We start from the raw sequence: 57,671 nt of genomic DNA on the forward strand, positions 1-57,671 counted from the left end.
CTTCGACGGCTGCTCGTTCATCAACGTGCTGCTCGAACTCGGTGCCGGTCATCCGGCCGGACAGGCCAGCATCGGGTACCTCGACAATATCCGTGCTATCGTCCGCGACCGGGCCGAGGAGGCCGGACTGCGAAATGCGGATGATTTCGCCCGCTCCTGGCACATCCTGATGAAAGGCTCGATCATCTCCGCCGCCGAAGGCGATCTCCAGGCGGCTCTGCGCGCCAAGCTCATGGCCCGAGCGCTCATCGAGCAGCACCGACCGGTCGAGCCGTAGCGCCGCGCGCCTACACTGGAAACGGTTACCTGCCACCGGGTCGATGCCTTGTCCGAAACGAACCTCGACGGAGCAGCCCATGTCCGGCCGACGCAACTCGCAGCAGTACAACGGAGTTCGGCGTCCTGACGCGTTGCCCGAGGTGCGCTACCCCGCCCGGCCCACCATCGAAGCCCTGCTTCCCGCCATGATCGCGCGTCGGAGCAGCGCACCGGCCACCGATCCGGATCTCGTACACATCTGGGGTTTCACGGGCATCGGCGAGAACGACACCGGCAGCGCGGCAGGCTTCGCGGAGTTCTCGCCCGGCGGCACCGGCGCTACGGCCGGCTCTCCGATCCTCGACATCGCCGCGCGGATGATGGCCGGAATGTACGGGCGCCTCTGGGGATTCGGACTCGCCCATCGCGCGGCCGCGGACGCGGTCGCTCACGGGATCGACAGCGACGCGGACGAGGCGGTCGCGCGACCCCCGTCCGGGTCGCCCGGACCATCCATCGCCGAAGAAGTCTGGGCGGCGAGCATATTCGACGCCCGCGGAAGAGAATTCACTCAGTTGCGCTACGTGCACCTGGCCGAGCTCGAGCCGATCACCTTCGACGGCGACACACTGGAGGGGCCCGCCACCGTGCGCGATTGGATCGACCGCGTGGCGACCGGAGTCGTCTCGGCGCACGTGTGGGCCGCCGCTCTGGCCTTGGACGCGGACCGCAACGGAGCGATTCTCGGCGAACTCGAGCGCCGACTGCTCGGATGATCCGTGCTACCGGTTGCTCATGCCCGGGTCCTGGCACGTCGGTAGGCGAGCCAGCGACCGGTCGAAGGGGACAGCGCGCACGACAATCCCGTGAAGGCGAAAAGCAGTATCGTGCCGAAGAACACCGTATCCCTGGGGCTGTTTCCGCCCAGGCTGGCTCCGATCGCGATCAAGGCGAGCAGCGTGATGATCCCGGTGCCGGCAGCCACCGCGACGCGACCGGCGCGCTTGCCCGCGAAGAGCGCGGCGGCGCCGCCGATCAGCAGCAGTGACGCCGCGGAACTGATCGACATCGGCACGAGAAGGTCGAGCAGGACATCCCGCAGCGGTCGGCCGCGACCGGTGTCGCGCCACGCCGCCAGCTCACGGATGCCCTGGACCACGATCACGGCGGACAGCAAACCGAAAGCGAGCGAGACGACGGCGGCCGTTCTGGCGACGGCGCCGGAAGGCCGCCGCGGATCGTGCACCGGAGTCGAGGGCTGCGAAGCCGGCCCGGGCATGGCGTGCCGGACCGGGTCCGGAGGCTGGTTCAGCAACGTCGGAGCCGAACGAGGCCACGGATCCACCGCCGTAACCGCATGGCCGGGCCGCTGATGCCCGGCCGTTCCGGCTGGAGTGGGTCGCCCGAAAGGTGCCTCGCCCCGCAGGGCGGCGGTGGCGGCTGCCGCGAAGTCGCCACAGCTGGCGAATCGTTCGTTCCGGTGCTTGGCCATCGCCCGTGCGATCACATCGTCGAGTGGCAGTGGCAATCCCGGACGGGTATCGCTCAGCCGGGGCACCGGCTTGGCGAGGTGTCCTGCGACGATCTGACCAGGGTTGGTCGAGGGGAACGGCGGCTGCCCCGCCAGGAGGGTGAAGAGGGTGCAGCCGAGAGAGTACTGGTCGGCGCGGTGATCGACCGGCTCCCCGGACAGCTGCTCCGGTGACGCGTAGGCGAGCGTCGCGGTGAAGGTCCCGGTCGCGGTCAGCTTGGTGTCCGCGTCGAGCAGCCGCGCGATACCGAAATCGGTCAGTACGGCACGGGCTTCCCGGCCCGACTCCGGTTCGGCGATCAGGATGTTCGCCGGTTTGATGTCACGATGCAGCACGCCGCGGCCGTGCGCGTAGTCGAGCGCGTGCGCGGTATCCGTGACGACGCGCAGGACATATTCGGGGTGCGTGGTGCGCGGATCGAGCCGGGCCGCGTCCGTTCCGCGAATGTACTGCATCGAGATCCACAGGTGCCCGTCCTGCGTGCCGCGGTCATAGACGCCGACGATCCCCGGATGCTCCAAGCGCGCGACGACGTTGGCCTCCAGCTCGAACCGCCGGCGCAACTCCTCGTCCTCGGACACCGCGCGGTTGAGCAACTTGAGCGCGACCAGCCGCGGCAGCCGCGGATGCCTGGCCAGATAGACGGTGCCCATACCGCCTTCCCCGAGCACGCCCTCGATCACATAACCGGCGAACGACTCATGCTGCCTCAACAACCCCGTGGCCCCCTTCCCAACCGCGCCCACCCGGACCGAGGGCAGCATAACGCCGCCGCCGGAACACATCCCGCCCGGAGCGCGCGGCAGCGTGTCAGAGGCGTTCGCTGACTCAACGGGTCACCGGAAATGGTTCGCTTGCCATGACCGTGCACACTTGATCTACTCGTCCGAGTCGCCGCAGAGGGGGGAGGTTCGAATGGAGCCGGGCCACGTTGTCGCCACCGCGGTCGCGCTCGGCGCCGCCGCCGGTCTCACCGATACCGCCGAGCGATCGGTGACCGACGCGTATGCGGCGTTGCAGGGGCTGCTCTTCCGCCGCTATCGCGATGTGGACTCGAGGCAGGTGGAGGCGGACCCGGACGGCGCCGCCGGACGGGCAGCCCTCGCGGGCGCACTGGATGCGCACGGCGCTGCCGAGGATGACGAATTGCTCGCCGTGGCAACTCAACTCATCTCTGCGGCAGTGCGGGCGGACGTGCGGGCCGCCGGGGTCGATCTGAAGAGGGTGGAGGCTGCCGCGTTGCGGATCAGCCGCGTCACGGCGACCGGCACCGGTGTACGGGTGCACGGCGGACGGTTCAGTGGTGACATCCACATAGAGGACATCGACGCGGGGGCCGGTGACTCGTCACACCCCGGCCGAGCGCGGCGGCCTCGACCGACGCCCCCGCGCTGACCTCCTATATCGTCACTCAGCTCTCCGACGTCCACGCCCGCGACATCTATGTCACCGCAGGCGTGCCCGTGCCGTCTCCGGCTACGAGCTTGGTGGTCGTGGGCCGGATCCCCCGGGAGCCACCACGATTCGTCGTCCGCGATGAGCTGGCACGTCTGCGTCGAGCACTGGAGCCGCCCGCGGCAGCCGTCGTCGTCACCGGACTGCGCGGTGCGGGCAAGACCCACTTGGCGGCCGCGCACGCACGCTCGCTGTTCGATTCCGGCCGAGGTCTGGTGGGCTGGGTCAATGCCGAAACTCCGGACAGCACGCTGTCCGGACTCGCCGATATCGCCGAGCGGCTGGGCGTCGCCGACCGCGACGGCGATTCGGCGGTGTCGGCCCGGCGATTACGCGACCACCTGTCCGGTGGCACCGTCGCGGCGCTCTTGGTGTTCGACAACGCCACCGATGCCGACCACCTCCGGGACCTACTGCCGACCGGTGGCCGCGCGCGCATCCTGATCACCAGCGTCGACCGGTCCTTCGCAGCCTTCGGCGAGGCGGTCGACGTCACCTGTTTCACTCGCCCGGAATCGGTGCGCTTTCTGGCCGACTCGACCGGCCTCGGCGACGACGGCGACGCCGAACAGGTTGCCGAGGACCTCGGCGACCTCCCGCTGGCCCTGTCCGCCGCAGCGGCGACGATGGTCGGCCGCCGCCTCGGCTACGCGCAGTACCGGCAGCTGCTGCACGACAGCCCACTGCCGACCGCTCTGCGGCGCACCGCGGGTCACGACTACCCGCGGTCGGTCGTCCAGGCGATCTCGCTGTGCGTCGAAACAACCGAGGGCGTCACCGGCGATTACGAACTCGCGGCCGACGTCGCCTGGCTGCTGGGCGCGATGGCCATGCTCTCGCCAGGTGGTGTGCACCGATCCTTGTTCGCCACCAGCCCCAGGAGGGTCGACGAGGCACTGGAACGATGTGTCGCCGGTTCCCTGCTGTCCTGGTCGACTTCCGGCGAGGCGCTGATCATGCACCGGCTCGTGGGCCGCGTGCTGCGCGAACGCGGTTCGATTACGCAGCCGATCAGCTTGTTCCGGCGAGCCGCCCGGGCATTCCGCGATCGGACTCCTGCCGCCCGGTCCACGGCCGACCTCGTCCGGTCCGCGCTCGCCATCATCATGCGCAATACGTTCCCGCCGTCGCAGGCATGGGCGCGCCGACAGGACGGCGCGCACCTGGTCGATCAGATAGACGCGCTCTGGGACACCGGAATGGTGCACGGCAGCACCAGGAAACACGCCGTGGCGATGATCGCCGTGCGCAGATGGGCCGTCGAGCAGCTGATCGAGTCCGCCGACACCGCCAGAGCGCTGACCCTCGCGCAGGACGTCGTCGTCGCCAGCGAGCAGATCCTCGGCGGCGGGCATCCCGATACGTACACTGCCCGCACCCTGCTGGCCCGGGCCTACTCGGCCCGTGGTCGGCTCGACGAAGCCGCCACCCGGCTGGAGGCGGACTTGGCCGACGCCGTGCGGATTTTCGGACCCGCCAATCCCGTCACACTGGTCCTGCGTTTTCATCTGGCGGACACATACACCCAGGCGGGGCGCCTGGACACGTCCTCGGCCCTGCACACCGAGAACATCGCGCACAGCCGGCGAGTATTCGGTCCGGACGCGCACGAGACCCTCAACTTCCGCAGCGGGCTCGCTCAGGTCCACCTGTCGGCCGGAAATCTCGCCGACGCGATCGCCGTGTTCGAAGATCTCTTGCCCGTCTACCTTCGGGTACTCGGTGCCGATCACGTCGATTCCTTCTTCTGCCTGCACAAACTAGCTCGCGCGTACGGGGCGGCGGGACGCACCGACAGGGCCGTCCCGCTCCTGCGCGAGAACCTCGATGACGCCATGCGGATCTTCGGAGCTGATCATCCGGTCACCCTGGCCTGCCGCAACAACCTCGCCGAGATCTACGAAGCCGTCGGCCGGGCCGAGGATGCCGTCCGCCTCGGCGAAGCGAACCTCGTCGAGCGGTTGCGGGTGCTCGGGCCGGAACACCCGGACACTCTCATAACCCGCCACAACCTCGCCTGCGCCTTGCATACGGCCGGGCGGCTCGCGGACGCCATCGCGCTTTTCGAGGCGAACGTCGCCGACTTCCACCGGATACTCGGCCCCGACCACCCCATCACCTCGCTCACTCAGGGCGGGCTCGCCATCGCCTACAGTGCGACCGGACGCCGGGACGAGGCGATCGCCATCCAGGAAGCCGCCCTGCGGGATCGCCTTCGAATTCTCGGTCCCGACCATCCCGACACCCTCAAGGCGCGCAACAATTTCGCCGACGCTCTGGCAATGCGGGAACCGGGACGAGCCATTCCATTGCTGGAGACCAACGTCTCCGCCAGTGCGCGAGTACTCGGTCTCGACCACCCCGACACTCTGAGCTACCGGCACAATCTCGCCGCCGCCTATCACGCGGCAGGCCGCATCGATGACGCCCTGGTCAACTACCAGGCCACGCTGACCGACCGGCTGCGCATCCTCGGACCGGACCACCACGCCACCCTCGCCTCTCGTGACAGCCTCGCGGCCGCGTACCGGTCGGCCGGAGACCTCGACACCGCGATCGACTTGTCGAAGGCGAATCTCGCCGAGTACCACCGCGCCCTTCCCGGATATCCACGGCTCCGGAGCACCCGCACCACACTGGCCGACACGCTGCGAGACGCGGGACGATTCGAGGAAGCCATTCCCCTGTACCAGGCGAACATCGACCAGCAGGAGGTCGGCCCCGACGACCCCCTCACCGCGCGTTCGGTCGACGGACTCGCGCTCGCCTACCACGCGGCAGGCCGATTCGAGGAGACCGTCCGACTCTTCGAGGCGGTATTCGACCGTGTCATCCAGGCTCTCGGCAGCGACCATCCGCTGGCTGACGAGGTGCGCGACCATCTCGCCGCGGCGCGGCGAACAGCCGAGAACCATAGGCTCGAATAAAGCAGATTCGGGTCATACATCGACCAATAGCAGGCAGGTTGCACCATTTCCGGTCACTGCTCAGCACGCCGAAGGAGCCGCCCATGAAATAGGAACGGCCCCTTCGGTGTCGGAAATGTCATCCCCACTACGAAGCACGATTTCGCAGGATGCGACTCGTGCGGATGCGGCCGTCAGGCGTAGGTGAAGAAGAGCCCGCTGGTGATACCACCCGGAGCGGTGACCGTGATCGGCGCCGGACCGAAGCCCACCGGGGTGACCGCGGTGATCTGCGTATCGGAATTCACCGTGAACGAAACCGCCGGAAGGAAACCGAAGAACACACCGGTGGCGCCGGTGAAGCCGGTGCCGGTGATCGTGACCACGGTACCGCCGGTCACCGGACCGGTATTCGGGGTGACCGAGACCAGCGTCGGAACCGACACGTACGTGTACGGAACTCCCGGGCTCGTACCGACCGGAGTGGTGACCGTGACCGGCACGGTGCCCGTTCCGGGTGGGGCGATCGCGATGATCAACGTGCTGGACACCCCCACGAAGAAGGTGGCCGGGGTGGCGCCGAAGTTCACCGCGGTGACTCCGCTGAAGCCGGTGCCGATCAGCGTGACCAGATTTCCACCGGTCGCGGGACCGAAATTGGGAATGATCGAAGCCACGACCGGAGGCGTCACGACATAGGTGTAGGGAAAACCGTTACTCGTCCCGCCCGCGTTCGAGACGGTGATATTCACCGTGCCGACCCCCGGCGGGGCGATGGCCGTGATCTGCGTATCGGAGTCCAGTGTGAAAGTAGTTGCGGTGCCCCCGAATCGCACTGTGGTCGGACCGGTGAATCCGGTGCCGGTGATGACCACGCTGTTGCCTCCTGAAGTCGGACCCGTGGTCGGCGATACAGAACTGATAGTAGGCATGGCATTGCCTCCTTGATTACTGATTACCTGCACCGGGGGGTGCGCGACCTGGTGGTAGCCCGGCTGTAACCATTAAGGACTTCGAAGCCATACCCGGACAATGGAAACCAAGATCCGTTTTTGTCCGTTTTACGAATGGATCGACCGCTCCGCCAAGGTATCGATGAGCACCGCATCGACGATTCGGCGTACGGGAGAACCGCCCGGCAATCGAATCATCGGTCGGCGGACCGGTTCACACCGCGATCAAGTCGATCACGAAGACGAGCGTCTCCCCCGGCCGGATGGTGCCCGCGGCGCCTCGGTCACCGTAGGCGAGCCGGGGCGGGATGATCAGTTGCCTGCGACCGCCGACTCGCATTCCTCGCACACCCACGTCCCAACCTTCGATGACCTGCCCGGCGCCCAGTGTGAATGCGAACGGCCGGCCGCGCTCCCAGCTCGAATCGAACTCCGTTCCGGTGGAGAACGTGACGCCCACGTAGTGTACTTCGACGAAGTCGCCCCGTTCGGCCTGCGGACCGTCGCCGTCCCAGATCTCCACGATCGCCAACTCGCTCGGCGGCGCACCTGCGGGGATCTCGATCTCCGGCTTCCCCCGGTTCACGACGCCGGTCTTGCCGGGACGACCCGTGAGCCGGGTGATCCACCGCTGCCAGGGCTTCTGTTCGGACTCTTCGTCGGACACCGCAACATCATCCCCGAAATGCTCTGCGCTCGTGCGACTACTGGCCCACCCACACCGGTGTCGCGGCGCTTCTTCTGACCACGATGGCAACTCGCGCACGCCGCCGCGAAGCGAACTTCGCCGGGTCAGGATCCCGACAGATCCGCCGACAAGTCCCGTGAAGGATCTCCGGGTCGGTCGAATCGGCCCTCAGCAGGTCGAGCACTTCCGGCACGCGTCCGCCGTCGTAGACGAGAGCTTCGGCGCGGGGCGCGCACGGCCCGCACGAGCGGCGCGAAGCAGTCGCCGATCTGCCAATGCGGATCACCGCGGTGGAAGATGTCAGCGAGGCGGATGCGGAGTCATTTCGGGGAGGGAACGGTCAGCAGACCGAGGAGCGCCCGCGCATCCTCGGCGGTCGGCGCGGGCAGACTGCCGCGACCGTGGATGAATCCGATGCCGAGGTACACCATCGCGCCGGCGCGCAAGCGGGCATCTTCCGCAGCGAAGCCCAGTTCCAGCAACGCTGTCTGCACTGTTTCGAAGATCTGCCGATCCAAGGCCCGCACGGTCGCGGCCACCTTTTCGTCGCTTCGCGCCCACTCGCGGACGGTGGCTTCGATGGCCCAGGTGCGTTCGATGAGATTGGCGGCCATATTGGCGATGCGCTGCTCGACGGGGACGGACTCCATCGCCCCGAGCGCACGGATGACCTCGCTCTGCCGCGCGCTCCACCGATCGGCCATCGCCTCCATGAGCTGCCCGATGTCATCGAAATGCCAGTAGAAGCTGCCCTTGGTGACTCCGAGTTCCTGGCACACCCGCGGAATCTTGACGGCCGAGACTCCTTCGCGGGCGAGCAATGCCAGAGCCCCGTCGACCCATGCCTCGTAGGACAGACGCGGAGTACGGCCGCGGCCGCGTTGCTGTGCCGCCGCCTTGCGAGAACGCGGCGGCGACGAATTCACGGCGCCTGGATCAGGGGCCTGGATGCCGTCGGCAGCCGGCCGCCGCTCTGCTGTCATCGGCCCGGCCGAGCGTCGATGAAATGCACGTCTCGATGGTAGGCGAACCTGTTACGGACCCGGATCGGCGCGCTACCCACGCCCCCGCTGCGGCCGCTCAGCCGACAGTATTTTCCATTCAGAAAGGTACCGATGACTGTACCCAATGGTATGGTCACCGGGTGGGTGCGCAGCGAGGCGGGCCCGAAAGGGTTCGGTCGCAGAGCATGGACCGCTTGCGGTCATGGCGGATCCGGCGCGAGCCGGCGGCTGAGCAGTCCGGGTCGATCGACCCGGCATCGACAGGAAGAAGTCGTTCATGTCAGTGGAAGTCCCGCCCGCGAACGGCGATGTCATCGATGAGCAAGCGGTGAAGTGCCCGACCGCGTTCCGATATTGGGAAGCGCGCCGCACTCCAAAGGTTCAGCGCATCGAGCGCCTCTTCGCGAAAGTCACCGGGACCGAGTTGTTCCCCACCGACGCGCAGGCTGTCGCTCTGTGCGAGGACCTCTTCACGGGCGACCCGGTCGCGGAACGGTTCGTCGCGGAGGTGATGCACGGCGCGGCCGGTCCGCAAGCCGGGCGCCGGATGCTGGAAACCGCGCTGACCGAAGGCATCGAAGCCGTACCGGACGCGCCCGAGTCGATGCGCGCGCTGTTCGAGGAGTTCGAGACGGTGCCCGACTGGGTGGTGCCGGAACTGGTCGAGCAGGGCGCGGCGATCTGGCGGCGGTGGGGAACGATGCTGTTCGGTTTCGCGGGCGCGGAAACGCTCGAGATGTACACCGAAGCCGCTGTCGCGACGCCGTTGTCACTGGCCGGCGGCTACGCCGGGAACAGCGCACTGCGCCGCTTCCTGGAGACCACCCGCTTCTGGATGGACGTCTCCGAGCACCGCGCACTGCTGACTCCCGGTTCGACGGGACGTGCCACGGCGCTGAAGGTGCGCATCATGCACGTTTCGATCCGGGCGAAAGTCGCCGGACATCCGGAATGGGACATCCAGCGATGGGGTCTGCCGATCAGTCAGACCTATCAGATGCTCACCTTGCTGGCCGGCAGCGTCACACCCGGGCTCGGCTTGTGGGCGCTGGGATACCAGACGACTCCTTCGGAAATCCGTGCGCTGCTGCACTTCCAGAAGTACATGGGATACCTGCTCGGAGTGCGGCTGCGGTGGTATCCGGAGACGGTCATCGACGCGTTGCGTGTTCTGGCCATGACCCTCGCGTCCCGCTCCTACGACGCCGGCCAGCACGGTGCGGAGCTGATCGAGTCGTATCCGATGGCATTCGCGCCCCGCGACGGCCACCGCGGACTCACGAGGTTGCGCGAGGCGTACAACTTCCGCATGCACTCCGTGTACTCCGCGATGTACATGGCTCCGTGGACGAGACGGCACTACCACATGCCCCCGGCATTCCCCTGGGTCGTCATCCCCATCCTGCGCTTTCCCCTGATCACGGTGATGGAGCTGCTGCGCAGAGCGTTCCCGCCCTTCGCGCGCGCGCACGAGAAGCTAATGCTGTGGCATCGCGAGAACTGGTATCGCGCTCAAATGCGAGGCCGCGAAGCGGCTTTCGACGCCAGCGGGGCGCTGCGCAGATAACCTCCGCGCCTGGTCGCTTCCACGCGGACCCAACCCGATTCGCCGCAGAACCCATCGACGCCGAAAGCGGCCGTGAGTGCCGCGAGGATCGTCGTGCACCGGTTGCGATCGGCGGCACCGGACGGTCGACGGCGCACCGCAGCGGGATATCGCTCGCCACCGAGAGCCCGGAGCGCCGCGAACAGGCGGGCCGCCTCCTCGACCTGCTCATCGACGGATTACGGCCCCGCCCCTGAGTTTCGTCCCGGCGACAGCCACTAGGACACCGATGCGGGACGCGAGCAGACTGGAGCATCGTCGCTTCCAACCCGCAGTTCGGCGAAGCGCGCTTGTCCGGCGGCATGCGCTCGGTCGGGCCGAGGTTTCACGAGTTCCGTTGCGGGAGTACGGCCTTATCGATCTGTTCGCGGAGGATGTCGCCGTGACCTGCGTGCCTGGCGAACTCTTCGATCATGGCGAGCAGTGTCCATCGCATGCTGACCTTGCCCTCGCGGGGATTGTCCTTGGTGTCATCGAGGTCGAAACGGGACGCGATCTCTCGTGATCGCCGGCTCGCGCGCTCGAACTCGGCGATGACGTCGGCCAGCGACTCGTCGTCGGAGACGGCGAATGTGCCCTCGTCGCGGCGCGAGTATCCGTCGCATTCGGATTCCCCGAGTTCCGCCCAGAACCGCTGGAACCAGATCCGTTCCGCGGCAGCGGCATGCTTGATCAAGGAGATCGGTGTCGTCAGTGACGCGACGAGCCGTCGGCGGGCATCCGCATCGGACAGACCGCGTACGGTCTCGATGAGCGCTTCGCGGTTGTGGTCGAGCATGTTCTCGATGATCGCCCGCTCGCCACCGCTGGTAACCCCGTAGATACTCACGACTTGCACTCCGTTCTGTTGTGTGGTCGAGCCCCGTCCGGTCTGCATCGGTCAGTCCGAAGCGCACGAAGAACTGTGCGGCAATCGATCTCGGAACAAAGACGAAGCATCCGGGCGTCAGGAAAACGACCAGGAAAGAAGGCGCTCGCCGCGCGGATTGCGGACGGAGCGTCGGCGACGCGGGCCTACCTCGAAACCGCAGCCCTGGCCCGTCAGAAGGCCGTCGCCTACGGTCAGTATGTCGCAAGTTCCGATTCTGGGCTACACGCCGACGACGGCCCCTCGTGGGGTCTTGACGTCGGCGAGGTAGTCACCCGATCAAAGCAGATGCTCCTTTCCAGAGAGGTCCAGGGTGTCGAAACGGTGGGTGGACCAAAGGCGGCGCGAGTGCTCCTCGGGATAGGGGCGCGGGTGGTCGGCTCCGCGGTGTAGACGCGGGTGGATCTGGTGGCCGGACCGTAGGGTGACCAGCCCGGGTCGCCTGTGGTCGCGAAGTTCAACCAGTCGGTGCGCATGTGGTGGGACACGCGGATGGCCTCGGCAACGGCGTCCGGGCCGTTGGGGGCGAGGCTGCGTACCTCATCGAGACTCAGGGTGCCGAACACGAGCAGGAAGTCGAGGCAATGCGCGGCGCCCTGCTGCGGGTGGTAGCTCCAGCACAGTTCATAGGTCCAAGCGCGCCCGCCGCCGACGTGCCGAGCGTCGGCGAGATGCAGGCTGGGCATCCGGAACAGCCAGCAGGCGACGTCGCACAGCCCCTTTGCGGAACCGGCGGGACCGAACGCCAGTGCGTCACGGACGCCCTCCCACGGCGCGACCGGGACCGGAGCCGCGAATCGTCGTTCACCGACCGGCGGTCGGGCATAGGGGATGCCCCGGAAAACCGCGACGGCTTTCTCTCGGCTGCCACGCACGACTCCCGCAGTGGTGCGGACCTCCGGCTCGACCTTCACTCGGGCACCCACTTCCTTTTCGGTAAACCAGACGACGTGTCGAGCGAAGGGACGGCGGTGGCCGCGCCCGGCACTGGTCGACTGACGCCTCGAGTGGGCCGCGCCGCAGCCGCGACTCCTGGATTGATACGAACCGATGCGGGCGACTTCGCGTCACCCCGCCGACCGCCGGTCGACCACGCTGGTCACCACGACCGTCGAACTCGCGTGTCCGCATTATCGGATGTGGACCGAGGTCTCGCAACGACATTCAGGGCGAGCACGGCCATGTCTGCTCAGGTGGCGGGCACGCCGCTGGTTCGAGCGACAGCTCGACCCACGAGCTCTCCGTCGCACGCCGAGTGACGCCCGGCCATGCACGTTGTCCGGCAACTGCTTCGATGCGGGACGACGGCATGGCCGGACCCAGATCGCGGCGGATGCGAGACGGTCAGGACGGCCAGCCGCCCGCGGCGGCGGTGGACCGGGCGAATTCGGTGAAGGTTCGTGGCGGGCGGCCGAGAGCACGCTGCACGCCGTCGGACACGTGTTCGTCCTTCCCCTCTCGCAGCGGCGCGATGACGTCGGCGAAGGCTTCGGCGTCCGCGGGCGGCAATCCCTGCCGCACCAATTCGCCGACGTAGTCCTCGACGGATATCGGTACGTAGCGGATATCCCGGCCGGTGACCTCGGAGATCGTGGCGACCGCCTCGGCGAGCGTCACAGCCCGGCGTCCGGACAACTCGTAGACGCGGCCCGCGTGCCCGTCCTCGGTCAGCGCGGCGACTACCACCGCGGCGATGTCCTCGGCATCGACGTAGCTGGCAGCCCCACGGCCTGCGGGCAACCGCAGCTCACCGCCGCGCACGGCGTCGGCGAAGAACCCCTCGCTGAAATTCTGCGCGAACCAGCCCGGCCTGGTGATCGTCCACTCCAGACCGCTCTCCCGCACGGCGGCCTCGCTGTCGACGATGCCGTCCAAGACGCCGCCGCTGTCCCGCACATAGGACGGATCATCGATGCCACGACCCGAGGCCAGCACGATCCGCCGCACACCGTGCCGCACCGCCTGCTCGACGAACGGGCGAACCAGTTTCGTGCCGTCCAACTGCACGATGTAGGCGGACCGCACGCCCTCGAGCGCCGCATCCCAGGTACCACGGTCGGTCCAGTCGAAGGGGTGCTCGCCGTTGCAGGCCGCCGCGCGAACCGGCAGCCCCGCGGCACGCAGTCGGCCGACCACACGCCGGCCGGACTTGCCGGTGGCCCCGGTGACAAGAATCGGATGTTCAGACATGCCCTCAGTCAACCGGCCGCCGCCGAGACGATCCATGGCTAGGAAGCTCAGTCTGATGTCTAGACGTCTACTCTGAGAACCATGGATGCCGTCTCGGAGCTGTTGGCGGGAGTTCGGGCGCGCGGAGCCGTCTTCCGGCAGACGATCATGCGTCCGCCTTGGGCCCTGCGCATGGCCAGCGGCGCGCCGCTGACACTGGCCACGATGCTGCGTGGCCGGGCCTGGATCGTTCCCGAGCAGCACGAGCCGGTGCCCATCGGCGTCGGCGACATCGCCGTCGTCCGCGGCGACGTGCCCTACACGGTGGCCGACGCCCCGGCGACCGTGCCGGCGCTGGTGGTGACCAGCGCCGATTACTGCCCCGGGGCCGAGGGCGTCGAGCACGCCTCCTGGCCCGCTCGAACGTGCGGGACACCGGCCGAGGAAGCCGCCGTGCTGGTCAGTGGAGCGTTCGAGCGCCGGGGAGAACTCAGCGAACGGCTGCTGCGCACGCTGCCCGCCGTGCTGGTGGTGCCGGCCGAGGAGATCTCCTACGCGTCGGCGCAGACAGTGGCCGAGGAAGTCGCCAGAGACCGGCCGGGACAGCAGATGGTCCTCGACCGGATGCTGGACCTGATGCTGGTCTCCGCGCTGCGCCGTTGGTTCGACAACCCGGACGCCGACGCCCCGGCCTGGTGCCGCGCACTGGACGATCCGATCGTGGGCGCGGCGCTGCGGCTGTTGCACGACACACCGGCTCATCCGTGGACAGTGGCGGCCCTGGCGTCGAAAGCCGGGGTGTCCCGAGCCGCGCTCGCCCGGCGGTTCACCGCGCTGGTCGGCCAGGCACCGATGTCCTACCTCGCGGGCTGGCGGATCGACTTGGCCACCGACCTGCTGCAGCAGACCGACCACACCGTGGACACGATCGCGAGAAGGGTCGGTTACGCCAACGCCTTCGCGCTGAGCGTGGCGTTCAAGCGGTTGCGCGGCACCCGGCCCAGTGATCACCGGAACCCGAAACCCGCCTGGCGGGCCGAATAGCGCCGTCGCTTACCTGCCGGCCGCACGCCACGAATCCAGCGCATCGCCGACTCGCGGCAAACGGGGCGGCGCAGGACCACCAGGGTGGCGCGTGTGCCGCTGGCCGCGAGATAGTCTGTGCCGGTGCCAATTTCGTTCGACACCGGGGAAATGCAGCAGGTCGACAACGCGACCTGGCGAGATCCCCGGACCGGTGACATGGTGAACGTGTCGTACTTCGACATCGTCCCGGATCTGCCGGCGCCGCTGGAGGATCTGACGACTCTGCGCCGGCGCCTGGCCGAGCGGAGCGCCGAGAGCGGCTGCCTGATCGAAGCTTTCGTGGTGTGGCTGGACGCGCAGCCCGCGCTGTTGCGCATGGAGAAGCTGCCGTTGCCGAACCAGCCCCAGGGTTTGGTGTTCGCCGCGTCCGTGATCGTCCCGAAGGCTCGCAGCAGCGCGGTCCTGCAGGTGCTCTGCCCCGAGACCGGCACCACCGGTGTGCGCGAGGCCTTGCTCGCCGCCAAGATCGGTTTCGACCACATGTACCCGCCGCATCCCTACGCACCGGAGGTGCGGGGGCGGCTGCCGTACAACGCGGCCGACGACATTCGATGGGACGCGGAATTCCCCGATCATCCGCTCAGCCGTGCCCGGCGCTGGATCGCGCACACCGTCCCGACTGCCCGGCTCGCCCCGGATTTCGCGGCGCTGCCCCCGTTCACCGGCTGACACCACCGCCGGGACCGGACTGCCGGCGCAGACCGAATTCGCTGGTCCACGCCCGCTGTCGAAGGTTCGGCACCGTGGCGGTGCCGGGCGCGGCCACCACGTCGGCCGGCCGACTCGGTGGCGGACACGCACCCAGCGAGGTGGCCGCGCCGGTTCCGTCAGTGGCCGATTTCCTCGAGGCCGCCGCGCTGCCGCAATCGGCCGTCCGGGCCGAGTTCGAGGACGGTGTCGATGCCGATCCGCGCCAGGAACGGATGGTCGTGGCTGACGACGAGGACCGCGCCGCGGTAGCCGGCGAGCGCCTCGATGAGCTGCTCGACGCTGGCGATGTCCAGATTGTTGGTGGGTTCGTCGAGGATCAGCAATTGTGCGGGCGGGTCGGCGAGCAGCAGCCGGGCCAGCGAGACACGGAAGCGCTCACCGCCGGAGAGGGTGGACACGGGCCGGTCCACGCTGTCGCCGCGCAGCAGCAGCCGGGCCAGCTGATTGCGGATTGCGGCCGGCGGCGTGGTGGTGGCGACAGCGCGGACGTTGTCGATCGCGCCTGCCTCCTCGGCGAGTCCGTCGAGGCGTTGCGGCAGGTAACCGACACGGTCGGTGAGCAGGGCGCCCGTCACGGTTCCCGGCGCACGAGTCCGCGTGCCGAGCAGGTACTCGATCAGTGTCGACTTCCCCGCGCCGTTGGGTCCGACCAGCGCGACCCGTTCCGGACCTTGGATGACGAAGGCGTGGTCACCGTCGCGTAGTTCGGCGATGCGGCGGCCACGTGGCACGTCCGGATCGGGCAGGTCGAGGTGGATGTGCTCCTCGCGGCGTACGCGGGACTCGGCGTCCGCCAGGGCCTCGCGAGCCGTGCGCACCTTCGCGTCGAGGCCGGTGCGCATCGCACCGGCCGAGGCTTGGGCTTTGCCGGCGCGGTTCCCGGCCAGGATGCGCGGAATGCCGCCGTGCTGCTGTGTCGCCCGCGCGGTGCGTTCACGGCGTGCGAGTTTGGTCTCGGCTTCGATGCGCTGCCTCTTCTCGGTCTTCAGGGCTTGTTCGGCGGTGCGGGCGGCCTGCACGGCGGCGGCCTGCCGCTGTTCGAGGTGTTGTCGCCAGGCGCTGTAGGGACCGCCGAACACTTCGACGGCCGCCGCGTGCAACTCGGCGGTGCTGTCCATGCGTTCGAGCAGTTCGAGGTCGTGACTGACCACGACGAGCGTGCCCGGCCAGGTGTCGACGAACGCCCCCAGCTGCGCGCGAGTGGCCCGGTCCAGATTGTTCGTCGGCTCGTCGAGCAGGGTGATGGGGGTGCGGCGGATCCGCAGCCCGGTCACGGCGGCGAGCACCGCCTGACCACCGGAGATCTCGTCGACGCGACGGTCGAGATCGGCTGCCGTGAAACCGATTTCGTGCAGTGCCTCGTCGGCGCGCGCCTCGATGTCCCAGTTGTCGCCGACCGCCTCGAAATGCCGCTCGTCGGTGTCCCCGGATTCGATCGCGCGTAGTGCGGTGAGCGTGTCGGCGATGCCGAGCAGTTCGGCCAAGGTGGTGTCGTGATCGAGAGTCAGTGTCTGAGGGAGATATCCGACTTCGCCCGCCACCTCGATCCGGCCCGAAGTGGGTGTCAAGAATCCCGCGATCAAACGCAGCAGTGTCGACTTGCCCGCGCCGTTGCGGCCGACGAGGCCCGTTCGCCCGGCGCCGAATACGCCGTTGAGCTGTGCGAGCGCGACGGTGCCGTCGGGCCGTTCGAACGTCAGGTTGTGCAGCGTGATCGCCGAATGCGTAGATGTCGCCATGTGGTAGGTCTCCTTTGTGCCCGTAGAGGAAGCTTTCGCCGCAGCCCGGAAAAGCGGGCTGCGCACGCGGCAGCGGGCAGCACGACCGCCGGGGTGTTACCGGAAGCCATGCCGCGCAAGCGATTACCGCGCGAGGAATTCGAAGGCTCGGGCGACGGGCATCGTGCGCGAGGACGATCCACGACCTGTGACGAACGTGGCGATGGTGTGCACGATGATGATTTCGCGCGATACGCACGCGCGAATCGGCGGTTCATCCGATGCGATGAACGCCCGACCCGGAGTCGCCGCCTTCGAGCAGGCGGCTACAGTCTGTCGACCTCGATGAGCACGCGGCCACCCTACCACCGGGCCGTCTCCGAAAGATCGCGCTGTCGGAGTGACGTCTGCGGAGCCCGGAGCCGAATGCCTTGACCTCGAGCAAAGTTGAGCTTCTAGCGTCGGGAAGCGACGATAGGAGTTCGCTGATGACGACATTGGTTACGGGCGCCACCGGAAACACCGGCCGCCACGTGGTGACAGAATTGGCGCGCCGGGGAGAGCGGGTGCGGGCGTTGACCCGCAATCCCGCCGCGGCTGCGAAGATCCTGCCGCCGGGTGTGGAGTTGGCGGCGGGCACGCATACCGCGCCGGAGACGCTGGACGCGGCTCTGGAAGGCGTCAGCCGACTGCATGTCACCGTCACGGCCGGGCTCGCCGAGGTGGGCCCCGAGCTGGTGCGGCGGGCGGTCGCGGCGGGCGTGCGGCGGATCACCGTGGTGTGGGGCGGTGAGGTCGGGCCGGTCGAGCAGGCCGTGGCCGACTCGGGCGTGGAGTGGACGCGCCTGGAACCGCAGGAATTCATGTCCAACACGTTGACCTGGGCCGAATCGGTCCGAGCCGAGGGCGTTGTGCGCGAACCCTACGACTTCCCCAGCGCGCTGGTGCACGAAGCCGACATAGCGGCTGTCGCGGCCGTCGCCCTGCTGCACGACGGGCACGCCGGACACGCCTACAACCTCACCGGTCCGCAATCGTTGACGCCCAGGGAACGAATCGCGATCCTGTCCAGCGCTGTCGGTCGCGACATAGCTTTCGTCCCGATCACCCATGAGCAGGCCGTCGACAGACTCGTGGCAACCGGCGTGTCCCGAGCGGACGCCGAATACGTCATCGGCTGGTATGCCGCGCCCGGCCCTGCCGCCACCACCGTCGTCGACACCGTCGAGCGGATAACCGGCTGTCCGGCGCGCACTTTCGACCAGTGGGTCGCCGAGCACGCACAACGCTTCCGGCAGCCCTCGGTGATCGACCCCGTCACGGTCACCTGACCGCTACCGCGAGGCTCGCTTCCAGCACGAAGACCCGCTCGGCTGCCGCCCCGACGACCACCGGCAGCGCGCGGGAATCAATGCCCGCGCGCTGCCTTCCACCGCGAACGGCGAGGCGGCTCGGATGTGCTGCGAGTCCATGGCCAGGTCATCGCGGCCCACACGGCCAGCAGCAGCGCGGCCACGGTGACCAGGTACCAGGGCCAGGGGCCGAGCACATCGAGCAGTGACGGGGTCGCCGGCTTCCCGTTGACGAATCCGTAGTTGGTGCCCGCGATCGAGTTGAAGACGAACGTGACGACGACCCACACCACGGTGACCGTCACGGCGAGCCGGTAGCTTCGCCAGTCCGGGTGCATGCCGATGCCCCAGGTCAGGTAGATGGCGGCCCAGACGACGACCAGGTGGATCGCCCAGAAGGCCAGGAATTCGGGATCCGGGAAGTCCGGGCTGTCGAGTGCGGGCGACACGAGCGCCTGGGTACTCAGCGTGAGACACCAGTAGTAGGTCAGCGCGTACGCCCAGCGCCGGTGCGACCACAGGGCATACGCGGCAACCAAGCTCGCGAGGTCGGTCAGTCGCAGCGGAACCGAGCGATCGAGCGTTGGCGGGACCATCGCGACGAAGTAGATCACCACGTACAACGCCAGCGTCGCGCCACCCGCGACGCGGCCGAATCGGCGTGCGCCCTCGGGGCTCCGGTGCCTACGGCCGACCCACACGACCAACGCCGCGCCAGCCGCGAACACGACCAGCACGACCCAGTGTGATAGCCCGTATGCGGAGAACTCCCGCGGCGCCGATGGCGGGTCCACCCGGCTGAGCTTATCGGCGCGAACCCACTGACCGCTGTCGACTCGCCATCGTCACTGGTGCACAATGCTCTTGGCGCCCACCATGCGCACCAGGCTCAAGATCGGCAGCCCGATCACCAGGTGTTCGATCCCGGTGGAGATGCCCACCCAGAGGTGACTGGACAGTGCCAGGGGGATGATCACCGCCGCCGCGGTGAGGATTCCCACGATCCAGGTGAAGAACAATTCCGGTGACGGAGTGCCCAGGCGCAGCAGGTACCAGAGCACCCCGGCCAGCAGCGCGCAGATGAAGGCCACCACCGCGAACCAGTACGCGTCCTGCGCCATCGGGTTCCACACCCCGAAGCTGCCGCTCTCGGTGACCCGGGTGGCGATGATTTCGATGATCCAGGCGCACAGCCAGGCCGCCAGCGCGGTAACCACTGCCGTCGCGATTACGCCACCGGCGAACATGCCGATGTTGACGTCCGGCTGCCGCGGCCGAGACTGCCGGTCGGAATAGTCGGATTGCTGATAGGCGCCGCGATCTCGACCGTGCCCCGAGGCAGGTCCGTACCCCGGATCTTGGCTGTACGTATGGTCTTGGCCGTATCCGTGGTCTTGACCGTATCCGCGATCTTGGCTGTACCCCCGATCTCGACCGTATGCGCGATCTTGGCTGTACCCGGGATCGCTGTAACTTCCCGGCTGATAACCGGCTTCATAGCGTGCGGTGTGCTGGTCGCGCGGATCCATGGGGTTCAACCGCCGATCACCTCCGTCGAGAGCGTGCGTGTGCGTCGAGTGTAGGGCCGGACCGAACAGGCCGCTGACCGCCTACCCAACTTCGCCCGACCGGCGGCCCCGCCGCGGACCTACGCCGACTCCGCGAGAAACACGCTGCCACTCGACGAGCTACACCCGCGCGAATCCCGCGGCGCAGTGATCCACCCAACACGCTAATCTGGAATCATTCCAATAATCAGCGTGGTTGTTCCCAGCACAGAACTCGGAAGGAGTACCACCATGACCGCAGCACCTCAGACGAAGCAGCGGACCAACCGCCGTCTCGCCGACGACGTCCGGAACTCCACCGCCTCCCCCCGGCTCGCCGCCGACCTGCAGCGCGTACTGGTCGATCTCATCGAACTGCACCTGCAGGGCAAGCAGGCGCACTGGAACGCGGTGGGGACCAACTTCCGCGACCTGCACCTGCAACTCGACGAACTCGTCGACGCGGCCCGGGAAGGCAGCGACACCATCGCCGAGCGGATGCGAGCTCTCGACGCCGTGCCCGACGGGCGGTCCGACGTCATCGCCGCGACCACGAGTCTCCCGCCGTTCCCCGCCCAGGAGGTGAACACCGCCGACGTCGTCGACCTGATCACGACGCGGACCTACGCGGCGATCGACACCATCCGGGACGTGCACGACGCCGTGGACGCCGAGGATCCCAGCACCAGCGACCTGCTGCACCAGATCATCCATTCGCTGGAGAAACTGGCGTGGATGATCAAGTCGGAGAACCGCAAGATCTGACCGCCCGAACCCCGCCCAACTCGGGGCGGGGTTCGCCGCTCATAGTCGGCGCAAGAGGTTGTGCTTACGCACCTCGGGCAGGGACAAGGTCTTGTAACCGACTTCGTCGAACAGCACGGTGACGCGATCCGATTCGACGGACATGATGGTCCCCGCGCCCCAATCGCGGTGTCGCACAGCACTGTCAGCCGGGAATTCGCCGGTGCCGGGCGGGCGCCGGGCGGCGGTTCCGGTGTCGCAGGTGTCGCAGTTGCCGCACGGGTCGAGTAGTTGCTCGCCGAAGTATCCGAGCAGGTGCTGCCGCCGGCAACCGGTCGTCTCCGCGTAGCCGCGCATCATCTCGATGCGCGAGCGGGTCAGTTCTTCGTATGCCCGTGCGGCTTCCGCCGCCTGCTCGACCGCCTGCCCGGGGGTTCGCCGGGCATCGGTCGCGAGCAGGCCGGACTCGGTGGTCGTGATCGCGCCGACCTGCTCGAGCAGGTTGATCGCGCGAGTACGCCGAGCGGGCGCGGCGGCGACGTCGAGCCGAGACGGCCGGACGGGACCGTCGTGCCGATACAGGGCGTGGGCGACTTCGGCGATGGTGTCCTCGGGGACCGTCCTGGCGGTGAGGAACTTCTGCAGATTCAGATCCTCGGGCCGGTAGAACAAGGTGACCTCGGCGCGCTCCCCGTCCCGTCCGGCCCGGCCGATCTGCTGGTAATAGGAGTCCAGCGAATCCGGAGCCGAGGCGTGGACGACGAAACGGACGTCGGGCTTGTCGATCCCCATACCGAAAGCGGAAGTCGCCACGACCACGTCGATCTCGTCGGTGAGGAATTTCCGATGCACCTCGTCGCGGACCGCGGCTTTCATGCCCGCGTGGTAGGCCGCCACCCGAATACCGGCCCCGGCCGACTCTTCGGCGTAGAACTCACTGTCCTTGCGGCTGGCCACGTACACCAGTCCACGGCAGGTCGCCGGGTCGGCGGTCAGGGTTCGGATGCGGGTGAGGACGGCGTCGCGCTTGTCCGCGTCGCGGGTGAATCGGTCGGCGGCCAGGTGCAGGTTCGGTCGATCGAAACTGGCGACGACTTCGCGGTGGTCACGCATGCCCAGCCTGGTCACGATATCGCGACGGACCGGCGGGGCGGCGGTCGCCGTCAGGGCGATCACCCGAGGACGCCGGAGCCGATCGATCACCGGAGCCAGCCGCAGGTAATCCGGCCGGAAGTCGTGCCCCCACGCCGAAACGCAATGCGCCTCGTCCACCACGAAAAGCGAAACCCGCAGTTCGGCCAGGTCGTCCACCAACTCTTCGCTGGCCAGCTGTTCCGGCGAGAGGAAGATGTACTGGGCTTCGCCGCGACGCAAGGCGTTCCAGGCTGCTCGGCGTTCGCTCTTGTTCTGCGTGGAGTTCAACGCGACGGCGTCCGGGGCCCGGCTGTCGTCGATACTCTCGATCTGATCGTTCTGCAACGCGATGAGCGGAGACACCACCACGGTGGGACCGTCCAGCAGCAGCGCGGGCACCTGATAGATCGCCGACTTGCCCGCACCGGTCGGCAGCACGACCAGCACGTCCTTACCGGCCATCACCTGCTCCATGGCGTTCGACTGCTCGTCGTGCAGGTGCGCCCAACCGAACTTCTCGGCGGCGAGCTCGCGCAGCCGCGTGCCGTATTCGGACGAGGTCGTCATCGGCTGGGCATACCACCACCGCCGCGGCGAAAACGTGCGGCCGAGTTACGCACCGGTCGAGAGGATCGGGCGACGTTCACCCTGCCTGCGGCATGGCGATTCGTTCGTCCAGCGCGCCGATCAGGGGAGCCAAGAGCTGCAACTCCTCCAGATGAGCGGCGCTGAGCAGGGCCAGGATCTCCCTGCCTGCCTCGGTGAGGACGAGGCGGACGACGCGTCGATCCTTGCCCCCTCCTCGCTTACGAGCCACGAGACCGAGTTGCTCGGTGCGATCGATCAGTTGCACCACGCTGTGGTGGCGGGTCGACAAGTATTCGGCTACCTCACCAACGCTGGGCCCGCCCGGGTCCGCATGCCCGCGGATCGCCAGCAGCAGTTGGTGCTGGGTATCGGTGAGACCCACGTCGACTGCCCGGCGTTCACTCCAACGCAGGAGCCGGCGAAGCCCGGCCCGGCACGTCAGCAGCTCCGAATACTCCTGGTCGGTGAGGTGTTTCGGAGACGACATCGACCCATCCATCATGAAGTGATATTATCACGAGATGATACATAAGTGAGCGGCGATCAGGACGGGCCGCGTTCGGCGGACCGATCGCGGACCGCCCCGGCTCGGGAGAGCTTCGATTCGCCACTACGTCCGAAGGGTGGTGGAGAACATGAGTAGTGAAACCATGATGAGCCGGCATCCCGACATCGTGGAGTTGCGGGAAAAGTACGAGCGCGCCTCCGAGGCGCCCGACGCGCAGGCGGTCACCGGCCTGCTGTTCCTGACCGGGCTGTATCTCGCGATCTCCCCGTGGGTCGTGGGGTTCAACGGATTTTCGACCTTGACCGTCAACAACCTCGTTTGCGGTATCGCCCTCGCGATGCTGGCTCTCGGGTTCGCCTCGGTGTACGGCCGTACCCACGGCATCGTCTGGGCCGCCCCCCTGATCGGCCTGTGGACGATCCTGGCCCCGTGGATCGTCAGCGGGAACGTCGACACCACATCGACGATCTGGAACAACGTCGTCACCGGCGCACTCGCCGTGCTGCTCGGCTTCGGCTCGATGTTGCTGGGGATAAGCCGGACCGGACGACTCACCGGCCGGGCACCCGCCGAAGGCACGACTCGAACCCAGCGGCCGTCCGGTCTCCCGCCGGAGACTTCGGCGCGGTGACAGGAAGTCACGCGGTGTGGTCTTCCATACCGGCCGCGTCGCTGTCGGCAGCGACGAATGGGACCGGGCAGCTGGGGATTCGGCTGCAGGCGACCAGGTCGTCACATCCGGCCACGAGCGCGGCGCGCAGAGTGTCGCGCACCGCGGTCAGCTCGGCGAGTTTCGCGTCGATCTCGGCGAGCTTGGCCGCGGCGCGGGACTGCAGCCCGCCGTCGCCGCGGCGGCCGAACCGGGTGGCGGTGAGCAACTCGGCGACCTCCTGGAGGCTGAACCCCAGCCGCTGAGCCACCTTGATCACCCGCAGCACCGTCACCGCCTGCTCCGGATTCAGTCGATGCCCGCCCAGTGACCGCTGCGGTTCGGCGAGCAGCCCGCGCCGCTCGTAGTACCGCAACGTCTGGGTGTTCACTCCCGCCGCCGCGGCCAGCTCGCCGGTGCGCAAGCCGGTCACCTCCGGCCGCCGCCGATCGCGGCGTTCACCCGTCCGGCCAGCGCGTCCAGGACCTCGACCTGATCGGCGGGAACCTCGATACGCATCACCGGCCCGGAATCGGTGGTATCGAAGCCGAAGGCGAAGAACTCGCAGCACCGCGATTCCCGAGCGGCCAGGTCACGGCCGACCCGCTCGGCTTCGCCGTCCAGCAGCAGATCCAGCCGCGTGCGCGCGGGCCGACGCGCCGCCCGCACCGACTCGGCGAAGAACCGATCGAATTCCGCGACCCGAACAGGCTGCTCGATGGTGGGCAACGTGCACGAATCCGGCACCCATTCCCCCGAAGAAGGCGAAATCGTCATGTCGCCACGGTAAGCCTGTACCCGCGTACAGGATGCAACAGCGACGTCGGGTCCACCACTCGGCCCGCTTGCCCGGCTGTGGTTCGGTCAGCGCGGTGCCGGCCTCCCTGCATGACAGGGGCCGGCACCGCTCGTCCGGCACCGCCAGTTACCGCGGTGGGTGCGAGACCGCCGTCCAGGCGGCGATCTGCGCCCGCGACGAGAAGCCGAGTTTGCCGAGGATGTTCTCGAGGTGCCGGTCGATTGTGCGTGGCGATACCACGAGCCGCTGCGCGATCTGGCGGTTGCTGAGGCCCTGCGCGACGAGTTCGGCCACCTGCTGCTCGCGTGCGGTGAGCACACTGTCCTCCCGCTCGGCCGCTGCGGCGGCGCACTCGTGGCGATCGAGCGCGTAGTCGATCGCCTGGTCGTGATCGAAGCCTTCGCCGCGTGCGCGTTCCGCACGCAACACCGTCGCGGGCAGGGCCGCCGCGGTGGTGTGCTCGCAGGCGTCGTGCCACCTCCCCATGTGCGGTCCGAAAGCCGTGATCGAGGTGCCGATTCGCCGCCATTCCGATCCGACCGCGCCGAGCAGCCGCGCCGCGCGCCGGTGTTCGCCGCGGGCGGCGGCGATCCAGGCCATCAGTTCGATCATCAATGCCGTGGCGACGCGGTCGTTGAACTCGGTCTGGATCTCCAGCGCGGCGCAGGTGGTGGCGGCCGCTGCGCCTTGGTCGCCGTGGATGTACTGGTCGAAGCCCAGCGCCCACAGGGCACACGACTTGCTCCACCGCTCGCCGCGCTTGTCGGCCAGGGCAATTGCCTCCCTGGCCGTCGACGACGCTCTGTCGTCGCCGGCATGTGCTTGCGACATGGCGAGCTGGAACAGGCTCAGCCGGACCAGATTCTCGTCATCGGGGCAATCGGCGACCACGCGCTCGAAGATCGCGATGGACTCCGCGAGGCGGCCGCGGAACAGCGCCGATGTGCCGCGGAGGGTGTTCGCCCACGCGATGGCGCGGTGGTCGCCGACGGCGGCGGCACGGGCGGCACACTCGTCGAGTGCCTGGTCGGCTCTGTCGTGGTCGCCTTGCAGCAGCATGACCCATGCCGCCGCCCACAACGCCGGAATCCGTTCGGGGTCGTTCCCCTCGGCGTTGCGTAGCGCCAGCTCTGTCCACCGTCGTCCGTCGCCGAGAAATCCATCCGCGCACCAGTGGTAACGCAGCGCGGTGACCAGAGCCAGCGCCGCACGTGTGGCGATCGGCTCCTTGGTCGCCCACTCGAGCGCCGCTTGCAGATTCGCGTGCTCGGCGCGCAACTCGGCCAGACCGGCCGCTTGACCAGGCCCGTCCCACGCCTCGGCGCTCCGCTCGGCGAGTGCGAGGTAATAGTCGCAATGCCGCTTACGCACCGCTTCCCCCTCACCCAGCTCGGTCAGCCGGTGCCATCCGTACTCCCGGATCGTCTCCAGCATCCGGTACCGCGGTCGGCCGTCGGCCGGGGCGAGCACGAGGATCGACTGCGCGACCAAATGGTCGATCACGTCCAAGATTCGCTCCGGTGGCAGGTCTGGACCACTGCACGCGCCCTCGGCAGCGGCCAGGCTGAACCCTCCGGCGAAGACCGACAACCGCGCCCACAGCAGTCGCTCCTCCGGTCGGCACAGCCCGTAGCTCCAGTCGATCAGCGCTCGCAGCGTCCGCTGTCTCGGCACCGTCGCCCGGGCGTCGACGGCCAGCAGAGCGAAGCGGTCTTCGAGTCGTTCCAGGAGTGCCTGCAGCGACAGCGACCGTAGCCGGGACGCGGCGAGCTCGATGGCGAGCGGTATCCCGTCCAGCCGGTCGCACACCCGGATGACCGCGTCCGTGTCGCATTCGGCTTCGGTCAGTCCCGGACGCACTGCGCGGGCGCGTTCCAACAGCAGCGTCGGCGCTTCGAAAGCAGTCAGCGCCGTCGGGGTGACCGGTGCGTCCGGGGTGGGCATCGACAGCGGCAGGACCGGGTACACATGCTCGCCCATGATCCCGAGCGCCTCCCGGCTCGTGGTGAGAATGCGCAGCCGGGCACACGACCTGAGCAGGCGGTCGCACAGCGACCCGCACGCTTGCACCAGGTGTTCGCAGTTGTCCAGCACGAGCAACGCGTCCAGGTCGGCGAGGTGGTCGACCAACTGCTCATCCGCACCGCGGTTCGACAAGTCGACGACTCCGAGACTGGTCATCACCGCACGCGCCAGCAGATCCGCGTCGCCGACGTCGGCCAGGTCCACCAGCCAGGTGCCGTCCGGGAACGACTGGCCGCATGCGGCCGCGACTTCGGTGGCCAGCCGCGTCTTGCCGACGCCGCCCACACCCGTGAGTGTCACCAGTCGCGCGTTCGCGAGCAATTCCCGGACGCTGCGGATCTCCCGTTGCCGTCCGACGAAGCTGGTGATCGGAAACGGCAGATTACCGACCACGCGAGCAGGCTTGCGCCGCGACATGAGACCAATCTAGCCGCACCCGGCGTCACAGGTCGTCTCAGCGGGCAGGCCCGCTCCTGCCCGACAGGCCCTGCCCCATCGGAATGAGTTCTTTCCAGAATTCGTGACGCACCGCGTCCCACAGCTTCGCGAATCCCGGCAGGAGTTCTCGCGCCCGCGCCAGATCCGGATAGATCTCCGGCCCGAAGGACACGACCGGCGCGGAATCGGATGTTTTGTGCACCTCGACGATGGAGATCAGGTGATCCCGCGACAGACACCACGACACGCGCAGTCCGTCGACTTCGCTTCGACGTACCTCAGCCATCTCCGGTCACCTCTTGCCGAGCGCCTGGCTCGTGCCACCTACGACCGTCGCCGCCACGCGGCAACCGGTCGACTCCGGCTCGCGTCCGGGTCGAACCCGGACGCCTTCGCTCCGGACTTCGCTCCACACCGTCAACGTCGACCTCCTGTTCGCAACCGACTCTGTGAGCATCACAGAGCAGCTACCGCGCCGACATGCGTGAAGTCACCCACTCGCGCACCCATATTCCCAGCTGACAGATTGATCGGAGCATCCGGAACCAGGCCGGCTCCGGCGGGCCTACCGGTTCGGACGAGGCACCGCACGTGCGGTCCGGTGTCGTGCCGGACCGACGTTCACCCGACCCGATCGGCCGCGGCGCCGACCGGATGACCGACTCGTCCGGTGGCGGTGAGCGGCCGGGCGAGACGGCCGACGCTGTGCAGGTGGCGCAACGCCTGCACGTAGGAGCCCGCGAGGCTGGTCTCGCAGTAGGGCAGCCCGAGTTCGGCGCAGAACTCCGCGACCATCGGCTGCGCTCGGCGCAGGTTGGGGCGGGGCATGGACGGGAACAGATGATGCTCGATCTGGTAGTTCAGGCCGCCCAGGGCGGCATCGGTGAACCAACCGCCGCGGACATTGCGGGAGGTGAGCACCTGGAGTCGCAGAAAGCCCCTGGAGTCGGCGGCCGTCAGCACTTCCATCCCCTTGTGGTTGGGCGCGAAAGTGCAGCCCATGTAGAACCCGAACAGGCCTTGGTGCACGACGATGAAGACCACCGCCTTGACCGGGGACAGGACCAGGAACACGGTGCAGAGATACCCGGTGGCGTGCGCGGCGAGCAAGAACGCCTCCCAGGCGCGATGCGGGATCGCCCACCGCAGCACCGCACGGGCGCTCGCGTAACGCAGGCTCGCGCCCTCCAGAAGAAGCATCGGGAAGAACAGCCAGGCCTGGTTCCGGAAGATCAGCCGCCGCAGGCCCCGGCCCGTGCGTGCTCGATCGCCGGAGTGCGCCAGCACCCCCATGACGTCGGGATCCGCGCCCTCGGTGTTCGGGTGTGCGTGGTGCCGGTTGTGATTACTGGTCCACCAACCGATGCTCACCCCGATGCCGAGATTGCCGAAAAGCACTCCGTACAGGTAGTTGGCACGCCGGGTGACGAAGATCTGCCGGTGTCCGGCGTCATGGCCCAGGAAGGCGATCTGGGCGAACACCACAGCCAGGAACACGGCGACGCCCAGTTGCCACCACGAGTCGCCGACCCACACGAACGCCGTCCACCCGGTCGCCAACGCCCCGCCGGTGATCGCACTTCTCCAGAGGTAGTACCGCAATCGCCGTTCCAGCAGCCCCGCTGCCCGCACCCGCCGCCGCAACACCGCATACTCGCTGCCGCGCACAGACACAGCACTTTCCATCACCACGGGCCGCCTACCGTCCTGCTCTCGTCGTCATCCGCCGGACCTCATCCGACCACTGGTGCCCGATCGGAAGTCGAGCACAGAACAGCTCGACCGTTGGGAACAACAGGATGCCGCGCTCGGACCACCACTAGGTAAACACATGCACCGGTCCGTCACACATCCGCGTGACATTCCGCGTCCGCGAACCGGCGGGTCGCACCTCCGAGGCTGCCCATCGCAGCTCCCGCCCCGGTGCCGCAGCCGCGAAGACACTGAAGAGCAGGCGATCTCGGGACGGAGCGCATGCCCACCGTCGGGGGATGGGTGTTCCCGACAGTCCTACGACGGCAGCCCGCCGTCACCGCACAGCGGGAAGGCGGCGGGCCGGCGCTGATCGGCCTTCTACATGGTGATGACGATATTGCCTCGGGCGTGGTGTGCCAGCATGTGGGCGACCGCTGGGGCGGCTTCGGCGAGTGGGTAGGACTTCTCGATGATCACCTTGACGTCGCCGGATACCAGCAGGGCGGCGAGATCGTCGAGGGTCCGGCGGGTGGGGAGACAAGTGGCGGTGCGGACGTCGGTCGAGCCCCAGCGCATCGTCTTCGCTCGCGCGATCCTCGGCAGGCTGCCGAACAGCCCGCCGCCGGGGCCGACGCTGTTGGGGATGAGAGTTCCCCCGGCTGTCAGCAGTTGGGCTGTTCTGGCCGGCGGGAGGTTCAACACGTTGTCGAGGACCACGTCGTAGCGTCGGGTGCCGTGGGTGTAGTCCGTTCGGGTGTAGTCGATGACGTCGTCCGCGCCCAGCGCTTGGACGAACTCCACGTTCCGTGCGCTGCACACGCCCGTGACATGGGCGCCGAGTGTCTTGGCGATCTGTACCGCGAAAGTGCCGACACCGCCGGACGCGCCGTTGATCAGCACACGTCTGCCCGGCCCGGCCCGTCCCACGTCTCGGATCGCCAGCAGCGCCGTGACACCCGACATGACGGCTGCCGCCGCCTCCTCGAAGGACAACGCGGCGGGCTTGGCGATCAGTCGAGACGCCGGCGCCACGGTGTATTCGGCGAACGCGCCGACCGGCGACTTCGCGCTGTCGTCCCACAGCGAACCGAACACCTCGTCCCCCGGCCGGAAGTCGGTCACGTTCTTGCCGACGGATTGCACGATTCCGGCGACGTCGCTGCCCCGCACCGGCGCCGACGGTCCTCGGATCCCGAATTGCAGCCGCAACACGTACGGGACTCCGGTCACCGCGAGCCAGTCCGGGGTGTTCACGCTGCTGGCCCGCATCCGGATCAGGACCTCGTCGTCGCCGGGTGCGGGCCGGTCGATCTCGTCGAGTCGGAGTACGTCTCCGGGCAGGCCGTAGCCCCGCTGGACGATCGCCTGCATCCTGGCTCTCTGATCGCCGCCGGATGCGTCGGGTGTGATCGCGTTCGCCGATGCCGACATGGTGTCCTCCTCGAATGGCCGGTGCCGGGCCGCCGGTGCCGGCGGGTATGACCCAATCTTGGCGATCCGGCCGGTGCACCACATCGGACGAGCGGTTCGATCCGGATCGGCCGAGAGGCCGATGGCGCGCTGGTACTTTCGGCCGATGCGCGCGATCGGTCAGCGCTGGACGCGGCGGGTCTCGTAGGCCCAGATGACGATCTCGACGCGGTTGCGCGCGCCGAGTTTGGCCATCAGGCTCGCGATGTGGGTCTTGACCGTGCTGAGGCTGATGTACAACTCCGCGGCGATCTCGTTGTTGGTGCGCCCCCGTGCCACGGCGGCCAGGATCTGTTCCTCGCGGTCGGTGAGCGCGATAGTCGGCTGGACCTGCGACGCGGCGGGGCCGCCCGCGGCGAAGGCGGCGAGCAGTCGCGCGGTGACGCTCGGGGCGATGAGCGCGTCGCCACGCGCGGCGGCGTGGACGGCCTGGGTGAGCATGGCGGGCCCCGCCTCCTTCAACAGAAATCCGCGGGCGCCTGCCCGCAGCGCCGCGTAGACGTACTCGTCGAGGTCGAAGGTGGTGATGACGACCACGGCGAGAGGGTCATCCACAGTCGGCCCGGCCAGGCGGCGGGTGGCTTCGATACCGTCGACGCCCGGCATGCGGATATCGAACAAGCACACGTCGGGCCGCAGGTCCAGGGCGAGTGAGACGGCCTGTTCGCCGTCGGCCGCCGCGCCGACGACCTCGATGCCTGGTTGGGCGTCGAGGATCATCACCAGTCCGGTGCGGACGATCTCCTGGTCGTCGGCCACCACCACGCGCAGGCTCGCGCCCCCCGGCTCCCCGGCCCTCATGCCGCGCCTTCGCGGGGCAGCACTGCCGTGACGGTCCATCCCCGTCCGGGATCCGGGCCCGCCGCGCAGGTGCCGCCGAGCAAGTCGGCGCGCTCGATCATTCCGGCCAGCCCGTATCCCGGTGATCCCATCGAGCGCGTGGGTGTGCCGTCGTCGCGCACGACCAGCCGCACCGCCGTGTCGTCGGCGGTGACCCGCACCTCGATGCGGGTGGCGTGTCGAGCGTGCCGCACGGCGTTGGTGACCGACTCCTGGGCCAAGCGGTAGATCGCCGTGCCGAGGGTCGCGGGCAGATCGGTGACGTCGCCGCTGATCTCCACGTCGACGGGCGGACCGGCGCCGGTGTGCTCGGCAAGCCGATCCAGGTCGGCGATGCCGGGGTTGGGCGTGCGGTCTCCTTCCGCGAACGGCTGATCTCCTCGGAGCACCCGCACGATAGCGCGCATCTCGGCCAGCGCGAGCGCTGCCTCGGACTCGATGAGGCGCAGAGCGTCGACGGCGGCGCCAGGGGTGGACTGCGCGGTCGCCAAGCCCGCCTGCGCGCGAATCGCCATGGCCGACACGTGATGCGCGACCGTGTCGTGCAGGTCGCGGGCCAGTCGTTCGCGTTCGATCAGTTTGACCTGGTCGAGTTCACGCGCCTTCGCCCGGGCCCGGTACCGGAACGCCAGGCCCAGCGCGACGGCCGAGGACAGCACGACCAACCCACCGGCGACATCGGCGACCGGCGGACCGCCCGCGAGCATCGCGATGCCCGTGGTCGCGAAGACGAGCACCGATCCCGTCACGATGTCGCGCCCGGACCCCCACCGGAACAACGCGTACGGCAGCAGCAGCATCGCCCCCATCGCGGCGATGTCCGACTGATCGCCACCCAACAGCACGGTCGTCGTGGCCGACCCGGCGAAGGCGGCACCGACCATCAGCAGCGGCCTGCTCCGGCGCCACAACAACGTGGGCATGATCGCGACCGCGACGACAACCCAGACGATCCGATGCGAAAGATCCTGCCGCATCGATCCTTCCAGCAGCACGAGCCCGATGAACACCCCGACCAGCGCCCAATCCCGCCAGGACCGCCGCGGCGGATTCGGCGCGTGGGGCTCGTACCACACCGAGCGGAGGAGTTGACGCACGCCTCAATGATCTCTTCCGGACCCGAGGGAGGAAAACCGGTGCGGAGTTCGGTGGTTCGGCCACCGGCATCCGGCGCACGCGGATGGCGGTACTCGGCACGCCGCGGATGCTGACAGGATGTAGGCGTGCTCGCGCCGAACACTCTGAACTCGATGCGGACGAGGGTGTCCTCGATGTACGTGCTGGCCACGCTGATCGTCCTGGCCGTGGCCCTGCAAGCGCCTTTGGTCCGCGCGGTCGGTTCATCGGCGCGATTACAGACCGCGGTGACGGTCTTCGCGGGTGTGTTCGTGCAGGCGGTGCCGTTCCTGGTGCTCGGGGTACTGGTCAGCGGCGGTATCGCGGCCTTCGTCTCGCCCGCTGTGCTGCGCAGGATGCTGCCGCGCAACGAATCCGCCGCGGTCGGCGTGGCCGGGCTGGCCGGTATGGCGCTGCCGGGATGCGAGTGCGGGGTGGTGCCGGTCGCGCGGCGGCTCACCGAGCAGGGGGCGCCGGGTTCGGTGGCGCTGACCTTCATGCTGTCCGCGCCCGCGATCAACCCCGTCGTGCTTATCGCCACCGCGGTCGCGTTCCCCGGCGAGCCGGGTATGGTCGCGGCGCGCTTCACCGGTTCGCTGGCGACGGCGGTGGTGATGGGGCTGATCTGGTCGCGGATCGGGCGTCCGGCATGGCTGCTGCCCAGCGAAGGGCACGACCACTGCGCGGCGGGCCGCACCCGCTGGGAGGTCTTCACCGAGGCAGCCCGCCATGATCTGTTGCAGGCCAGCGCGTTTCTGGTCCTCGGCGCGGCGGCCGCCGCCGCGCTGCACGTGCTGGTTCCGCCCGCCTGGTACGAACATCTGGCCGGTCAGATGCTCGTGGCCATCTTGGTGATGGCGGTGCTGGCGATCGCGCTCGCCCTGTGCTCGGAGGCCGACGCGTTCGTCGCGGCGAGCATGTCGGCGCTGCCGCTGCTGCCGCGACTGGTGTTCCTGGTGGTCGGCCCGGCGATCGATGTGAAGCTGTTCGCCATGCAGGCGGGTTCGTTCGGGCGCTCGTTCGCGATGCGGTTCGCGCCCTTGACTTTCGTGGTGGCCGTGGTGTGCGGCACCCTGGCCGGTTACGTCTTCCTCGGCGGCGCCCGATGAGGCGGGAGACGCAGAACCTGCTGTTGCTGCTGGTCGGCGGCGCGGTCCTGTGGACCGCGCTCGACGGCTCGTACCTGCGCTACGTGAAGCCGAGCCTGCACCCGTACCTGGTGATCAGCGGCGTGGGATTCGTCCTGCTGGGGCTGGTGGCGATCGTGCGTGACATCAGACGCGGCGCGGCGACCGCCGCCGAGGAGCACGGTCACGCGCACGGCAGCGGCCGAGTCCAGTGGCTGCTGTTGCTTCCCGTCGCCGCACTGCTGCTCATCGCGCCGCCCCCGCTGGGCGCCGAGGCCGCGCTCACCAGTTCCCGGGTCCAGGTGGTGCCACGCGATTCGCCCGACGCCGGACCGCAGCGGTGGCCGTTCCCGCCACTGCCCGCCGAGGACGTTCCGACCCTGCGGCTCGTCGACCTGGTGAACCGGGCACTACTGGACTCCGAGCACTCCCTGGACGGCCGTGAGGTGATGATCAGCGGATTCGTCCTGCGGCCGGGCGATCTCGGGCAACAGGAACCCGATACCGCTGCGATGGACCTCGCACGAGTGGTGATCACCTGCTGTGTGGGCGATGCCCGGTACGTGCAGGTGCACTTGGCCGGGATACCCGAGGCGATCGAGGACGACGCGTGGCTCGAGGTTCGCGGCGTGGTCGAGCCGGGCAGCGCGCAAAACGATCCCGACCTCGTTCCCACCCTCCGCGTCACGAGCTATCAGCGGGTGGCGAAGCCGGACCACACCTACGAACAAGATCGGTGAGGGGGCGGCGGCGAACCGCTGCGCCGGGTGGGTATCACTCACTGCCGCGCCCGGCGGGCTTTCGACGGCCGATACGGGCGCGTTGGGTGGCGAGGTGTGGCGCTGCACCGCTGCGAGCAACCGGCACCGGCACGGTTAGATGAACAGTGGTATCCGGCAACGGCAACAGAAAGGCTCGGACGCTATGGCGATCGACGGTCTCGGACGGTTCGGAGTATGGCGCGGCTACCTGGGGTTCACGCCCGAAGAGGCCGCTGAACTGGAGAAACTCGGCTACAGCGCGCTGTGGCTCGGTGGGTCGCCGCCCGCTGACCTGCCGGTGGCCGAATCGCTGCTCGAGGCGACCGAGACGCTGATCGTCGCCACCAGCATCGTGAATATCTGGACCGCCCCGGCCGCCGCCGTCGCCGAATCGTTCCACCGGATCGAACAGCGCTTCCCCGGTCGTTTCCTGCTCGGGATCGGCGCGGGTCATCCGGAAGCCAATGAGCCGTACCGGAAACCGTACGACGCGCTGGTGCGATACCTCGATGAACTCGACGAGGCCGGGGTGCCGAAGGACCGGATGGCCTTGGCCGCGCTCGGGCCGAAGGTGCTGGAACTGGCGCGTACACGCACCGCCGGCGCGCTGCCGTATCTGGCCCCGCCGGAGCACACCGCGCGGGCGCGCCAGCTCCTCGGCTCCGCACTGCTGGTGGCGGAGCAGAAATTCGTGCTCGACGACGATCCGCGGCGGGCGCGGGAGGTGGGCAGGCAGATGGTGAAGATGTATCTCGGCCTGCGCAACTACGTTTCGAACCTGCGGCGGCTCGGCTTCTCCGAGGAGGATGTGACCAAACCGGGCAGTGACCATCTCATCGATGTGCTCGCCGTGCACGGCAGCCCCGTCGAGGTCACCGGGCAACTGGTCGAGCATCTGAAGGCGGGTGCCGATCATCTCGCGCTGCAGGCGTTGGGCGAGGACTATCTCGGCGCGCTGCGCCAACTCGCGCCGCTGCTGACGGCGGCGGACTGAATCACCGCGAGGCGGCGCGACGGTAGGCCTGCCGAGATCGAGAGGTGAACCCGAAATGTCGCGGGCTCGGGATCTGCGGTGGTACCGCACCGGTCCGGTGAATGGGCTCGGCGTCTATGGGGACAACTTCGTGCCAGGCGTGACGCCGGAGTGGATTTACCTCGAGGTCGCCCCGGAAGCCGCTACCGTCCGAGTGGGTGCCGGGGTGCCCACCCCCTGAGGGCGCCCCTCCCCCACCCGGGGGGTGGGCACCCTCCACCCCCCGGGGCCCCTGTGGGGGCTTGTGTGAGATACCGGCCTGCTCCGCTCAGGCCGGTTACCACGGACATTCCGCGCTTCGACCGAGCGCGGGAGTATCGATACCCGGTCCGATCCCGACCCGAGGGCGTCACCGGACTCCAGCTGCGCACCCAGCGCACGGGTAGCGAATCCATCACCGACGGTTGCGCTTCCGCGCCGCAGCACGGCGCGGCCGTGACACTGGCGACCGCGACGAAGTCTATGCTGCTCCGCCCCTGGTCTTTCCGATGCCCACCGTCCATGACCGATACTGTAAATCCCCGAGGGGGCCGCTGACGAGAGTTCGCTCGAAGTTGGCCCGTGACCGGTATTCCTCGGCGGCTTCCTGTCGGTCAAGCTCCCGCTGCGGATGTGCCTCGAAGAATCGTCAGCAGGCGGGCGATGGAGCGTCGTCGAGCAGAGCGAGGTCGACGGTCTCCGCCATCGCCCGATAGCCCGCGAGGCTGGGGTGCAGGCGATCCGGGCTGGAATAGACATCCCGCAGCACGGACGGGTCGGCGGGATCGCTTAGTGCGGCGTCGAAGTCGACGATGCCGTCGGCGCGGTTCTGGGTACGTATCCAGGCATTGATCCGCTGCCGGTCGATCTCGCTGCGGGGTGCCAGGAGTACACCGTCGACAACGGCGTCGGAGGCGGGGAGCAGCGTTCCCAGCCAGATCTTCTTGCCGTGCCGGTGGGCCGTGGTGATGAGCTGCTCGTATCCAGCGATCATCGCGGTGGCCTCGGCGGACGGCGGAATCCGTCGGCGCCCGCCTGCGCGGTGAGATCACCGCTACCGGCTGGAGAGTAGAACGAGGTGGCGTTGGCATTCCAATGCTCGGTCGGCGGCCCCGCCGCATCGGGAACGTAGATACTCACCGCGACCGGGGCGAACGCCGCGACATCGAACGACACCGGATCACTGACGACATCGGCTCCGGGAGGCCAGGTGGTCGCCGCCTTCCCGTCGAACAGCACCGGCACAGCATTCGCCACCGCCGCGCCCGACAACTGGTTGGCGATGCTCACCCGTTCGAATGTCACCGGAGTCAGCCCGAACCGGTTGGTCAGATGCACACGTAGCGTCGATCCGCCCAGATGCGGAGTGATGACCATCCGGAAACTCTGGTTGTCGACCGCGAGTGGAATCGGCCCTCCGGCCGCGTCGAGCGGAGTCACCGAATCGGTGGGGCTGGACATCCATGACGCCACGAAATGCTCCCCGCCGCATCGGGAAGACTCCGCTCGGGCCGGGGCGGGATCGCCCGCGGCAGCGCACGCCGCGAGCAGGACGGCCGCGACCAGCATCGCCCCGCGATGACGGGCAGGCCGACTTCGCGTGCGGGCCACAGTTTCGCCCGAAGTCGCGGGGGCTGCCGCAAAAGGTCGCATGATCTTCACCTCTTATCGACGGATCGGGACTCAGATCCGGCTGCCGATGTCGCGGGCGACGATATTGTCCAGTGCGCGTTCGGCGACCGCGGCAATGGTCATCGACGGGTTGCACGCCGCGGTGTTGCCCGGCATCAACGCGCCGTCCAGGACGTAGAGCCCCGGTTGGTCGTGGACGCGGCCGTCGAGGTCGCAGACAGCGCCCATGCTCGCTCCGCCCAGCGGATGCCAGGTCGACGGGAAAAGGGCGTTGGTATCGATCAGCATGCCGTCCGGGCCCGCGATCCGGTGCACGGCAGGGCCGATGTGATTGTCCTGGATGTAGTTGTCGCCGTCGGCGGGCCAGTGCAGGATCGCGTCGTCGCGTGCGGAGTCGTAGGTGAACGCGCCACGTCCGTCGCTGACGCCGTATCCGACCAGCATGGTGCTGCGCGGGTCCAGCGACAGCGGCGGGATGGATGCCTGGATCACGGTATGGGCGGCGTGCGGATCGTCCCAGTTCTTGCTGCCGAAGACCACCGGCCCACCCTGCGGCGCACCGAATTCGGCCGAGGGATCGGTCCAGACGTAGATGCGGTCCGCGTTGGTGCCCCAGCCCTGCCCCACCTCGTCGGGCAGATCGCGGATGAGCCCCTTGGCGCCCGCACGCACCAGCAGCCGGGTGGTGTTGAGACTGCCCGCCGCCAAGATCAACGCGCCGGTGGTGAGGACCTTGTTCTCGATCACCGCACCGGTCGTGTCCAGGCGCTGCACGTGTACGATCCACCGGCCGTCGGATGCGCGTTCGACGTCGGTGACCTCGTGCAGGGTCTGCACGCGCACCAAGCCGGTGGCCTCGGCGGCGGCGATATAGGTGACATCGACCGAATGCTTGCCGCCGTTGTTGACGCCCATCGCGCCGTCGCCGTTGGTGTAGGACGGCTTCATCTCCCCGCGCAATTCGGCCAGCGCGAAATCCCAGTCGATCGGCATCGGTATCTTCGACAACGGCATTCCGGCCCGCCGGACACGGTCTGCGAATACTCGTGCCGCTCGGTAGTTCTCGCTGGCGATCAGTTCGTCGGGGGCCTCGGCCAAGCCCAGCATCCGAGCCACTCGCGGGTAGTGGACCCTGTTCATCAGCGCCCAGTCCAGTTCCGGGGGGAAGTGGGTGTCGAAGACCTGACGCGTCGGTTGGAGCGACATCCCCTGGTAGACAAGAGAACCGCCGCCCAAGCCCGCCGCGCACAGGGCGGTCATGTGCACGCCAGGCACCGCTTCGACCAAGCCGGTGTATTGCTCGAACACCATCGGACGGCCGAAAAGATTCGGGCTGGACCGACACCACAGCAATCGTTTGTCCGGTGACGAAGCACGCGGGAAGGTTTCGGCATTCGGCCCGGTGGTCCAGCGCATCCCGCGCTCGAGCACCGTCACGGGTATACCCGCTTGTGCCAGGCGCAGGGCGCTGACTCCCCCACCGAAGCCGGAGCCGACCACCACCACGCGGTGCTCCTCGTAGGTCAGCGCGATGTTGTTCACCTGCGCGGCGGCGGGGGCGGGCGCGCCGAGCGTGCGGGCGGCCAAGGCCGCGGCACCGGTGGCGGCGACACCGGTCAGCAGTGACCGGCGCGAGATTGCTGTCATGACGGATCCTTCAGGGGTGAATACATGTCGAACCAAGTCCTGAACGCCGTGCGAGCTGGGCCTTTCGACCGCACGGAACAGGTGGATGTGCGCGTGGCACGGCAACGTCGGCCGCAAGGCGGCAAATGTCGACTGAATTGGTCGTAGATCTGGTCGGCGCCGATTCGATCTCGGCGCGAGGACCGTCAGTCGAATGTGCAGCCGGTGACGGGTTTACCCGCGAGGCGATCGAGCAGGTAAGTGACCGCGTTGTCCGGACCGAAACCATCGATCATCTCCGGACCGAAATGATTCGGAATGGTCGTACCCGGAAGGATCGGCGGCAGATCGTTGGTCCGGAACGTGACCGCGGCCCCCTTCGCACACCAGTCCTCGGCGAGACGACGCGCCTGACCATAAGGAACGGTGTCATCGTTCAACCCACTCGTGATCAACACCGGCGTCGCCGGAGTCAGACTGCCGATGCGCAGTTCCGCCAAGGCGGGAGCGGCCTCGGGGATCGCCGCGAGATGCTCACTCAGCGAACGACCGTCATTGGTCAACGAGCTGGTCTTCAAAAACGCGTGACGGGTGATGATGTCACCGATGCACTCGTCGCTGAGCGTCTCCAACATCGCACGCCCCGCCGGACTGGTCACCCGGTCGACCGCCTTCTGCAAATCCGGATAACGCGCCAGCAAACCGTTGATCGCGAAGCCGATCGCGCCACTGATCAAAGCACCATCGATGCGCTCCAGAATCGCGGCCAGATCCGCCACCGGACCACCCGCCCACGTACCTTTGAGATTCAGCTCGGGCGCATACTCCGGCTGCATCTCCGCCGCCGCCGCAGTCGCACCACCACCCTGCGAATAGCCCCACAACACCACCGGGGTCTCCGGCCCGACACCCGCCAGGTTGTGAGCCGCGCGCACCCCGTCCAACACCGCATGCGCGGCCTCTATCCGGTTGGCATAAGTATGAATACCCGGCGTGCCCAAACCGATGTAATCGGTCACCAGAACCCGCGCACCCAACCCACTCCACACCGCCGAAGCAGGCAACTCCTGATTCGCCGACAACCCCGGAGACGGATCAGCGAACACCGTCAAACCAGTCGAAAACGCGACCGACATCGCACAGCGGTCCCCCTGACCCGAGGTTCCCGGACCGATCACCACGGTCGGACGAGGGCCCGGCCCCTGCCACGGACCTGTGGCGTCGATGAACGTCCCTGACACCGCCACCGGCGACCCGTCCTGCAACCGCGACGTATACATCACATGCTGCGCCTTACCCGGCCACCCCTCGACCGTCGGCACCGTCGCGAACAAACTCATCGGCGCCGTCTTCACGATCGCACCCCGCTCCACCGGAATCACCGCAGGCGGAACATAGAAATCGCTCACCGGCGCAGCCGCCGCCTCCTGCGTATCCATCCCCACCACGGCCACCGTTGCGACACAGACCACCGCCACCGCCGCCGCCACCGGAACGGCCCAACGCCGCCACCTCGGTTGTGAACGCCGCCCATCCTGCTGAAGCATCCAAGACTCTCCATGTACACCACCCGGCCTCGTCGCCAAGTGTCCTGCGTCGCAATAGCCGTCCGACATGAAGTGGGTCACAGCATGCGATCCACGGAACGGTAACATGGTTACCGCCAAGTTGGAATCAGGTGATGGCTATTTCTTCCCCTGATCCGCGACGGCAGTTCGACTCGCCCGCGCACCGCACTATGGCCGATTTCCGCCGCTCGGCGACCGCGGGCAAGGCGCGGCAGCCCCTGCCCGACATGCCACCGCACCCACTCCGTGTGAAGCAGGCGCCGGTGGGTAGGCCACGAGCGTGACCGAACCCGGAAACCGGAACGCACCCGAATTGGGCGACCAGACCGATACATCTCAGCCCGACGACCTGGATCTCGAAACCCGCGAAACGCCGGAGAACGAGGACGTGAACGAGGCGGCGGGCGCCGTCGAACCGCCCGACTGAGCGCGGTTTCACCCACGGCGGCCGGGGAATTCCGGCCGCATGGGTATCACCGTCGCCGTCACCGGGCCGACCGGCGAGATCGGCATCTCCACCGTCACCGCACTCGAAGACGACCCGGCGGTGGACCGGATCGTCGGGATGGCCCGTCGGCCGTTCGACCCCACCGCCCACGGCTGGACGAAGACCGAGTACCGGCGCGGCGACATTCTCGACCGATCCGCCGTACGAGCCCTCGTCTCGGATGCCGACGTGGTGATCCACCTGGCGTTCGTGATCATGGGCTCGCGCGAGGAGAGCGCGCGAGTGAATCTCACGGGCACCCGCAACGTCTTCGAGGCCGCGGTGGCCGCCGAGCGGGTCCGCCGGCTCGTCTACACGTCCTCGGTCGCCGCCTACGGCTACCACCCGGAGAATCCTTCGCCCATTACCGAGGATGTGCCGCCCCAGGGCTCGCCCGAACACTATTACTCCGAGCAGAAGGCCGCGTGCGAGGCGGCGCTCACCGAGATCACCGCGGGGTCCCACCTCGAGGTCTTCGTGCTGCGACCGTGCATCGTGGCCGGCCCGAAAGCGCCGGCGTTGCACGATGTGCCGTGGGCGAAGCTCCCCCGGCCCCTGCGCACCTTGGCGCGGTCCAATCCCCTGTTCAAGCCGCTGATTCCCGACCCGGGCCATCCGCTGCAACTCGTCCACCACGACGACGTGGCCGCCGCCATCGCGCTGGCCGCCACAGCCGACGCACCGCCCGGCGCCTACAACATCGCCGGCGACGGCGCCCTCACTTTGTCCGACGTGGCGACCGCACTGGGCGGCAGGCCGGTGCGCGTTCCCGCGGTCGCCGCCACCGCCGCTTCGGCGGCCATCGCCCGCCTCCCGTTCGTGCCGGCCACCCTGGAGTGGCTGCACATCATGCGCACGCCCGTGGTCATGGACACCAGTCGCGCGAAGCGAGAACTCGGCTGGAAGCCGGCGCACACCGCCGCCGACACCCTCGCCGCACTCTCCGCCGTCCGCTGAACCCTCGGACCGCCGAACCGCTGCAACCCGACCGTTTCGGCCCGCTCCGCCCGATCACCGAATTTCCTTGCCGCCATTGATCGTACCGTCGTGCAACGGTACATTGAGCGCGTGACGCTTCCGGTAGTCGCGCCGCGGTCGGCCCGCTACGAAGACCCTTTCCGAGGGCGCTATCGGGGAGTCTCGCGTATCGGCGAGGCAGAACAGCGAGAGGTGCCTGCACCGCCGTGGTGTTTCGGCCCAATTCTCACACCGCGTGGCCGTCGCGCTCTGCGTGTACGGCCCACAACAGGGACTGAGCATGCAGAACGACGAGGCAAGCCAGATCAGGTACGTCGTCAGACGACTCGTACAGTGCCATCCGGAGGTCCCCCCCGAGGCCGTGGCATTGGTCGTGCGACGAACCCATGAACGCTTCGGGCGCGCGTCCGTGCGCGAATTCGTGCCGTTACTCGTCGAACGCCGCGCGGGGAGAGAACTCTCCGCGACCTCGGGCTGGGATGAGCCGACGGTGCAGAACGAGGCAGACCGCGCTCAAGCGGAGGTGTTCTTCGACCTGCTCGTCGCGGAGGCGGACGAACTGGACTCCTTCATCGCGGCGATGACGCGCACCGGGTCGTCGAGCCCGGCGGACCGTGTCACCGAGTTGCGCAGGCTCCGTACCGAGTTGCACGAGGTGCTCCGCTGCATCACTCAACTGCGCGACCGGTTCCCCGGAGTCGCCTCCGACGGCTCGCTTCCGCCGAGGGAACTCGCCCACCGGTCCGCGAGCCCGAGCGGAAACGATCCGGCGCCCGCATCTCAGTGACCTGCCTCACACAGTGTCAGGATCTTCGCTCTCCCGGTGTCTTGTGTACGACCCCAGCGGAGCGAAGGAGACACCATGAGCAAGAAGACCCACGTGGTCGTGATCGGCGGCGGATACGCCGGAGTGATGGCGGCCAATCGTCTGACGCAGCGCGACGACGTGACGGTGACGGTGATCAATCCGCGCCCGCTGTTCGTCCCGCGATTGCGTCTGCACCAGTTGGTCGGCGGGACCCACGATGCGGTCGTCGACTACGAGGAAGTCTTGGCCGTGGGCGTCCGGCTGATCGTCGACAGCGTGACGCGGATCGACGCGGCCGGGCGCACTGTGACACTGGCGGAAGGCGGCAGCCTCCGCTATGACTACCTGATCTACGCGGTGGGCAGCGGCAGCGCAGGCCCCCGAGTGCCGGGCGTGGCCGAGTTCGCTTACCCCATGGCGACTTTGGAGGCGGCGCAGCGGCTGCGGTCGCTGCTCTTCGACACACCCATGACGGCTGCGGTGACAGTCGTCGGCGGTGGTCCCACCGGCATCGAGACCGCCGCGGAGTTGGCCGAGCGAGGGCGCAACGTGACGCTGGTCTGCGGAGGTGTCCTCGGCCCGTACTTTCACCCCCGGGCTCGACGCACAGCCCGCAAATATCTCGCCGAGTTGGGAATCGACGTGCTGGAGGGCCCCGACGCGTCGGTCGCCGCAGTGACCAGGGAGGCCGTGGAACTCGGCGACGGCCGCACGTTGGCGAGTGAGGTCACCATCTGGACCGCGGGCTTCGGGGTACCCGATCTGGCGGCGCGCAGCGGACTGAGCACCGATCCCGCGGGCCGGCTGCGCACCGACGAGACACTGACCAGCGTCGACGACGAGCGCATCGTCGCGGCGGGCGATTCGGCGGCACCGTCGGACCTGCCGTTCCGGATGAGCGCCTACGCCGCGGGTTGCCTCGGCGCCCACGCCGCCGACACCGTACTGAGCCGGATCGCCGGTGAGCCGCCCGCGCCGATCGATCTGTCGTTTTCCGCCATGTGCGTCAGCTTCGGCCGCCGCACCGGGATCTTCCAGCTCGCCCACAAGGACGACACCGCGATGCGGCTCTACTTCAGCGGGGCGGTGGGCAAGAAGCTCAAGGAATTGTCCTGCGCCTTCAGCGTTCGGCACCTGGTGACCGAGGCACGCAAGCCCGGCTCGCACTCCTGGCCCAAGGACGGCAAGCACCGGCCGGCTCTGCTGCGGGCCCAGCGCGGCAGCACGGCGGCGCCGGTCGCGTAGGTTCGCGCCCATATGCCGGTGACCTGAACCGCACGAGGTGCGGCAGCGCCCCGCAGCGGGGACAAGCTGCCGCACAGGGCGATCGGCGACGAGGCCGGATCGCAACGGCCACCACAAGACACGGGAGAGGACTCCATGGACACGACAAGTGAACCTGGGGGGCGGCGACCGGTAGGCAGCGCGGCAGCGAGCCGCGACCACGCGACCGTCGAGGCGACGAAAACGTTTGTCGCCCATCGCAATCTGCTTTTCACCGTCGCCTACGAGCTGCTCGGGTCGGCGGCCGATGCCGACGACGTCCTGCAGGAGACCTGGTTGCGGTGGGTGGGAGTCGACGCGGCGAACGTCGATGACCCGCGCGCCTACTTGGTCCGGATCACGACTCGCCAGGCGCTCAACCGGATGCGTTCGATGAAGCGCCGCAGGGAAGCCTACGTGGGCTCCTGGCTACCGGAGCCACTGCTCACCACGCCGGATGTGGCCGCCGATGTCGAACTCGCCGAGAGCGTGTCGATGGCACTGATGCTCGTGCTCGAGACATTGACCCCGACCGAGCGGGCGGTGTTCGTGCTCAGGGAGGCATTCGGGATGGGCTACGACGAGATCGCGGCCGCGATCGACAAGACTCCCGCCGCCGTGCACCAGGTCGCCCACCGCGCCCGCCGCCACGTCGAAGCCCGCAGGCCGCGCCACGCGGTTACCGCGCGCCAGGCCGCAGCGGCTGTCCAGGCGTTCCAGCGCGCGCTGGAGACCCGGGACCTGCAGGGCCTGCTCGACGTCCTCGCTCCGGACGTCGTCGCGATCAGCGACGGCGGTGGCATCAAGCAGGCCACGCCGCGTCCGATCACCGGCGCCGACAAGGTGGCCCGCTTCATCGTCGGCGGACTCACCAAGAACGACGTCCCGTTCACCGTGGAGGCGACCACGGTCAACGGCAGCCCCGCACTGGCTCTGCACTTGGACGGGCAACTCGACGGCGTCATCGCGATGCGCGTCGAGGACACCCGGATCACGGGTCTCTATTACATCCGTAACCCGCACAAACTCACCCACATCGAATCCGAGACCCCCCTCGCCCTGCGATGACCACCCACTGTTCGAGGAGTGAACATGACCCCGCGGGCGCCGCTCGCCACTGATACACGTTCGTCACGATGGCCGACGGTGGCCGGAGCAGTCGTCCTGCTCACAGCGATAACCGGTTTATTGCTCACCGCCTTCGCCTGGCCGTCGGTGCGGTCGTCGGTACACGATGTGCCGATCGCCGTCGCCGGGCCGGCCACCGCGGTCGCACCGATCCGCACCGTCCTCGAGCAACGTCTGCCCGGCGGCTTCGAGATCACCGAAGTCTCCGACACCGCGGCCGCGGAACAGCTCATCCGCGACCGCGAGGTCTACGGGGCGATCGATGTCAGCTCCGGCCCCCCGCAAGTCATCATCGCCTCCGCCGCCGGCACCGCCGTCGCCCAGACCCTCCAGACCATCGCGAACGGACTCGGCCAGGCGAATGTGCCCGGCCCGCCGGTCCGCGACCTCGCCCCCCTGCCCGCCGGCGACCCACGCGGCGCAGGCTTGGCCGCAGGCGCCCTGCCGCTGGTCATGGGCGGTCTGCTGGCCGCTGTGCTGATGACCGGGCTGGTCCGCGGCTCCGGACGCCGGGTGATCGGCGCACTCGCCTTCGCGGCGATCGGCGGTTCGGCCGTGGCAGCGATTCTGCAGTTCTGGCTCGGCTCACTGAGCGGTCCCTACCCGGCGAACGCGGGAGCCGTCGCGCTGACCATCGCGGCGACCTCGCTGACCGTCCTGGGGCTGGAATCCCTGCTCGGAAACCTCGGCATCGGAATCGGCGCCGTCGCCATGATGCTCATCGGCAACCCTCTCTCCGGTGCGGCTACCGCACCGGAGATGCTCCCCGGCTGGTCCGGCAGGCTCGGTCAGCTGCTGCCTCCCGGGGCAGGTGGCCAATTGCTGCGCTCCACCGCCTTCTTCGACGGGCGCGGAGCCGTCCAACCCGTCATCGTACTGGTGACCTGGTTCCTGTTCGGTGTCCTACTGTGCCTGGTAGGCGGCCTGCGCGCACGACGAGCCGCCACTGTCGCGGCGGGACTTCCGACCGGCGCCCGGAGCGCGGGCGGGTACGAAGTCCACGATGCGCAGGCTGACGTAGCGACCTGACCAGAGACGACTTCGGTTCCGTCTACCGGTATCCGCAATCGCGCGGGTCCGGCTCTGAACAGGTCCAGCGCGAGTCGCGCCCGGCGCGTTCACGTCAGAAGTGCGCGGCTCCGCCGTCGATGGAGAGCGGCACCGCGGTGATGTACTTGGATTCGTGGGCAGACAGATTCCGGCATTGGCGATCACGATGTCGAGCCTGCCCAGTTCGGCGACAGCGGCGTCGGTGGCCGAACGCATGGCGTCGATATCGCGAACGTCGGTGACGGCGGCGACGTTCGGCCGCCCGCCTCCTTCACCTGCCGCACGGTCTCGTCGAGGTCCTCGGGGGTGGGCGAGTCGTAGGGCACACCGGGCAGCGGGCCGGCCAGGTCGATCGCGACGATGTCGGCGCCTTCCCGGGCCAGCCGCACCGCGTGCGCGCGGCCCTGACCGCGCGCCGCGCCGGTGATCAGCGCTACCTTGCCTGCTACACGTCCTGCCATGACGGATCCTCTCAGACGCGAATGAGCGACGGGTCCGCGGCGAACCCACCGGAGACGGTGACCGGCGCGGCGCGCATCCCGGCCGCCGCGTCGGTGAGGAAACAGCCCAACGCGGCCCAGTCGGGCTCCCGCTGCCCCGCCGCGACCTCCGCTTCGTAGGCGGCACGATTCGAGCGCCGCCGTGGCCCGCCCTGGGTCGGTGGGGTCACGGATGGACGGGAGCGTGGCTCCCGCCCACCCTCGCAGGGCTCAGCCGTTGCGTTCGCCGACGACGTCGACGACCCAGACGATGCCGAAGCGGTCCCGCAGCATCCCGTATGCGGGCGCCCAGCCCGCCGGGCCCATCGGGATCACGACAGCGGCCCCATCGGACAGTTTCTCCCAGTAGCCGGTGACCTCCTCGACGGTCTCGCCCCGCACGGAGACGAAGAACGAGTTCTCACCACGGTCGTAGTCCATCCGGGCGGGCACGTCGTAGGCCATCACATGGAAGCCGTCGGCGGCGAGCACCTGGCCCCACATCACCCAGCGGGCCTCGGACTCCTCCTGGACGCTCCCCGCGTCCTCGTATGTGACGACGGCGAGGTGGCCGCCGAACACGGACTGGTAGAACTCCAGCGCCGCGCGAGCTTCACCGCGGAAATTCAGGTGGGTGGTGGTCGTGAGGGACAAGGTCGCTCCTTATTTCGACTCGATGCCTGACGGGGACAACAGTCGCGTGAGAAGCGGTCAAACAGTGTCCTCTTCTTCGGGCAGGATGAAAAACATGCCGAAGACCTCAGCGAGACTGCTGGCGCTGCTGTCGTTGTTGCAGGCGCGCCGGGACTGGCCGGGGACGCTGCTGGCGGAGCGGCTGGATGTCAGCCCACGCACCGTGCGCCGCGATGTCGACCGCTTGCGCGAACTCGGCTATCCCATCGTGGCGGTCAAGGGCCCCGACGGCGGATACCGGCTCGGCGCGGGCACCCGACTGCCGCCGCTGCTGTTCGACGACGAGCAAGCCATCGCCCTGGCCGTCGCGCTCCAGATCGCCACCACCGCGGGCCCCGGCATCGAGGAAGGCGCGGCGCGGGCACTGCACACCGTCCGTCAGGTCATGCCCGCACGGCTGCGTCACCGCATCGATGCCTTGCAGGTCACCGCCGTCACACGGCCGGCGACCCGACCGGAGCCCCAGGTCGACAGCAGCGTGCTCATGGTGCTCAGCGCCACCGTCCAGGCTCGCGAAGTGCTGCGGTTCGACTACGCCACCGCATCCCAGCCGGAAGCCGACTACACCTCGGCCCCGCCGCGCCGGGTGCAGCCACACCACCTCGTCACCTGGGACGGGCGCTGGTATCTCGTCGCGTGGGATCTCGACCGCGACGACTGGCGCACCTTCCGCGTCGACCGGATCACACCGCGTGTCCCCACAGGACCCCGCTTCACTCCGCGTGAACTGCCCGGTGGGGACGTGGCCGCCTTCGTTGCCAGCAGGTTCTCCGGCTCCGACGGCTCGGGCGGCCTACCCTGCCGCGGCGAGGTGATCCTCCACCTTCCCGCTGCCGTGGTGTCCCGCTACACCCGAGACGGGATCGTCGAGGAGCTCGGCCCGGACCGCTGCCGGCTCATCTCGGGCTCGTGGTCGTGGCCCGGCTTGGCCGCCGCCATCGGCAGGTTCGACGCCGACATCGAAGTCATCGGGCCGACCGAACTCCGAACCGCCTTCGCACATCTGGCCCACCGCTACGCCGACGCAGCAGATTCGAGTCCCCCTCGAGCCGATGAGTGACGTGCTCACCCGCACGATGGTCCTGATCACCGGCACAACCGAGAGAACCAGGCCAGGAGAACACGGCACCAGGCCGGGCATCCCTGCACTCGATGAGAAACGAGGCCGAGCGAACAAAAGGCCGCTCGGCTGTCTCCTCTCGAATCTCCGACGAGTCAATATTTTCCGCTTCGCTTACAAGGAACGGATCGACGGCTCGTCACTGGACCAGCCAGCAGGGCGATGTGATGTTCGTACTCCGACGGTTTCGGGGCGAACCGCTCAGCGTTGACGCCAGCTCAGCGGCCCCGGCAGGTCGACGCTGTTCTTCTTGCTGCGGGAGTTCCACGACCACGGGCCGATCTTGATACCCCACGAAGACAGACCCGACTGGGTGAAATTGAACTTCAGCGGCCCGAAGGATTTGCGCTGGCGGTATCTGATAGGCATGAGCGGCCTCCCTGACTCACATCCCCGGGGACAACCGATCAGGTTATCTCCCATGACTTTACCGGTCAGGCGACTGAATACCCACCACCGGCCCCGGCAATCCCGCCCACCGCGAGGACTGGAGCAGCTGGCCCGATGGTCGGTCACCAGGCCGGCTTCCGGTGACCGAGAGTTTGTGACCCATTCGAGACCGGTGGGATCGGTGCTGTCGTCCGGCCGGTGACCGCCGAACGCATCAACCTAACAGCGAATACTTGGCGAATCGATAACCGGGCGGGTCGACGAGCCGCCCGCGATGAATCACCGGCTCGAGTGCGCGTCCGTCGTCCCGACCGTGGCCGTGGCGAACCGAAAGACCAGATCACCGAAGGAAAGGACGCAGATTCTCATGCGCGGCACCATGATTCACGCCCCCGGCGACATCCGCAGCGAACAACTGCCGGATCCGATCATCACCGTCGGCACCGACGCGATCATCCGCACGGGCGCCACCTGCGTCTGTGGATTGGACCTGTAGCCATACCGCGGCATCGAACCGGTCGAGCACCCGCATCCGATGGGACACGAATACGTCGGCATCGTCGAAGAGGTCGGCGACCAGGACACCACGGTCAGCCCGGGCCAGTTCGTCATCGGCTCCTTCGCCACCTCCGACAACACCTGCCCCAACTGCCGCAACGGCTACCAATCGGCCTGCGTGCACCGCGAATTCATGACCACCTGCCAGGCCGAGTACGTGCGTATCCCGCACGCCGACGGCACCCTGGTTGCCACCGAAGCCCGGCCCGACGCGGGCCATATTCCCAGCCTGCTGACGTTGTCGGATGTGATGGGCACGGCTGGTACGCCGCGGTCGCCGGAACGCCCCTTGCGCCCGTGCCGGGCTCACGACGCGTGCTCGACACGCGATCCGTCCGCAGACGAGCATTTTCCCATGACGATCCGCCGCGTTCGCCGCGCCGGCGGCTGCTGGAACTCTCCATTCTGCTCCGCACCCGGGGTCGGCGGTCGCGGTCCGACCCTGGTGATGAGCATGGGGCGGCCGTGCGAGGACGGCGGGCTGCTGCGATACGACTCCAGGTTCGCCACAGCATTGCCCGTTGAGTCGTAGCCGACGCCTGCCCAGATCATGCCTTTCGGCGCGCTTCCCTCGGCGACCAACGCCGCCGCCCGACGAGCGCATGCGGCCAGAAGGGTGCATCGGCCGCAGATACGCACGGATTCCTGCCATTGCGTCGACGTTCCGACATCCAGATCCCATCGTTCGGGGTTGTCGGCACACGGCGGCCGTCTCGGCCGCTTCAGCTCATGCATACCACCCAGTCCTCATCCGCGAACCCGCACCGGAGTGAATTCTGGGACTCATCGATGTGCCACGCATCGGCAAAATCGGCGGCTTCTCTACGTAGTCCTATTACCTACGTAGAGAAGCGACGATCGGAATATCCGTGCACCCACCGACAACGTGCGGTGACTTCGCTAACGAAGGTGCCCCGCGCGCACACGGGGACGCACGATCATCGGCAGCCGGTCGAGTTGCACAGTGGAGGCGGCGATCTGGCGCACATTCGCGCCCGTCACCGGCTCCAGCCGGACCCGCGCGGCCACGGTCGCCAAGATCGTGATCGCCTCGTACCAGGCGAAGGGCTCGCCGATACAGTTGCGGTTGCCGATGCCGAAGGGTTGGTACGCCCCACTGCGGGTGACCGATTTCCGGTATTCGGGGCTCCACCGGTCCGGGTCGAATCGCGCCGGGTCTTCGAAGTACTTCGGGTCGTTGTGCAACGCGTACGGCGAATAGACGATCGTGGCGCCCGACGGGATGGCGACCCCGCCGAGTTCGACGTCGGCGGTGGTTTCGCGCATGCCGAGCCAGGGCGGGCAGTAGCGGCGCAACGTCTCGGTGACGACCTTCTCGGTGTAGACCAGGTCGCGGATGTTGTCCGCGGAGACCGGCCCGTCGCCGAGTACGTCCACCGCTTCCTGTTCGAGCCGGTCCCGGATGTCCGCGCGCCGCCCGAGTTCGTGGAAGGCGAAAGCGAGTGTGTTCGAGACGGTTTCGAAGCCCGCCGCGTACATCGTCATGACTTCGTCCCGGATCTCGCGGTCGCTGAGCCCGGCGCCGTCGTCGAAGCGGGCCGCGATGAGCATCGAGACGATGTCGCCATGGTCCTCGCCACGAGTCCGGTACTCGGCGATGATCCGGTCGATGACATCGAAAAGCCGCCGCACCGCGGCATCGAAGGCGCGATTGCGCAGCGGCAGCCGCGCCAACCAGGGCATCATGGCCCGTTTCGGCAATTCGGCGACGATGACGGGGAACGCCCGCAGCGACTCGGCCACCAGTTCGTCGGCGATGTCGCTGGAGAACAGCGCCTTGGCCACGATCCGCATGGCCAACGCCCCCAACTCCCGGTCCAGCTCGATCTGCTGGCCGGCCTGCCATGCCGCGACCATGGTCGCGGTGCTGTCGGCCATGATGTCGACGTACCCCGTGACTCGCTCGCGGTGGAAGCCAGGAGCCATCAACCGGCGATGACGCATGTGCTTCGGTTCGGCCGAGACCACGAGTCCGTCGCCCAGCACCACCCGCATCGCGTCGAAGAACGGCCCTTTCTCCACGCTGTGCGCGACTTTCCCGCGCAGCAACCGATCGAGCAACTCCGGTGTGGTCACTACATAGGCATCGTCGCGGCCCAACTTTATTCGCACGATCGGATCGGGAAGCCGATGCAACTCGGCCAAGAATTCCAGCGGCCTGCGCTGCAACTGCACGCCGTGACCGAGGAAAGGCCAGGCTCGCCTCGGCGAGCTACCGGCCGTCGTGAGGACACTCATCATGAACTCCTGGATCGAATATCGAATTGCTCAGCAGGCTAGCCCGGTCGACAAGGACACTTCCCAGCCGTGAAACGTGCACCGAATACCGGCGATCGGGGTGCGGCACTCGGTCGGCGCTGTTACATATCGCACCGATCCCGCTCAACCGCAGTATTTTTCGATGTCGGAGGAAGCGTCACCGGTTGTCGGCACGACCGGGCCGGTTCTACGCTGTGCGCATCATGATCGACAGGCACGGCGGCCGCGGCCCCGCGTATACGGCCCTCGCGAACACCTTTCTAGGGCGAGTCCCCGAACTCGCACGGATCGAGGCCCTCCTCGCCGATCGGACCGAACTGATCACCCTCACCGGTAGCGGCGGTATCGGCAAGACCCATCTCGCCTTGGAAGCCGTCCGCCGGCTCGGCAGCGACCCGGGCATTCACGTGTTCTGGGTGACATTGGCTCGCTTGGCCGCCGCCAGCGACAGCGCCGCCGTGCAACGGGAGATCGCCTCCGCCGTCTGCGGCGCCGTCTCCTCCGACCGGCGCCTCTTTCAAGCCATCACCGACATCCTGTCCGGCCTGGCCTCGACCGGCAGCCATCCCATCCTCGTCCTCGACAACTGTGAACACTTGCTGCCCGCCGCGATCGAACAAGTGGCGGCGCTGACCGACGCGGTGCCAGGGTTGTCGATTCTGGCGACCAGCCAGGAACGGTTGGGCTTGCCCGATGAGGCGCTGGTGACGGTGCCACCGCTGACCGGGTCCGAATCGCTGGCGCTGCTTCGCTATCACGCCGAACGCGTCGGCCGCACGATAGACGATGCCGACGCCGCCGAAACGATCTGCAAGAAGGTCGACCACCATCCACTGCACATCCGGCTCGCCGCCGCGCGACTGCGCCACCATCCGCCCGCCCGCGTCCTGCGCGAACTGACCGGAGACCACAACGACAGCCGCCTGCGCTGGACGCCCGGCGTGCGCACGGGTGTCGACCCCCGGCACACCGACATGGGCAACGCCATCGCCTGGTCCTACGATCTCGCCGAACCCGAAGAACAACTTCTGCTGCAACGGCTTTCGATCTTCGCCTCCGGCCACGACGGCAGCGTCCTCGACCATCCGACCGGGCCGCACCACGGCGCCGAGCTCGACCGCATCGTCGCCGTCTGCGCCGATCCCACCGAACTCACCGCCGAGGAAATCCCGTTCCTGCTGGAACAGCTCGCCGACCGATCCCTGATATCGACCCATTTCACCACGGCGACCACCCGCTACTTCCTGTTGGAGAGCATCCGCGTCTACGCCCGCAGTCGATGTGCCGCCCGCCCCGGCGCACCCGGCGAGATGGCACGACTCGCCGCCCGCCACCGCACCCATCACCGTGACGAACTCGTCAAGGCCCAGCAATCCGCGTTCGGTCCGGCGGAATTCACCTTCGTCGAGTGGGTCCGCTCCGCATGGCCCGACATCGCCATCGCCGTCGACAACAGCCTCGCCGCCGGCGACACCGACACGGCGCTCACGATGGCACTCAGCCTGACCACGATGCACGCCCCCTACATCCTCGGCGTGACAAGGCAGATCCAAGCCTGGACCGAGGAGGCGCTCACCCGAAGCAGAGCCGCCGGTCGGCCCTACACCGAACTCGAAGTGGCGGCGCTGACCCAGCTGGCCTGGCTCATGGGCGTGCAGAACACGCAGGACGCGGCAGATCGGCTGGCCGACGAATGCGTACGCGCCTGCGCATCGGACGGCGTCGCGCCGCCGTGGCGGCAGCAGCCCGAGATCGACTTCGGATTGCCGGCAGCGGTCGAATTCGCCTGCGGCACGATTCTGCTGAACGTGCACAGCGATCCGCGCTCCATTTCGGTGCTGAACCGTGCCCGCCGCAAATTCGAGGCCGCGAAGGACGATTTCGGCGCGTACATGGCGCGAAGCGTCGAGAACATCGCCGAGAGCATGCTGGGCTCCCCGCGACGTGCGGCACAGCTCGCCGGGGACAACCTGCGGGTCAGCGCCGCCCACGGCTCGATGAACAGCGTGGTCTGCTCGGATTTGCAACTGTCCATCGCGTTGACGAGACTCGGGCGCCCCACCGAAGCTTTGGCCATCGGCCGGATCGTGATGGCGAATCGTCTCGCGATCGGACACCAGTGGGACGTGTTGTGGGGTGTGCACATGCGGATGTGGGCGCTTGCCCGCATCCTCACCGACGCGAGAGCCGGTGACATCGACGACGCACAGCGCATCGCGATGGCCGAGGACATCGCGCATCTCGCGGGTGGAGCCGAGACCCAAGCACTCAGCCTGGGCTATTCCGTGGTGGGGCAGGGCCCGTTGCGCGCCGAATCGGATGCGGCCATCTCCGCCGCACGGAAAGTCCTCGGCGACGCCGACTACGACGCAGCCGAAAAGCGCGGCAGACGACTGCGCCCCGAACTCTTCGAAGTCCAGCAACTGGCTCTCGGCGCGCTGCGCATCGCCGCCCGATCACCCCGGCCGAGCGGCGAGGGTGCCACACCGTGGCGGGACCTCACCGCGACCGAGCAGGACATCGCCGTGCTCGCCGCGGCGGGCTGGCCGAATTCTGCCATCGCGCGCCGGCGGCACAACTCGATCCGCACCATCGACACCCACATGACATCGATCTTGCGCAAACTGCGCATCCGCTCCCGCGACGAAATATTCCTGCACATCCCCGCCGATCGCGCGCACGGGCCGTTGTCCTTCACTACCGGAGGAACCAGCGGACAAAAGTCCGAATGCGTCTGAGAACACGCGCGCTCGACGCTCCCGGCGATGAGCGCGGATGTCTCGCTTCCGAAGCGTCGCAACCTTGTGGTCCGCGCTGGCCCGGCGAGCACAGCGACCGTTGTCCCGAGCCTGACCACTCTTCTTCGCGGTGGCGATCAGGACTCGGCGTGGTCGTCGCGCATCACGCGCGGCGCCGTGCGGTGGATTCGCGACGCACCCGCTGCACGACCTCTCGGGGTACGTGTCGCACGATTTCGGCGCGAGAGGGGATCATCAGCTTGTGCCGCACGGCGGCCAACTGCGCGTCCACCGTCCGCACCGACGCGCCGCGGCGCACCGCGATCTCGCGATTGGCCCAGCCCGCCGCCGCCAGCAACGCCACCTCGGACTCGGCAGGGGTGAGCTCGCTCCACCGCGACCGCTCGGCCGACGACGGGGCGGCCACGGTGTATTCGCTGTCGGCGTGCCCGCTGTCCGGCGAAAGCCGGCGCAACACCGCACGGGCCACGTCGTAGTCACCGGACGCCAGCGCCGAGGTCGATTCCGCCCAGGCCGAGCGAAGCACGTCGCTCGCCGGTGTCCGCTCCGCCGACGACAGCACGGAGAGCACCGTCCTCGCGATCTCCAGCCCGACCATCGCCTCAGCCGGATCGGACAGGCCGGTCTGGACGGCGCCGACGATATCGCCCATGGCACCCCGGACCCAGGACATCCCGTCTCGTCCGTGCGGCCCGGCCCCGGTATCCCGCACGGCGCGCAAGCCGTCACGAAAGTACCGGCGATGCCTGCGCCGCAGTGCGGCCGCTCGATCCGGGTCCGCCGAGCACAAGCGGTCCCACGCGAACAGTCGGACGCTGCCGGCCAGGTGGTACCGCACCGCGGTGGCCGTCATGCGCATGCCGACCAGCGACTTGTCCGCCAGCTGTTCCAGCAGACGCGGCACCTGATGCGGAGCGAGCACGCCATCGCCGGAACACACCGCGGTGACGGCCACCGACTCAACACCGTCGCGCATGTCCCCCGCGACGGCCGCGGCATCGTCGAAACCCGGCGCGAACACCGATATACGTTCCAGCAGTGCGCGCTCGGAGGTGTCGCAAAGCTCATAGGACCAGGCGATCGCCTCTCGGACACCCAGATGACGCGAGTCGGCGCCCGCCGCGGCGCCACGCGACCACCGCAACCGCATGTCGTGGTCATCACCGGTCAGTTCCCGCAGCACACCCGTCGGCGGCCGGTGCAGTAGCCGGGCAGCGGCCAGGCGAACGAACAGCGGATTGTTCTCCACCGCACGGCAGATTCGGGCCGCGACCGCGAGTTCCTGGGGGTCACCGCGCAGCGGGCGTCCGATACGGTCGGCACGCCTACGGAACACCTCTACCGCTTGCGTGGTGGACAGCGGCGGCACTGTCACGATGTATTCGTCCACCCAGCCCACGTGCTCCCTGCTGGTCGCGAGGATCGTCAGAGCGGGAACGACTTCGAGCAATTCCGCCACGAGCCCCGACACGCCGGCCAGCACATGCTCACAACTGTCGAGCACCAGCACCGCGGCGGCCTCGCCGCGCGCCGGGGCCAGTGTGTCCGCCAGCTCCGCCACGGGCGAACGCCAGGAACCTGCGGCTCCCGGCGCCGACGCCAGCGCGTGCGCCGCGACGGCCGCCACACCGCTGTCCCGCGGCAGGCCGGCCAACCGCGTCCAGACCACGCGGTGATCGGACGAACGCTTCAACTCACTCAGCGCCCGCTCGGCCAGCCTGGTCTTACCTATCCCTCCCGGGCCGGTGAGGGTGATCATTCCGACGCCATTGCGCACCATGGCCTCGACTCTGCGCAATTCCGCGTCCCGGCCCACGAACTCGCTCGCACCCCGCCCGGAACCACCACTCACGACACCCTCCGCAGACTCGTACGACCAATCGACTCCGCCCACCAACCACTGCGGCCTGGACATCACCTACCGACGCTCGCGACTCGAACTCCGGTCACCGTCATGGAGGTCGGCGACTGCTGCCGCCGACTCTCGGACCGGCTCGCGAGGTCGGTGCGCCACGGTTCACCCGGCCGCCCCATCGCATCGATACGGAAGCGCAGCGCTCACAGGATCCGGGCAGTTCGCGACGAGGTAATCGCGGAACCTCACAATTTCCGACCGAGGCCCCGCATGCCCCTTTCAAAGGTGCTTCGACCCGGCAAGTCCGATATAACTGTCGCGCAACAGGTTCGATCGGCAGTGCGGGAAAACGCGCGTCGCCTTCTGACATCACCGCGTTCATGAAGACTCCTGGAGCAGTGGCTTCTACTGGCAGTGTCGTCAATCGCGACCCGATGGACAAGTAGGGAAAACCCTACACTCGCTGTAGGTGCGCCAATCGACGAGCAGCCGGAAAGCCGCTGCCGAGACAATCCGTGAAATCACTCGCGAAACGGTGGCCTGCTGCCGAATTCCCAACGATCCGCGATGATTCGAATATGCACGATCTGCCCGACGAATCATGTGGCATGCGACGAAATCGTCGCCTCGGCACTGCGGCCGATCCGGTCGAAGCTCGAGGAGCGCCGTAAACCCTCACGTGTCATACCCAGGGCAAGTAGGGATATGGTCCCGAGTCCGCGATCATGCCCGGAGCGCGGGCTCCACGGCTGCGCGCGCGGCCAGCGCCGCCCGTGAGGAGACGTTCACCTTGGCGAACAGCCGGGACAGGTGGGCCTCGACGGTCTTTTCGCTGACGAACAACTCCTCGGCGATCTGCCGGTTCGTCATCCCTCGGACCACACGGCTGACGATCTCTCGCTGCCGGCCGGTGAGACCGTCGAAAGCGGAGACGGGCGGATCGGGATCGCGCTCCGGCCCGGGCGAGGGCTCCGCGAGCAGGGCACGCGCTTCCCGGACGCGGGCTGTCAACTCGGCCGCTCGGTGCGCGGTCGCGATCGTCAGCGCGGCGTCGAACTCACGCTGGGCAGCAGCGGAATCGCCGGACTCGGCGAGCACCCGCCCCAGCAGCAGGCGCCCCCGGGCGGCATCGATCGGCGTGCCGCTTTTCTCGTAGAGCCGCACCGCATCTCGACCCAGCTCCGCCGCGGATGGTTTTCTTCCCTGCGCGAACTCGAGACGAGCCCGCGCGTATCGAGCGTCGCCCACTCGCATGGGCATCATCGCCGCGGCGTCGGCGATGGTTTCCAAATGCCGGGTCACGCTCTCCGCGGCATCGAGGTTGCCCAATTCCAGTTCGGCGTCCACCAGATGACGCAGCCAGTAGGACAGCGTTGTGGGGGGCACCTTGTCGAGGTCGCGGTAGCCCCCACCGGTCGCGATCTGCTCCCGTCCGCGCGCGTAGTCCCCCACTTCCATCAGGGCGGCCCCGTAGGCCAACGCCGGATGATGTGAGTTCACGCCCTGTGGCGCTTCGGCCGCGATTTCCACGGCGCGGAGGCCCGTGGCAAGCGCTTCCTCTCGGCGGCCGAGTAGCGACAACGCCCAGCAGCGCGTCGCTTCCGTCATCGCGGTCATCGGCGGATTGTCCAGCAGCAGTGCCGTTTCCACCGCTTCCTCGACCACCGCGAGGGCGCGCTCCAGCTTCCCCTGCACCAGCAACGCCACCGCCTGCAGGTGCAGAAGGTCGACCATGTGCCGGCCGTGTCCGGTCTCCCGGCACAACCTGATCCCCCGTTCGGCGTGATCCACGGCGACGGACCAACGCTCGAAGTTCACCTCCGCGAACATCACGTCGGTGAACCCGTTGAGCAATTCGGGCGCGATCTCACGGTCCGAGAGCGAATTCAGTATTCGAGCGGCTTCCTCGAGTGAGTCCAGGCCGAACTGCAGGCGCGAGTCCAGCTGGGTGGTGGCCATATAGGCGCTGGCGGCGGTCGCGAGCAGGTGCAGGCGGCGGTCGGTGCGCGATCGTGCTGCCTGCGACAGCTCGGCCGCGATAGCCATTGCTTGTTCCCACTCACCACAGACCATATGGCTTTTCGCCAGCTCCAACCGGTAGGAAGCCGCCTCGACACTGTTCGGCTCCACGAGTTCCGACGCCACGGACAACAGGCGGTGGCCTTCTGCCGGGTTTCCCAATCCTTGCTCGGTCGCCGCGAGCATCACCAGCATCCGTGTGCGATCAACGCGGCAGGC

The 57,671-nt window shown here is 68.1% G+C and carries 50 protein-coding genes and 3 pseudogenes (1 of these 53 running past the window's edge); 22 read left to right on the top strand and 31 right to left on the bottom strand.

What is annotated here, in order from left to right; genetic code table 11:
• Both ON27_RS38390 and ON27_RS38395 read left to right on the top strand, forming a co-directional pair.
• Positions 1-277: pseudogene (locus ON27_RS38390) on the top strand (TetR/AcrR family transcriptional regulator); the annotation flags it as partial.
• Between the two features lie 79 nt (positions 278-356).
• Positions 357-1,034, top strand: a complete 678-nt coding sequence (locus ON27_RS38395; protein WP_043738881.1) for a hypothetical protein — start codon at positions 357-359, stop codon at positions 1,032-1,034.
• A gap of 17 nt (positions 1,035-1,051) precedes the next feature.
• Here ON27_RS38395 and ON27_RS40670 read toward each other — a convergent pair whose 3' ends face one another.
• A complete protein-coding gene (locus tag ON27_RS40670) occupies positions 1,052-2,506 on the bottom strand; it encodes a serine/threonine-protein kinase (RefSeq protein ID WP_083888149.1) in 1,455 nt (484 codons plus the stop codon).
• Positions 2,507-2,705: 199 nt separating this feature from the next.
• Here ON27_RS40670 and ON27_RS38405 point away from each other — a divergent pair, with 199 nt between their 5' ends.
• Together ON27_RS38405 and ON27_RS38415 are read left to right on the top strand one after the other, a co-directional pair.
• A complete protein-coding gene (locus ON27_RS38405) occupies positions 2,706-3,185 on the top strand; it encodes a Het-E N-terminal domain-containing protein (protein ID WP_043738882.1) in 480 nt (159 codons plus the stop codon).
• Between the two features lie 68 nt (positions 3,186-3,253).
• Positions 3,254-6,172, top strand: a complete 2,919-nt coding sequence (locus tag ON27_RS38415; RefSeq protein ID WP_157227950.1) for a tetratricopeptide repeat protein — start codon at positions 3,254-3,256, stop codon at positions 6,170-6,172.
• Between the two features lie 173 nt (positions 6,173-6,345).
• On the opposite strand, the gene ON27_RS38420 is transcribed toward ON27_RS38415, so the two are convergent.
• From ON27_RS38420 to ON27_RS38430, 3 genes are all read right to left on the bottom strand, one after another.
• On the bottom strand, positions 6,346-7,083 hold the full coding sequence (locus ON27_RS38420; RefSeq protein WP_083888150.1) for an IPT/TIG domain-containing protein: 738 nt from the start codon (positions 7,081-7,083) through the stop codon (positions 6,346-6,348).
• A gap of 235 nt (positions 7,084-7,318) precedes the next feature.
• The gene (locus ON27_RS38425) at positions 7,319-7,690 is read right to left on the bottom strand and encodes an FKBP-type peptidyl-prolyl cis-trans isomerase (protein WP_043738978.1); all 372 of its coding nucleotides are present in this window, start codon (positions 7,688-7,690) and stop codon (positions 7,319-7,321) included.
• A gap of 422 nt (positions 7,691-8,112) precedes the next feature.
• A complete protein-coding gene (locus ON27_RS38430) occupies positions 8,113-8,775 on the bottom strand; it encodes a TetR/AcrR family transcriptional regulator (RefSeq protein ID WP_051047536.1) in 663 nt (220 codons plus the stop codon).
• Positions 8,776-9,073: 298 nt separating this feature from the next.
• On the opposite strand from ON27_RS38430, the gene ON27_RS38435 reads away from it, so the two are divergent.
• A complete protein-coding gene (locus ON27_RS38435; RefSeq protein WP_051047537.1) occupies positions 9,074-10,363 on the top strand; it encodes an oxygenase MpaB family protein in 1,290 nt (429 codons plus the stop codon).
• A gap of 364 nt (positions 10,364-10,727) precedes the next feature.
• Here ON27_RS38435 and ON27_RS38440 read toward each other — a convergent pair whose 3' ends face one another.
• The 3 genes from ON27_RS38440 to ON27_RS38450 all read right to left on the bottom strand — a co-directional run bounded on the left by ON27_RS38440 (position 10,728) and on the right by ON27_RS38450 (position 13,460).
• Positions 10,728-11,180, bottom strand: coding sequence for a DinB family protein (locus ON27_RS38440; protein WP_218003124.1), 453 nt, complete (start codon positions 11,178-11,180; stop codon positions 10,728-10,730).
• Between the two features lie 284 nt (positions 11,181-11,464).
• Positions 11,465-12,184, bottom strand: coding sequence for a carboxylesterase family protein (locus tag ON27_RS46065; protein ID WP_043738885.1), 720 nt, complete (start codon positions 12,182-12,184; stop codon positions 11,465-11,467).
• Between the two features lie 430 nt (positions 12,185-12,614).
• On the bottom strand, positions 12,615-13,460 hold the full coding sequence (locus ON27_RS38450) for an NAD(P)H-binding protein (RefSeq protein WP_043738886.1): 846 nt from the start codon (positions 13,458-13,460) through the stop codon (positions 12,615-12,617).
• Positions 13,461-13,541: 81 nt separating this feature from the next.
• On the opposite strand from ON27_RS38450, the gene ON27_RS38455 reads away from it, so the two are divergent.
• Together ON27_RS38455 and ON27_RS38460 are read left to right on the top strand one after the other, a co-directional pair.
• Entirely contained in the window at positions 13,542-14,483 is a 942-nt protein-coding gene (locus ON27_RS38455) for an AraC family transcriptional regulator (protein WP_043738888.1), read from the top strand.
• A 123-nt stretch (positions 14,484-14,606) separates the two neighbouring features.
• Positions 14,607-15,194, top strand: a complete 588-nt coding sequence (locus ON27_RS38460; protein WP_083888166.1) for a hypothetical protein — start codon at positions 14,607-14,609, stop codon at positions 15,192-15,194.
• 158 nt (positions 15,195-15,352) lie between these two features.
• Here ON27_RS38460 and ON27_RS38465 read toward each other — a convergent pair whose 3' ends face one another.
• Positions 15,353-16,975 (bottom strand): ABC-F family ATP-binding cassette domain-containing protein, encoded by a 1,623-nt coding sequence (locus tag ON27_RS38465; protein WP_043738893.1) that lies wholly within the window; start codon positions 16,973-16,975, stop codon positions 15,353-15,355.
• A gap of 467 nt (positions 16,976-17,442) precedes the next feature.
• Here ON27_RS38465 and ON27_RS38470 point away from each other — a divergent pair, with 467 nt between their 5' ends.
• Positions 17,443-18,285, top strand: a complete 843-nt coding sequence (locus tag ON27_RS38470) for an NmrA family NAD(P)-binding protein (RefSeq protein ID WP_043738894.1) — start codon at positions 17,443-17,445, stop codon at positions 18,283-18,285.
• 77 nt (positions 18,286-18,362) lie between these two features.
• On the opposite strand, the gene ON27_RS38475 is transcribed toward ON27_RS38470, so the two are convergent.
• Positions 18,363-19,100 (bottom strand): YwaF family protein, encoded by a 738-nt coding sequence (locus ON27_RS38475; protein ID WP_051047538.1) that lies wholly within the window; start codon positions 19,098-19,100, stop codon positions 18,363-18,365.
• 51 nt (positions 19,101-19,151) lie between these two features.
• Positions 19,152-19,523, bottom strand: a complete 372-nt coding sequence (locus tag ON27_RS45680; RefSeq protein WP_306306984.1) for a hypothetical protein — start codon at positions 19,521-19,523, stop codon at positions 19,152-19,154.
• 582 nt (positions 19,524-20,105) lie between these two features.
• Here ON27_RS45680 and ON27_RS38485 point away from each other — a divergent pair.
• Positions 20,106-20,618, top strand: a complete 513-nt coding sequence (locus ON27_RS38485) for a Dps family protein (RefSeq protein ID WP_043738899.1) — start codon at positions 20,106-20,108, stop codon at positions 20,616-20,618.
• A 39-nt stretch (positions 20,619-20,657) separates the two neighbouring features.
• On the opposite strand, the gene ON27_RS38490 is transcribed toward ON27_RS38485, so the two are convergent.
• Both ON27_RS38490 and ON27_RS38495 read right to left on the bottom strand, forming a co-directional pair.
• Positions 20,658-22,298 (bottom strand): RecQ family ATP-dependent DNA helicase, encoded by a 1,641-nt coding sequence (locus ON27_RS38490; RefSeq protein WP_043738900.1) that lies wholly within the window; start codon positions 22,296-22,298, stop codon positions 20,658-20,660.
• A 76-nt stretch (positions 22,299-22,374) separates the two neighbouring features.
• On the bottom strand, positions 22,375-22,806 hold the full coding sequence (locus tag ON27_RS38495; RefSeq protein WP_051047549.1) for a MarR family winged helix-turn-helix transcriptional regulator: 432 nt from the start codon (positions 22,804-22,806) through the stop codon (positions 22,375-22,377).
• 148 nt (positions 22,807-22,954) lie between these two features.
• Between ON27_RS38495 and ON27_RS38500 the strand changes: the two genes are divergently transcribed.
• Positions 22,955-23,458 carry an SPW repeat protein gene (locus tag ON27_RS38500; RefSeq protein WP_043738990.1) on the top strand — a complete coding sequence of 168 codons (504 nt, stop codon included), beginning with the start codon at positions 22,955-22,957 and terminating at the stop codon, positions 23,456-23,458.
• Between the two features lie 7 nt (positions 23,459-23,465).
• On the opposite strand, the gene ON27_RS38505 is transcribed toward ON27_RS38500, so the two are convergent.
• The 8 genes from ON27_RS38505 to ON27_RS38540 all read right to left on the bottom strand — a co-directional run bounded on the left by ON27_RS38505 (position 23,466) and on the right by ON27_RS38540 (position 31,840).
• Complete coding sequence (locus ON27_RS38505; RefSeq protein WP_043738902.1) at positions 23,466-23,909, bottom strand: MerR family transcriptional regulator; 444 nt, start codon at positions 23,907-23,909, stop codon at positions 23,466-23,468.
• Positions 23,906-24,253, bottom strand: coding sequence for an arsenate reductase (locus ON27_RS38510; protein WP_043738905.1), 348 nt, complete (start codon positions 24,251-24,253; stop codon positions 23,906-23,908). The genes ON27_RS38505 and ON27_RS38510 overlap by 4 nt, the downstream gene beginning before the upstream one ends.
• A 148-nt stretch (positions 24,254-24,401) precedes the next feature.
• Positions 24,402-26,717 carry an ATP-binding protein gene (locus tag ON27_RS38515; protein WP_051047540.1) on the bottom strand — a complete coding sequence of 772 codons (2,316 nt, stop codon included), beginning with the start codon at positions 26,715-26,717 and terminating at the stop codon, positions 24,402-24,404.
• A 37-nt stretch (positions 26,718-26,754) separates the two neighbouring features.
• Positions 26,755-27,024 (bottom strand): hypothetical protein, encoded by a 270-nt coding sequence (locus ON27_RS38520; RefSeq protein ID WP_043738906.1) that lies wholly within the window; start codon positions 27,022-27,024, stop codon positions 26,755-26,757.
• A gap of 335 nt (positions 27,025-27,359) precedes the next feature.
• Positions 27,360-28,412 carry a fatty acid desaturase family protein gene (locus ON27_RS38525; protein WP_245560562.1) on the bottom strand — a complete coding sequence of 351 codons (1,053 nt, stop codon included), beginning with the start codon at positions 28,410-28,412 and terminating at the stop codon, positions 27,360-27,362.
• 399 nt (positions 28,413-28,811) lie between these two features.
• Complete coding sequence (locus ON27_RS38530; protein ID WP_245560563.1) at positions 28,812-29,864, bottom strand: NAD(P)-dependent alcohol dehydrogenase; 1,053 nt, start codon at positions 29,862-29,864, stop codon at positions 28,812-28,814.
• 159 nt (positions 29,865-30,023) lie between these two features.
• Positions 30,024-30,704: a response regulator gene (locus tag ON27_RS38535; RefSeq protein ID WP_043738907.1), complete on the bottom strand. Its 681-nt coding sequence runs from the start codon at positions 30,702-30,704 to the stop codon at positions 30,024-30,026.
• Complete coding sequence (locus ON27_RS38540; protein ID WP_043738908.1) at positions 30,701-31,840, bottom strand: sensor histidine kinase; 1,140 nt, start codon at positions 31,838-31,840, stop codon at positions 30,701-30,703. The genes ON27_RS38535 and ON27_RS38540 overlap by 4 nt, the downstream gene beginning before the upstream one ends.
• A gap of 153 nt (positions 31,841-31,993) precedes the next feature.
• On the opposite strand from ON27_RS38540, the gene ON27_RS38545 reads away from it, so the two are divergent.
• From ON27_RS38545 to ON27_RS38555, 3 genes are all read left to right on the top strand, one after another.
• A complete protein-coding gene (locus tag ON27_RS38545) occupies positions 31,994-32,968 on the top strand; it encodes a permease (protein ID WP_043739002.1) in 975 nt (324 codons plus the stop codon).
• Complete coding sequence (locus tag ON27_RS38550; protein ID WP_043738910.1) at positions 32,965-33,726, top strand: TIGR03943 family putative permease subunit; 762 nt, start codon at positions 32,965-32,967, stop codon at positions 33,724-33,726. Before ON27_RS38545 ends, ON27_RS38550 begins: the two co-directional genes overlap by 4 nt.
• Before the next feature lie 184 nt (positions 33,727-33,910).
• A complete protein-coding gene (locus ON27_RS38555; RefSeq protein WP_043738913.1) occupies positions 33,911-34,741 on the top strand; it encodes an LLM class F420-dependent oxidoreductase in 831 nt (276 codons plus the stop codon).
• Positions 34,742-35,408: 667 nt separating this feature from the next.
• Here ON27_RS38555 and ON27_RS45300 read toward each other — a convergent pair.
• The 4 genes from ON27_RS45300 to ON27_RS38575 all read right to left on the bottom strand — a co-directional run bounded on the left by ON27_RS45300 (position 35,409) and on the right by ON27_RS38575 (position 39,564).
• Positions 35,409-35,753: a GDSL-type esterase/lipase family protein gene (locus tag ON27_RS45300; protein ID WP_043738917.1), complete on the bottom strand. Its 345-nt coding sequence runs from the start codon at positions 35,751-35,753 to the stop codon at positions 35,409-35,411.
• Positions 35,750-36,328, bottom strand: a complete 579-nt coding sequence (locus ON27_RS45305) for a hypothetical protein (RefSeq protein WP_043738920.1) — start codon at positions 36,326-36,328, stop codon at positions 35,750-35,752. The genes ON27_RS45300 and ON27_RS45305 overlap by 4 nt, the downstream gene beginning before the upstream one ends.
• Positions 36,329-36,442: 114 nt before the next feature.
• Positions 36,443-38,038: a GMC oxidoreductase gene (locus ON27_RS38570; protein ID WP_043738922.1), complete on the bottom strand. Its 1,596-nt coding sequence runs from the start codon at positions 38,036-38,038 to the stop codon at positions 36,443-36,445.
• Positions 38,039-38,223: 185 nt separating this feature from the next.
• The gene (locus ON27_RS38575; protein ID WP_083888156.1) at positions 38,224-39,564 is read right to left on the bottom strand and encodes a lipase family protein; all 1,341 of its coding nucleotides are present in this window, start codon (positions 39,562-39,564) and stop codon (positions 38,224-38,226) included.
• Positions 39,565-39,865: 301 nt separating this feature from the next.
• Here ON27_RS38575 and ON27_RS44115 point away from each other — a divergent pair, with 301 nt between their 5' ends.
• From ON27_RS44115 to ON27_RS38600, 6 genes are all read left to right on the top strand, one after another.
• A complete protein-coding gene (locus ON27_RS44115; protein WP_169334589.1) occupies positions 39,866-40,012 on the top strand; it encodes a hypothetical protein in 147 nt (48 codons plus the stop codon).
• Positions 40,013-40,051: 39 nt separating this feature from the next.
• On the top strand, positions 40,052-41,029 hold the full coding sequence (locus ON27_RS38580; protein WP_043738928.1) for an NAD-dependent epimerase/dehydratase family protein: 978 nt from the start codon (positions 40,052-40,054) through the stop codon (positions 41,027-41,029).
• 301 nt (positions 41,030-41,330) lie between these two features.
• Positions 41,331-41,837 carry a three-helix bundle dimerization domain-containing protein gene (locus ON27_RS40675; protein ID WP_157227952.1) on the top strand — a complete coding sequence of 169 codons (507 nt, stop codon included), beginning with the start codon at positions 41,331-41,333 and terminating at the stop codon, positions 41,835-41,837.
• Positions 41,838-41,912: 75 nt separating this feature from the next.
• Entirely contained in the window at positions 41,913-43,103 is a 1,191-nt protein-coding gene (locus ON27_RS38590; RefSeq protein ID WP_043738931.1) for an NAD(P)/FAD-dependent oxidoreductase, read from the top strand.
• A 135-nt stretch (positions 43,104-43,238) separates the two neighbouring features.
• A complete protein-coding gene (locus tag ON27_RS38595; RefSeq protein WP_043738932.1) occupies positions 43,239-44,189 on the top strand; it encodes an RNA polymerase sigma-70 factor in 951 nt (316 codons plus the stop codon).
• Between the two features lie 78 nt (positions 44,190-44,267).
• Positions 44,268-45,278 (top strand): ABC transporter permease, encoded by a 1,011-nt coding sequence (locus ON27_RS38600; protein ID WP_218003123.1) that lies wholly within the window; start codon positions 44,268-44,270, stop codon positions 45,276-45,278.
• A 156-nt stretch (positions 45,279-45,434) separates the two neighbouring features.
• On the opposite strand, the pseudogene ON27_RS38605 reads toward ON27_RS38600, so the two are convergent.
• From ON27_RS38605 to ON27_RS38615, 3 genes and pseudogenes are all read right to left on the bottom strand, one after another.
• A pseudogene (locus ON27_RS38605) lies at positions 45,435-45,760 on the bottom strand (SDR family NAD(P)-dependent oxidoreductase); the annotation flags it as partial.
• Between the two features lie 11 nt (positions 45,761-45,771).
• A complete protein-coding gene (locus ON27_RS38610) occupies positions 45,772-45,969 on the bottom strand; it encodes a hypothetical protein (RefSeq protein WP_043738934.1) in 198 nt (65 codons plus the stop codon).
• Positions 45,970-46,009: 40 nt separating this feature from the next.
• Positions 46,010-46,432, bottom strand: a complete 423-nt coding sequence (locus ON27_RS38615; RefSeq protein ID WP_043738936.1) for a VOC family protein — start codon at positions 46,430-46,432, stop codon at positions 46,010-46,012.
• Positions 46,433-46,526: 94 nt separating this feature from the next.
• On the opposite strand from ON27_RS38615, the gene ON27_RS38620 reads away from it, so the two are divergent.
• Positions 46,527-47,531 (top strand): helix-turn-helix transcriptional regulator, encoded by a 1,005-nt coding sequence (locus ON27_RS38620; RefSeq protein ID WP_043738938.1) that lies wholly within the window; start codon positions 46,527-46,529, stop codon positions 47,529-47,531.
• Between the two features lie 261 nt (positions 47,532-47,792).
• Here the strand turns inward: ON27_RS38620 and ON27_RS42285 are convergent, their stop codons facing one another.
• On the bottom strand, positions 47,793-47,960 hold the full coding sequence (locus ON27_RS42285) for a DUF4236 domain-containing protein (RefSeq protein ID WP_083888158.1): 168 nt from the start codon (positions 47,958-47,960) through the stop codon (positions 47,793-47,795).
• A 388-nt stretch (positions 47,961-48,348) separates the two neighbouring features.
• Between ON27_RS42285 and ON27_RS38625 the strand changes: the two are divergent.
• Positions 48,349-48,818, top strand: a pseudogene (locus ON27_RS38625) (alcohol dehydrogenase catalytic domain-containing protein); the annotation flags it as partial.
• Positions 48,819-49,439: 621 nt separating this feature from the next.
• On the opposite strand, the gene ON27_RS38630 reads toward ON27_RS38625, so the two are convergent.
• Entirely contained in the window at positions 49,440-50,798 is a 1,359-nt protein-coding gene (locus ON27_RS38630) for a cytochrome P450 (RefSeq protein WP_043739011.1), read from the bottom strand.
• Between the two features lie 224 nt (positions 50,799-51,022).
• Between ON27_RS38630 and ON27_RS38635 the strand changes: the two genes are divergently transcribed.
• Positions 51,023-53,557: a helix-turn-helix transcriptional regulator gene (locus ON27_RS38635; protein ID WP_157227954.1), complete on the top strand. Its 2,535-nt coding sequence runs from the start codon at positions 51,023-51,025 to the stop codon at positions 53,555-53,557.
• A 163-nt stretch (positions 53,558-53,720) separates the two neighbouring features.
• Here ON27_RS38635 and ON27_RS38640 read toward each other — a convergent pair whose 3' ends face one another.
• Both ON27_RS38640 and ON27_RS38645 read right to left on the bottom strand, forming a co-directional pair.
• On the bottom strand, positions 53,721-55,430 hold the full coding sequence (locus tag ON27_RS38640) for an ATP-binding protein (RefSeq protein ID WP_169334590.1): 1,710 nt from the start codon (positions 55,428-55,430) through the stop codon (positions 53,721-53,723).
• Between the two features lie 726 nt (positions 55,431-56,156).
• Positions 56,157-57,671: the 3' portion of a helix-turn-helix transcriptional regulator gene (locus tag ON27_RS38645; protein WP_157227958.1), read on the bottom strand. It continues 1,419 nt past the right edge of the window; only the last 1,515 of its 2,934 coding nucleotides appear in the window; its start codon lies beyond the right edge, outside the window; the stop codon is at positions 56,157-56,159.

Origin of the sequence: Nocardia asiatica NBRC 100129, assembly GCF_000308415.1 — a bacterium.
Lineage (GTDB): Bacteria > Actinomycetota > Actinomycetes > Mycobacteriales > Mycobacteriaceae > Nocardia > Nocardia asiatica.

Bases quoted from the DNA above. Each gene is read 5' to 3' on its own strand.
- ON27_RS38580 (WP_043738928.1), top strand. From the start codon at position 40,052: ATGGGTATCACCGTCGCCGTCACCGGGCCGACCGGCGAGATCGGCATC.
- ON27_RS38495 (WP_051047549.1), bottom strand. From the start codon at position 22,806: ATGTCGTCTCCGAAACACCTCACCGACCAGGAGTATTCGGAGCTGCTG.
- ON27_RS38465 (WP_043738893.1), bottom strand. From the start codon at position 16,975: ATGGCGACATCTACGCATTCGGCGATCACGCTGCACAACCTGACGTTC.
- ON27_RS38555 (WP_043738913.1), top strand. From the start codon at position 33,911: ATGGCGATCGACGGTCTCGGACGGTTCGGAGTATGGCGCGGCTACCTG.
- ON27_RS45300 (WP_043738917.1), bottom strand. From the start codon at position 35,753: ATGATCGCTGGATACGAGCAGCTCATCACCACGGCCCACCGGCACGGC.
- ON27_RS38405 (WP_043738882.1), top strand. From the start codon at position 2,706: ATGGAGCCGGGCCACGTTGTCGCCACCGCGGTCGCGCTCGGCGCCGCC.
- ON27_RS38470 (WP_043738894.1), top strand. From the start codon at position 17,443: ATGACGACATTGGTTACGGGCGCCACCGGAAACACCGGCCGCCACGTG.
- ON27_RS38430 (WP_051047536.1), bottom strand. From the start codon at position 8,775: ATGACAGCAGAGCGGCGGCCGGCTGCCGACGGCATCCAGGCCCCTGAT.
- ON27_RS38520 (WP_043738906.1), bottom strand. From the start codon at position 27,024: ATGGCTGAGGTACGTCGAAGCGAAGTCGACGGACTGCGCGTGTCGTGG.
- ON27_RS38630 (WP_043739011.1), bottom strand. From the start codon at position 50,798: ATGAGTGTCCTCACGACGGCCGGTAGCTCGCCGAGGCGAGCCTGGCCT.
- ON27_RS45305 (WP_043738920.1), bottom strand. From the start codon at position 36,328: ATGCTGGTCGCGGCCGTCCTGCTCGCGGCGTGCGCTGCCGCGGGCGAT.
- ON27_RS38635 (WP_157227954.1), top strand. From the start codon at position 51,023: ATGATCGACAGGCACGGCGGCCGCGGCCCCGCGTATACGGCCCTCGCG.
- ON27_RS38595 (WP_043738932.1), top strand. From the start codon at position 43,239: ATGGACACGACAAGTGAACCTGGGGGGCGGCGACCGGTAGGCAGCGCG.
- ON27_RS38395 (WP_043738881.1), top strand. From the start codon at position 357: ATGTCCGGCCGACGCAACTCGCAGCAGTACAACGGAGTTCGGCGTCCT.
- ON27_RS38620 (WP_043738938.1), top strand. From the start codon at position 46,527: ATGCCGAAGACCTCAGCGAGACTGCTGGCGCTGCTGTCGTTGTTGCAG.
- ON27_RS38545 (WP_043739002.1), top strand. From the start codon at position 31,994: ATGCGGACGAGGGTGTCCTCGATGTACGTGCTGGCCACGCTGATCGTC.
- ON27_RS40675 (WP_157227952.1), top strand. From the start codon at position 41,331: ATGCAGAACGACGAGGCAAGCCAGATCAGGTACGTCGTCAGACGACTC.
- ON27_RS38575 (WP_083888156.1), bottom strand. From the start codon at position 39,564: ATGCTTCAGCAGGATGGGCGGCGTTCACAACCGAGGTGGCGGCGTTGG.
- ON27_RS38550 (WP_043738910.1), top strand. From the start codon at position 32,965: ATGAGGCGGGAGACGCAGAACCTGCTGTTGCTGCTGGTCGGCGGCGCG.
- ON27_RS38450 (WP_043738886.1), bottom strand. From the start codon at position 13,460: ATGTCTGAACATCCGATTCTTGTCACCGGGGCCACCGGCAAGTCCGGC.
- ON27_RS38515 (WP_051047540.1), bottom strand. From the start codon at position 26,717: ATGTCGCGGCGCAAGCCTGCTCGCGTGGTCGGTAATCTGCCGTTTCCG.
- ON27_RS38510 (WP_043738905.1), bottom strand. From the start codon at position 24,253: ATGACGATTTCGCCTTCTTCGGGGGAATGGGTGCCGGATTCGTGCACG.
- ON27_RS38455 (WP_043738888.1), top strand. From the start codon at position 13,542: ATGGATGCCGTCTCGGAGCTGTTGGCGGGAGTTCGGGCGCGCGGAGCC.
- ON27_RS38535 (WP_043738907.1), bottom strand. From the start codon at position 30,704: ATGAGGGCCGGGGAGCCGGGGGGCGCGAGCCTGCGCGTGGTGGTGGCC.
- ON27_RS38440 (WP_218003124.1), bottom strand. From the start codon at position 11,180: ATGCTCGACCACAACCGCGAAGCGCTCATCGAGACCGTACGCGGTCTG.
- ON27_RS38435 (WP_051047537.1), top strand. From the start codon at position 9,074: ATGTCAGTGGAAGTCCCGCCCGCGAACGGCGATGTCATCGATGAGCAA.
- ON27_RS42285 (WP_083888158.1), bottom strand. From the start codon at position 47,960: ATGCCTATCAGATACCGCCAGCGCAAATCCTTCGGGCCGCTGAAGTTC.
- ON27_RS38490 (WP_043738900.1), bottom strand. From the start codon at position 22,298: ATGACGACCTCGTCCGAATACGGCACGCGGCTGCGCGAGCTCGCCGCC.
- ON27_RS38570 (WP_043738922.1), bottom strand. From the start codon at position 38,038: ATGACAGCAATCTCGCGCCGGTCACTGCTGACCGGTGTCGCCGCCACC.
- ON27_RS38485 (WP_043738899.1), top strand. From the start codon at position 20,106: ATGACCGCAGCACCTCAGACGAAGCAGCGGACCAACCGCCGTCTCGCC.
- ON27_RS38500 (WP_043738990.1), top strand. From the start codon at position 22,955: ATGAGTAGTGAAACCATGATGAGCCGGCATCCCGACATCGTGGAGTTG.
- ON27_RS38590 (WP_043738931.1), top strand. From the start codon at position 41,913: ATGAGCAAGAAGACCCACGTGGTCGTGATCGGCGGCGGATACGCCGGA.
- ON27_RS38530 (WP_245560563.1), bottom strand. From the start codon at position 29,864: ATGTCGGCATCGGCGAACGCGATCACACCCGACGCATCCGGCGGCGAT.
- ON27_RS38420 (WP_083888150.1), bottom strand. From the start codon at position 7,083: ATGCCTACTATCAGTTCTGTATCGCCGACCACGGGTCCGACTTCAGGA.